The sequence below is a fragment of the Clostridium sp. genome (assembly GCF_018372875.1).
GTDB lineage: Bacteria > Bacillota > Clostridia > Clostridiales > Clostridiaceae > Clostridium.
Window position 1 is genome coordinate 57,672 of sequence record NZ_JAHAIF010000001.1, and the last position, 57,671, is coordinate 115,342.

Here is a 57,671-nt window from a genome sequence, read left to right on the forward strand (position 1 = left end):
TAATTATAAGATATCAAAATTAAAACAAAAAGGTATGTATCAGACTTTACTAAATAAAGAATTTAAGAGATACGTTGCTTCCACTTCATATGTTTTTAATACTTTGGGAATAACAGCTATGCTAGTAATAATGAGTGTAGTATCAGTATTTTCAGGGGATGAAGTATTAGGCATGATATCTAAGGGAGCTGGAAGAGTAGTGGTTTTAGCAGTAGCAGCAATGTTTGGTGTAATGTCTGGAATGGCATCCACAACTCCATCGTCTATATCAATAGAAGGTAAAAATCTTTGGATATTAAAAAGTTTACCTATAGATATAAAGGATATATTTAAAGCAAAGGTATCAATGAGCTTAATATTAAGCATACCTGCTATAGTAATAAGTTCTCTAATTATTTCATTTGGATTGAGCTTATCAATTATAGATACTATTTTTATAATTGTATTTGCAAGTGTTTATAATGCATTTATAGCTATTTCAGGGCTTTTTATAAATATTCTTTATCCAAAGTTTGACTGGAAACAAGAAATACAAGCAGTTAAAAATACTATGAGTGTAACTATAACAATATTCTTATCAATCATTCCTGTAGGAATAGGATTTGGCGTATACAAGTTATTACCATCAGTTAATATTAGCATGTTTATGATCATAGTATTAGTAATAGAGATTATATTAGTAGCATTAGCGGTACGTATTTTAAATACTAAAGGACAGGAATATTTTAAAAAGTTATAAGATAAAGGTTAAGGAATAAATTTGTTGAAATTTATTCCTTTTATTTATAAGGTGGTGTACAATTCAATAAATGGAAATGAATACCGTATTAAGAGGTTGGGAATATGGGGTGTATAAAGTTTTCACTAAGGATGCTTTTTAAAAGTATTAAACAATGTATTTTTTATATTGTTTCAATGGTATTTGCAATTATGGTGATTTTTAATATTTTTAACTTATTGTATAACAGTGATTTTGTTAGCAAGGATCATTATGGAACATTTTCTTTGTTAACAATAATAATTTTATTGGTATCCCTATTTTTGATAGCCTTTGCTAATATGTATTTCATATCAGGAAAAGCAAAGGAATTATCAATAGCAATACTTAGCGGTAGATCCGTTTATAATGTTGGGACCATATTAACTATACAAAACATGATTATATGCGTTATAGGGATAGTACTTGGATTACTAGTTGGAGTAGGTATAATGCCAATTATAAATACAATTGTTTATAAAAATGCTGGGTTAGAGGTAAATCCATATGCCTTTAGTAGTTTGGGGTTTCTTTTAACATCACTAATAATTATTATTCAATTTGTATTTATGATACTAGTAGATATGGGGTATGCCTATAGGAAAGAAATAATAGATTTAATTAAATTTAAGAGAAAATATAGCTGTTCCATTAGTTTTAGATGGAATATCTAAATATGTAATTGAAGAGAAAGTAGACAATATATCTAAGAAATTAGGTGCTGAAGATCAGATGTATAAATATCCTCAAGAATGTTCTGGAGGGCAAAGACAAAGAGCAGCAGCTGCAAGAGCATTGGTTACAGACCCTAAAGTTATCATTGCTGATGAACCTACTGGAAACTTAGATACTAAGGCATCACATGAATTATTACAGTTTTTAAAAGATTTAAATGAAATAGAAGGAAAAACAATTGTAATGGTAACCCATGATGCTATGATTGCAAGCTATACAAAGAAGCTGGTATTTTTAAGAGATGGTAAAATAGAAGAGATAATAGAAAAAGGTGATAAAAGTCAGATGGATTTTTTCTATGATATAGTTGAAGTAACAACTAAAGAAAATAAGAATTTATTTATGGGAATGGATAGAAAGTGATATTAGGCCTCATTTATTCAAAAGTTTTTAATAGAAATTAAGAGAATAATACTTAATTATTATTGAAACAATAAGGATAAGTGAGGTGTTTTTTATGCAATTAAAAGATAGTAAAACAAAAGAAAACTTATTAAGAGCTTTTGCAGGAGAAAGCTCATGCAAGAGTATTTTTCGATGCATTAAAGAAATTTAATGGTGAAAATACAAATTTGAACAATTTATATATAAAAGAGATCAATCAATAAAATGGATGTGTACAAATTGTGGTTATATTTATGAAGGTAAAGAACCTCTTCTAATATGTCCTATTTGTTCATATCCCCAAGGATATTATATGAATTTTACTATGACACAATATAAGTAATTTTGATAGGAGGAGAACGATGGGAGAATCATATTGGATAGATTCGTCTGAAGGAAGAATTTATGGACCATTATCAGGCAGTGAAGATTGTAAATGTGGGATTATAGGTGGAGGAATAGCAGGATTAACAACAGCTTACTTATTAACTAAAAAAGGAAAAACTGTTGTGTTAGTAGATGCAAATAAGATTGGGGAAGGTTGCACAGGTAGAAATACTGGAAAGGTAACAACTCAGCATGATATTATCTATTCTAAGATTAAGAATAAATATGACTTAGAAAAGGCAAGAAATTATTATAATGGAAATAAGGAAGCTATAGATTTTATAGAAAAGATAGTTACCGAGAATAATATTGAATGTGAGTTTGAAAGAGGAACTTCTTATATTTTCGCAGAGACAGATGAAGGGTTAAGACAATTAAAAGAAGAGTATGAAGTATGCAAAGAAATAGATATAGATTGTGATTACATAGAGGAATTACCTATTCCAGTGGAGAGTAAAGGAGCAATTGCTTTTAATAATGTAGCAAGCTTTAATCCTAAAATGTATTGTGATAGATTAGGGGATTTAATAGTAAAACAAGGTGGTAAAATATTCGAAAATAGCCCTGTTACCCAAGTTGAAAGTGGAGAAAAGTGTTCATTTCAAACTAGGGAAGGAAAATGGGTTCAATGTGAACAGCTGGTATTAGCATCACATTTCCCTTTTTATGATGGAGCAGGTTTCTTTTTTTCAAGATTGGATCCTAAAAGAACTTACCTTGTAGCAGGTGAAGTACCAGAAGGATTTGCAGAGGGAATGTATATAAATGTTGAAGAGCCTGGAAGAAGTATACATTATATTAATAAAGAAAATGAACATTTATTACTTATTGCTGGAGATTCTCATAAAGTTGGTGTTGACAAGGGAATAAACCATTATGAGGTATTAAAAGAATATGGAAGAGATAAGTTTGGAATAAAGAATTATAGGTATGAATGGTCGGCAGAAGACTATATTACGCCAGATAACATACCTTATATAGGGCCTTTAAATAGCAAAAATCAGAATATATATGTTGCCACTGGCTTTGGAAAATGGGGGATGACAAATGGTACTCTTGCTGGAATTATTATATCAGACTTAATAGTTTCAGGTGAGTCTAAGTATAAAGACACATTTAATCCTTCAAGAGCTAAAGCTTTTCTATCCTCGGATTTCTTTAAGTTTAATATGGAGGTAGCTTATAACTATATAAAAGGAAAGCTAAAAGTAGGTGATATGGAGATTCATTTAGATGAGGGTGAAGGCAAGGTAATAAATCTAAATGGCAAAAGATATGGAGCATATAAAGAAGGTAAGCATACAGTTTACATAGTAGACATTACATGTACCCACCTAGGATGTGAATTAAATTGGAATGAAAATGATAAATCATGGGATTGTCCTTGTCATGGGTCAAGGTTTAATTATAAAGGGGAAGTGTTAGAAGGACCAGCAACAGAAGCTTTAAAACCATATAAATGTGGAGAGAACAAAATTAATCCTAAGATAAAATAGATTTATTTGCCATAAGAGGATATAATATTAGAATAAATATGTAAAGGGGAGTTAAATATGGTTACTTTAGAAAATGAAAAGCTAGAGGGATTTTTTAATGATGAAAATAATCCTATAAAAGATATTAATGAAGAAACTATTATTAATATGATAAAAGATAGGAATGTTGATTTTGAAAAAGCATATTATTCTTTAACTTGTGAAAGCTGTGGTGGCGAAAAGGTTGAAAATGAAAGAGCTTATAAGTTCTTAGAATATCATTTCTATATATATACTAAAAATGGCAAATATATAACAAATAGTTTAGTTGTTGAGGAAGAAGGAAAATCTTTTAATAGACTTGAAAGAGAAGGTCTAGTAGATAATAGCTACATAGTAAGTATTATTGTATGTGCAGGGTGTGGAGCTTTTAATATTGAAATAGAAGAGTTTGAAATATAGGAGAATGACTATGAGAAAGAGTAGATTAGGGAAAGTATTAATAATATTAATGGTAATATCATTAATGTTGGTTGGTTGTGGTGTTAAAGAATGGGGAGAAGAGGTAGCAGCTCCAAAGGACTTGCCAATAGCAACTATTAAAGTGAAAGACTATGGTACTATAGTAGCTGAATTATATCCTCAATATGCTCCTAATACAGTAAATAATTTTATTTCTCTTGCAAACAATGGATTTTATGATGGTATTACCTTTCATAGGATAGTTAAAGACTTTGTTATACAAGGTGGAGATCCTGATGGTAATGGTACTGGAGGTCCAGGTTATTCAATAAGAGGGGAGTTTAAGGGAAATGGATATAAGTATAATACACTTGAACACGATGAGGGTGTATTATCTATGGCTAGAGCAAAAGATAAGGATAGTGGAGGTAGTCAGTTCTTTATAGTGACTAAAAAGGCTAGTAATTTAGATGGAAGTTATGCAGGTTTTGGTAAGGTTATAGAAGGATTAGACATAGTTCACAAAATAGAAAATGCTGAAGTATCAGGTGAAACTCCTAAAAAAGAAATAGTTATAGAAGAAATAAGAGTTGATACTAAAGGTGCTAATTATCCAGAGCCAGAAAAGTTATAATATTCACCTCATAAATTTCATGATTATTTCAAATAATATTTATGAGGAGTGTGATATTTATGAAGGCTGATAAGAGAACAAATAATGGTCTACAAAAAGGACAAAGAAGACAAAAGCTACATGAAGATCAAAACAATGTAGGAAATGAAAATGAACCATCATTTTTTGAGAATCATAATGGTGAGCAATTGAAATAATTTATAAAGAAGCTGTTGTAAAGTAAATAACTATTTTACAATAGCTTCTTTGTTTTAGATAATTTTACTTATAGCTAAAACCATAAGTATTGCCCCTGAAAGCCAGGATAAATTGATATTTGATTTTTCAACTAATTTTTTACCAATAAAGCTACCCAATATAACAGCAAGAAAACCTATCAAGAAACATAATAAAATAGTTTGTATATATCCACCACCTGCTAAACTACTACCAAATCCAACAGCTAAGCTATCAAATGAAAGGGCAATAGCAAGATAAAGAGATTCTTTAACTGATAATTCTTTTGATTTATCAAGGTCAGCCTTTGTTTCATCAGCATAAACTTGTAATATAAAATTAAAGTCAAATAATCTAAAGGTAAAGGATTTTTCTTTATTTAAGTGCTTTTGAATATAGGTTTTAAATAAGCTTTCGAATAATCTATATATACCTAAAATCATTAGTATAGAGAAACTTAAAGCTATAGGAAGTGTTCCTGGTAAAAAGTCTTTTATTAATCCACCAACAAATAATGAGATTCCTAAAATTATAGAACCAACAATACTAATGACGATAGAGGAAATGATAGGAATTTTTATTTTATTGCTTCCATATGCCATACTAGCAACAAAAGCATCTATACAAATTGAAGAAACTAATAATAATGATTCTATCATAGATATACCTCGACAAATTTCTAGTTATTAGTATATATATGAATAAAATATTACTTTAGTTACAAGAAGAACTCCCTAATTTTTAGGAAGTTCTGTAGTTAATGTATATGGAGTTATATTATTTTGCTTAATCCAATGGCTCCAAGTTGTTTTGAAATTATCATTATTTTCTTTGGTATATCTATAGAAGTTTCTTAGGAATAAAACTCTTTTACTTTCATCTCCTGGTTTAAATAAATTAAAACCACCTAATAAAAACTGTCTGTTTATAATATCATCTAAACTTACATTTTTTGAGTTTTTAATCATATCAAAGAGTGACATAAAGGTTGTTGTTCTTCCAATGCCTTCTTTACAATGAAAGTGAAGCCAATAATTATCAGGTAAATGCGTAACAAACTTTACAAATTGATCTACAGATTCATCAGTAGGTCTATCACCATCAGTTACCGCTATTCTTAAATATCTTACATTATTTGATGAAACTAGCTTACTTTCATTTTCAACAACTGTTGGTATTAATGTATGCTTTCCATTGTCTAAAGTAAGGGATTTGCCAAAAGGTATTTCAGTTAATTGCTTAGCTTCCTTAGTTATAACTTCTTTATAATTAAGTCCAGCATTAGCTTTATCCCCAGGACCATACCAACTTACAGCATTACCATTAATAAATCCATGTGATTCTTGTCTTAAATCTATATCCCAAAATTCATTTTTTGTATTAATATTCTTTTTTAAGTTTAAGAAGGAGAGTGAAGTAAATTGAGAACTACCTGATATATTTAAATTTTCAAGTCCTGTAGTATTTCCACCGCCTTTTATAACATTAGATAAATCAGTAGTTTTCCTAAAGTTATGTGGAAGGGAGTCTGTATTTTCAAAATCAAGGGATAAAGAGACTTGTTCTACTTCTTGGGCAGTAATAGATAATGGCGATAATAAAGAAAATATTAGAATTGAAGATATAATCTTTAAATATTTTTTCATAGTAATTACCCACTTTCTCTTTATAAAATCTATATTTAGTATTCCATAACATGTGAAAAATTATGATATAATTACATAGAATATTAAGGTTAATGAATAAACGGAGGATGGAAATTGATGTACAAGATTATAGCATTAGATATGGATGGAACTTTATTAAACGATGATAAGATTATTACAGAGATGACTAAAAAAGCACTTCAATCAGCAAGGGAAAAAGGGGTAAAGGTTGTACTAGCTTCTGGAAGACCTATAGATGGATTAAGAAGATATTTAGAAGAATTAGGGTTAGTAGATGATAATGAATATGTATTAAGCTACAATGGGTGTTTAGTTCAAGAAACTAAGAGTGAAAAAATAATTTCAGAAAAAGGACTAAAGGGAAGTGATCTTCACTATATTTATAATTTTGCAAGGGAGTTTGGCGTTAATATACATGCCTTTTCTCCAACAAGAGGGTTAATAACTCCTAAAAACAGTAAATATACTGAAGTAGAAGCTGACATTAATAAGATAGATATAAATATATGTGACTTTGATGAAATATCAAAAGATGAAAGCATTATAAAAATAATGCTTATAGATGAACCAGAGGTATTAGATAAGGCAATAGCAAAACTTCCAAAAGAAGTTGGAGAAAAATATAATTTAGCAAAGAGTACTCCATATTTTTTTGAAATAATAAATAAAGAGTCTAATAAAGGATTAGGTTTAAAAGCATTAGCAGATTATTTAAATGTTGATAAAGATGAAATAATAGCTGTAGGAGATGCAGGTAATGATTTGGATATGATTGAGTTTGCAGGACTTGGAGTAGCTATGGAAAATGGGCATAGTAATGTAAAGGAAGCGGCAAACTATATAACAAAGAGCAATAACGAAGATGGTATTGCTGAAGTTGTTAGAAAATTTATTTTAAAATAGAATATTAAGAGGTGAGAAGGTGCCTAATAATTATGGTAATCTACAAAAGATTTATAATGGTAAAAGAAAATATGGTATAACACCACATATTCCTGGAGGATTTATTTTGCCTGAAACTTTAGAGAAAATAGCAAGGGTTGCTAAAAAATACAATGGAGTACTTAAGATAACATCAGGTCAAAGAATATTAATAACAAACCTTGAAGAAAATGATTTGGAAAATATCTGGATGGAACTTGGGATGGAGCCAGCAGTTAAGGAACAAAACTCTGTTAAAAATGTAGAGATATGTCCAGCTGGATTTTGTAAAAGGTCTAAGTTTAATACTATAGGAACTGGAATGAAGCTGTCTAATAAATACCAATGGATGAGTATGCCTTGCAGAAGTAAGATAGGGGTAGCCGGGTGTAGAAATGCCTGTGGAGGTGTCTATAGTAAAGATGTAGGGATAATAGCTGATAAAGATGGATTTATAGTTACAGCCGGAGGTTCAGCAGGTTATAATCCTAGAATAGCGGATATAATAGCAGATAAAGTTGATGAAAAGAGAGCTTTAGAAATAGTAGACAATATATTTAACTATTATATAGAAAATGCAGAAATGGGAGAGAAGTTAGGCTTTTTTATTGATAGAATAGGAGTAGAAGAATTTAAGAAAAGTGTTTTGATATAGAACTGGAGAGAAATATGATTAAGAGAATTATTTTAAAGAGGAAAGATGGTAAGATAATACAAGGAATATTAAAGAAACTTGATGAATCATATATTAATAAGATTATGAAATTTCAAGATGAAATTGTTGAAGGACTAGAGAATAAAGAGTTATATTTTCCAAGTAAAGAGGAAGAATTCTTAGAGTTTATATCTAATAAAGGAAATATAATTGGATGTGTTACTGAAGATGATGATCTTATAGCTATAGGTGTATATTGCAAATTAGGCTATGATGAGAATAACTATGGTTATGATATTGGAATTAATGGAGAGGAACTATTAAAGGTAGGACAAATTGAATCAACATTAGTAAAAGAAAGCTTTAGAGGAAATAAGCTACAGAAGATAATATGTGAGTTACTAGAAGATATTGCAAAAGAAAATGGCACCTTAATTATGAGTGCTACTGCTTCACCGTATAATCCATATAGTGTAAATACATTTTTAGATTTAGGATATGAAATAGCTAAAGATAAAATTAAGTATGGTGGATTAAGAAGGTATGTATTGGTGAAGAGATTTAGTTAGATGGAGATGATAAAGTGAGTAATATGAAAGATCCAAAATTCAAATCTAATTTGTTATTAGCCACTTATGTAGTTGTACTAGCCTTTATATTTATAAATATTAAATCTGTAGGAAACGTATTTGGTTCTACAATGGCAATGTTAAAGCCATTTTTAATAGCTATATGTATAGCTTTTGTGCTTAATATACCAATGAAGTTTTACGAAGAGAAGGTTTTAGATAAGGTTATAAAGCAACCTAAAAAGCGTAGACCTTTTGCAATAATATTAACTATTATTACTATAATAGCAATTATTGTTGGGTTAGTACTATTTATAATACCTCAACTTGTAGAAAGTGGATCAACTTTAGTAAAGAACATACCTGATTATGTTAAAACACTAGAAATGTTTATGGCAGAACATTTCAGTAAAACTGAAGTTTTTGATGAACTTTGGAATCAGGTTTTATCTATGGGAGAAAATATAATAAAAGTCGTTGGACAGGTTACAGGAAGTCTTGTTAGTCAAGTAGTTGATATTACTGTTGGTGTGACATCAACAATAATAAACTTCTTTATGGGAACATTAATAGCTATATATATACTTTTAAGTAAAGAGAAGTTAGGAATACAAGCAAAGAAAATGCTTTATGCATTTTTTGATAGGGGTAAGGCAGATAAGGTTATGGAGGTAGCTAGTATATCTAATAATAAATTTTCTAAGTTTATAACAGGTCAATGTATTGAGGCTGTTATATTGGGGGGATTATGTTTTATTGGGATGACTATCTTTAGCATGCCATATGCATTACTTGTGAGTACAATAATAGGTGTAACAGCATTAGTGCCTATATTTGGAGCATTAATAGGTACAATACCTGCTGCATTTATAATTTTCATGGTTGAACCAATGACAGCAGTATGGTTTATAATTCTTATAGTGGTAATTCAACAGATAGAGGGAAATTTGATTTATCCTATGGTTGTTGGAAATTCTATTGGATTATCTGCAATTTGGGTATTACTTGCTATTACAGTAGGTGGAAGTACATTTGGAATTTTAGGTATATTAATAGGAATTCCTTTATTTGGAGTATTGTATACTTTACTTTCAACTATAACTAATAGTAAGTTAAAGGAAAAGAACATAAAGGTGGAAGACATAGATTAGATACAAGATAAGAATGGTAATAAAGAGACTCTGCAGTTTTGCAGGGTTTCTTTTTTAACCCTAGGAAAGTATAAAATTTTAATTTGTTATAAATCAAAGGTATTATTAAAATTTCATATTAAAGAGATATCCACTCTGCTTTTTTGTTAATTAATCATTATTAGATTAATTATTTCTGGAAACAATAGTATTGGAATATTTTTTGAAGAGGTTGGAAACCAATTGTTGAGGACAATTGCAAAAAGAGACAATGGTTGTGATGAACTGTGCTCTGTTATACCTCAAATAGGCGATAGTATTATAAATGATTTTAACAGTTTAAAAGAAAGAATTGAAAAGTATAGTTGTAAACTAAATTTTAATGAAGAAGATATAGAAGATATTTATATTAATCATTTAAACAGCGATATTTTAAAGTTATATAAATATTTAACTAAGGAATGGATAGTTTATATGAAATATATTGAAAAAGAATATCCATTCCTATATAGCTTTGATTTAAAGAACATTCCTTTTAAGCAATGTTAGTTAAATAATTCTTTAATTTTATCAAGATTTTCTATAGCCATTTTATAGCCGTTATTATATCCCTCTCTTAATTTATTAACATCTTTTTCGAAGCTTTCAATAGATTGTTCTAAGGTAGGTCTTATGATTACGGCTTTTCCTTGAGCTTCTAATTCCTCACAAAAACGAATAGTTTCATTATAATGATTATGTCTAGTTAATAAGGGTTCTTTTAAATTTGGATATTTCTTTCTAAATAGCTTTGAAACTATTATATTTCCCTTACTAAGGTTTTTTCTATATTCTTTTGGTCTTGTAAGTACTATTAAATGTTTTTCATTGCCATCATCAATAGCTTTCCTTATGGGAACAGGGTCACATATACCCCCATCATAGTAATAACTATTATTAATTTTAATTGCAGGAAAGAATAATGGAATAGCACAAGTAGCCCTTAAAATTGAACATTTATCATCTAATTCTTTTCCATCAAAGTATTCAGTCTTACCAGTTATAGCATTGGTAACACCAACTAATACTTTTCCTTCATATTTTTGATAAGTTTCCATATCAAAAGGAGATAGTTTATTTGGAATTTCTCCATAAACAAAATCTAGTCCAAAAAGGCTTTTACATTTTAGAAAATTTCTTAGTCCCAAATATCGCTTATCATTTCTATATGTCATAAGTATATCAAGGTTTCTTTTCTTTTGTTTTGATATATATGATACCCCATTTGTAATACCAGCAGAAACCCCTATGCAATAAGGAAACATAATATTATTATCTAATAAAGCGTCCATTACTCCTGCGCTAAATATAGGTCTAAAGGTACCACCTTCCAAAATTAAACTTGGCATAACTCCTCCTTAAGTGTAAAAAAATTCAATACAGGAATTATATACTTTTTTTTACATCAAATCAATGTGTGAGCAAAATAAAAGCTATCTAGGTAAACTAGATAGCTGTAAAATTATTCAAAAACTATTTCCTTAAAGAATTGAGGTACATGGAATGCAGGTTCTGGAACTGTGATTTCTGCCCATGTTCCAAAGTGAGGAGTAGTTGTTTTGTCTCCACACTTAGTAAAGTTTCCTTTTATAACTTTACCTGATTTAGCTTCAAAACTTGGGAAAAAGGCCTTTATAAAATCAAAAGGTATTTTATATTCTATAGTCCAAGGTTTAAAGTTATCAAAGTCGTTAATGTTTTCATCATTAACATCTGCTTTTATTTCAAAATAATTAGGATTTATATAATCCATACAATGTCTTACTGGTGGTTTGTGGTCTAATTGAAGTAAAAGGTTCCCCCTAGCAGTTATTTCAAAGTTAAAATATCTTTTATCCTTTTCAGGTTCAGGTAAGAAAAAGAATTCTACACAGCTATCATGCCATGAAGGTCCATTAAATTCTTTAACTTCAATTCTAACTTTTTCTTCACAAGAGGTAAATTTTACTCTTATTTCTTCATTTGTGTAACAAAGTTGAACTTTTGTTTTAGGCATATATCCAGTAGTGTCCCATGGATAATTATTAATATTGATAGCTTCAATATTATCCCAAGTGCTCGGCTCAAATTTTTCTGAATTAACCTTTTTTATAACGTACATAAAAACAATCCCCCTAAAAACACCAAAATAAAATTGTATTATAAGGAAATTATACCAATAAAATAAATATAATAATAGTGTTTATGTAAAGCTAGGTTAATTAATTGGTTAATAGTGAACAGTTAAATCAATATTTAGGGAACAATATATTTAAACAATTCACTATTAACACAAATCTTATTGGGCTATATCTATAAAATCAAATTTCTTAACATCAAATATTCCTTTATCAGTAATCTTTATATCTGGAATTACAGGTAAAGATAAAAATGATAGAGTTAAGAATGGGTTGAAGTTTATTGTTGGAGCTATCTTTTTTATAGAATTATGAAGTTCTTCTAAATCATTCATTATTGAATTAATAGGTCGGTTAGTAATTAACCCGCCAATTTCTAGCTTTATAGAAGAAAGTACTTTACCATCTTTAACAACAATAATTCCTCCACCAATTTCGTTTAGTTTTTCAATTGCAAATAGCATGTCTGAATCATTTGTTCCAACTACTATTAAGTTGTGAGAATCATGAGCTATAGTAGTTGCAATAGCTCCACTTTTTAATTCCATTCCATTAATAATTCCAAGTCCTATATTTCCAGTTCCTTTATGACGCTCTATAACAGCAACTTTAAGTAGGTCTTTTTCTATATCAGGAATAAATTTATCACTTAGAGAAGAAATTTCTTCTCTTAAATGTATTGTTTCTAGCTTGTTTGGAATTACTTTAATTACATTAATAATGGATTTGTTATATAGTGTAATATCTAGCTTATCCTTTGAAAGATACTTTATATTTAAACTATTTTTTGTTTCAATTTTAGGTGTAGGTATATTATTTTCAACAAGGATACCATTATCTACAACAAGTTGTCCATCTTTATAAACTGATTGAATTTGGAAGTTTTCTAAATTGTTAAGAATAATAAAATCTGCTTTATAGCCAGGAGCAATAGCACCTAAGTCATTAAGTTTATAACATTCAGCAGAATTTAATGATGCTATCTGAATAGCTGTTTCTGGATTTAAACCTGTCTTTATGGCATATCTAATAGAATTATCAATAGAACCGTTTAATATTAAGTCGTCTATGTGTCGATCATCAGTGCAGAAGCAAAGTCTTCTGCTATTTTTTATTGAAGCAACCTTTATTAATTCCTTTAAATTTTTAGCTACAGTACCTTCGCGAATTAGTACATACATTCCACGTCTAATTCTATCAATTACTTCTTCTTTTAGATGACATTCATGATCAGTTCTTATATTTGCAGTACAATAAGCATTAAGAGTTTCTATATTTAATCCAGCACCGTGTCCATCTATTCTAAGGTTAAGATTTTTTGCATCACATATTTTATTAATCATATCTTCTTCACAATTAACTACAGAAGGGAAGTCCATAACTTCTGCTAATCCTAATACTCGAGCATTAGAATAGAGTTTAGATAGATCCTTACTTGTTAAAATTGCACCTGAATTTTCAAAAGAAGTTGCAGGTACACAAGAAGGAAGCATAAAGAAAAAATTAAAGGGAAGTCCTTCACTTAGTTCTAGCATAAGTTTTATACCATCTAATCCAAGGACGTTGGCTATTTCATGGGGATCAGCAATTAATGAAGTTACACCATGAAGAAGAGCAGCTTTGCAATATTCAGCTGGAGTGGTTAGGGAAGATTCAATATGAGCATGAGCATCTATTAAACCAGGGCATATATACTTTCCTGTACCATCGATAATTTCATTTCCATGGTAGTTTCCAATTCCAACAATATACCCATTTTTAATCCCTACATCTGAAATGAAGGTTTCTTGTCCAAAGACATCAATTATAGATATGTTTTTTATTACTAAATCACAAGGGATACTTTTATTTGCCCCCTTTATTTGTTCAATAAAATTAAATTTATTCATATAATCCACCTCTATTAATTTTATTCAACCCATGAGGCATATATACTTAATTAGCCTAGTAATACTATTTACGGTAGTATTGTAGATACGCTCAAACCATATTATTGAGCTTATAGGTTGATATTGTGTCTCATTATAATTATAGAGATGGATTGTGTCAAAGGTAAAATTATACTTATATTAGTTTAATGCAAACAGGGGATGGTACCTCTATGCTTCCAACATGATTAATTAATCTACCAGTATCTTCGGAAATTTCAAAAATAACCAAAGAAGAGGAGTCTTGATTTGTAATAAGTATGTATTTACCATCTTCACTTATAGCAAAATCTCTAGGGCAGGATCCAAAGGTAGGCTTATGCTCTACCAATGATAAGGCTCCTGTTGCATTATCTATTTTAAAGCAAGCTATTGAGTTATTTCCTCTATCTGAAGTATAAATAAATTTGCCATTTGGATGAATATGTATAGCAGCTCCAGATTTTACACCAGTATATTTGTTTGGCAGTGTTGAAAGTATATTTATTAGCATTAAATGCCCCTTATTATATTGAAATGAGGCTATTTCAGAAGATAATTCAGTTAATACATAGACGAATTTACCATTTGGGTGAAAGGCTAAATGTCTAGGGCCACAACCTTTACTAAATTTTACTCTTAAGTCTTCTCTTTCAATAAAATTATTTTCTTTAACCTCATAAAGATTAATATAATCTTGCCCTAGGTCTATTGTTAAAAGAAAGTTTTCTTCTAGGTCAAGGTCAGCATAATGAATATGAGGGGTATTATTGGTGTGAGTTAATGTCTTTATTGGTTTGCCTATTCTGTGGCCATCTTCAATTGGATAAACATTAACTTTATTATGGTGATAGTTTGCAGTAAAAATTAAGCCTTGTTTATTAGAAAAGTTAATATAGCAAGGTGGATTTTCTGTTTCAAGAACAGAATTTATTCTTTCAAGAGATAGGTTTTCTTTTATTCTGAAAGAAGTTACTCCTCCTAAATCATTATCTTTAGAGGCTGAATATAAAATATTATTTTCTTTATCTATAGCTAGATAGGATGGTTTTTCTATTTCATAAGCTAAAGCGTTTGTCTTAAAGACTTTGTTTTCACAATCAAATTCAAAGTTATAGATTCCTCTACTGTTCTTATTTGTATAAGTTCCAATAAAACCTTTTAAAAGAGTTTTATCCATACAATCACCTCCAAATATTTCCATACAATTATATCATAAAAGGAAAAAATTTGTATAACCACTTCTTGGAATATATAATAGTTTTATGGTGGTAGTAATTATATCAAAGAAATAAAAAGGGGGATGACGTTATGCCATTAAAAATTAATAGGGAGTTACCAGCTTACAAAGTATTAAGTGGGGAAAATATATTTGTAATGAATGATGAAAGGGCAGAAACGCAAGATATAAGACCTTTAAGAATAGCAATTTTAAATTTAATGCCTAAGAAAATTCAGGCTGAGAATCAATTGTTAAGATATTTATCCAATACTCCATTACAAGTGGAAATTAAGTTGCTACAAACTAAAAGTTATACATCTCATAATACGCCATTAGATCATTTAAATAAGTTCTATAGCTATTTTGAAGAGGTTGCAAATGAGAAGTTTGATGGATTAATAATTACAGGTGCACCTGTTGAACAAATGGAATTTGAAGAGGTTGCATATTGGGATGAATTAAAGGAAATAATGGAGTGGAGTAAAAGTAATGTTTATTCGACCTTACACATATGTTGGGGAGCTCAAGCTGGGTTGTATTACCATTATAGAGTGCCAAAGTATCAATTAGGAAATAAGATGTTTGGGGTTTTTGCTCATAGAGTGCTAAAGGAAAATGTTGAATTAACGAGGGGACTTGATGATACCTTTTTTGCACCACATTCAAGACATACAGAAATAAAGAGTAAGGATATAGAAAAGGTTAAGGAATTAGAAATACTTTCAGAATCTGATGATGCAGGAGTATTTATTGTTTCTACAAGTGACTACAGAAAGGTATTTATTACAGGACATTTAGAGTATGATAGAGAAACCCTAAAAGATGAATACTTTAGAGATAAAGAAAAGGGCTTAGAAATTTGTATTCCTGAAAATTATTTTCCAAATGATGATACAACTTTAGAGCCAGTTATGTCTTGGAGGGGGAGTGCACACATAGTATTTGCCAATTGGTTAAATTATTGTGTATATCAAAACACACCATTTAATATTAATGATATTAGAAATGATTAAAAAGGAATAATTATGAAGTATTTTGAAGAGGTAAAGTGCATACGATTAGCTGATAATAAATTAAAAATAACATGGGAAGAACCTAAAAATTCGGTTGTAAAAATATATTTAGAAAATGATGATGAGGAATTATTAATAGAAAGAATTGAGAATAGTAATGAAGTTATATTTATAGATCCAGATAATAAAAGGAGATCATTATTTCGTTTAAAATCTGATGGATATAACTCTGAATTAGTTGGAGAAGCAATACTTCCCTTTATAGGAGTGCATCATTTTAGAGATATAGGTGGATATAGAACTAGGGATGGTAGAAGAGTTAAATGGAACACATTTTATAGGTCAGATAAATTATCAGATTTAACAGAAGAAGATATTGAATATTTTAAGGCTTTAGGTATAAAAACAATTTTAGATTTAAGGTCTAAGGGAGAGGTGCTATCTTCACCTGATCCTAATATTGAAGGTGTTAAATATATAAATATTTCTGGTATGTCAGAGTTAGATAATAATAAGGGAAACTTTGATATGGTATCTATTTTTAATCAAAATTATTTAGAGAATTTTGATGGAAAGAAATTTCTTATGGATGGATATAGAAGTGCAGTTTTTAATAATCTTGCCTATAAGGAATTAATAGATTGTATGGAAAATGAAGAAAGGATGCCTATTTTATTTCATTGCACTGCTGGAAAAGATAGGACTGGATTTGCGTCTGCACTTATCTTATTAATTCTTGGAGTTCCAGAAGAAACAGTAATTAAGGATTATTTACTAAGTAATGAATATAGAAAGAGTAAAAATGAAGAAATAATTAAATCTATAAAAAAGATATCTAATAATCCTAAACATTTTGAGCTATTAAATATGATGCTAGAAGTAAGAAGAGAATATATAGAAGCATCCTTTAAAGAAATAAGGGATAAATATGAAAACATAGATAAGTATTTAGAGATAGAATATGGGTTAAGTAAAACTAAGAGAAGAGAATTAAAGAAAAGATATCTTTATTAGAATGTTATTACAATAAAGAATAAAATTTGACAAATTTAAATAAAAATATTGTAATTACTCCGAATTTTAATATATAATTTTGAATTATACTAAAGAAAATGGAGTGGATTACGTGGAACAGAAGAGAGAAAAATTTTCATCTAGTCTTACTGTGTTTTTTGCTACCTTAAGTTCAGCTGTAGGTTTAGGTAATATATGGATGTTTCCATATGTTGTAGGTCAAAATGGAGGAGCAGCTTTTATAATTGTTTACTTAGGGTGTGTATTATTGATTGGTTTACCAACATTAATAAGCGAATTCGTAGTAGGTAGAGGAACAAGAAAAAATGTATGTGGAGCTATATCAAAAGTCACAAATAAGAGAAGATTTAAATCAATAGGATATATAGCAGTGCTATCAACATTTTGTATGCTATTTTTTTATACAGTAGTTGCAGGATGGGTGTATTCATATGTTTTTAAAGCCTTATTTGGTGTACTTAAAGGAGTTACAGCAGAAGAGGCTGCACAAATTTTCAACAGTACAAGCTTAGGTCCTATTTCACCAATTATATGGCAACTTATAGTTTTAGTAGTTGCGGGTTCTATATTAGGTATGGGTGTTAAAAGTGGTATAGAAAAGTTAACCAAAGTACTTATGCCAATATTAATGGGATTATTAATACTATGTGTAGTAAGAAGTTTAACTCTTCCAGGTGCATATAGTGGTATAGAATTTTTATTAAAGCCTGATTTTTCTAAGGTAACAGTAGGTGTAATTTTATCAGCCTTAGGGCTAGCTTTCTTTAAGTTGTCTGTAGGTACAGGTACTATGGTAACATACGGTAGTTATTTTACTGAAGATAATGATTTAATAGGAACAGCAGGAAAGGTTGCTATAGCTGATACTGGAGTATCATTGCTTGCAGGACTTGCTATTTTTCCAGCAGTTTTTTCTTTTGGACTAGCTCCAACTGAAGGACCAGGATTATTATTTAATACAGTGCCATTAATATTTGCAAAAATGCCAGGAGGAAGTATTTTATCAATAATCTTCTTTGGATTAACTGCTATGGCAGCAACTATGGCAACTATATCCTTATTAGAGGTTCTTATAGCTTTATTTACTGAAGAATTAAAGATTTCAAGAAAAAAATCTATAATAATAAATGTTTTAATAATTGCTTTAATAGGTTCACTAGCTGCATTATCAGCTAATCCAGATGGAGTTTTAGCCAATATAAAGATTTTTGGGTTTACAATATTTGATTCGTTAGACAAGTTTGTTTCTAATATATTATTACCTATAAATGGATTGCTAGTGATACTTCTTTTAGGATATGGACTATCAAAAGAATTTATAATAGAACAGTTAACTAATAAGGGAACATTAAAGAATCAAAAAATGGTTGCTTTGTTAATGTTTGTAATAAAGTGTGTTACACCTATTCTAATATTAATAGTATTTGTTAAAAGTTTCATTTAATAAATGTGTAAAATATTGTATAATAAAGAAAAGTCCATGATAGGGCTTTTCTTTATTTATGCTTTATTGTGGAAGTAGGAGAGATAAAATGGGTTATAAGATATTAATTTGTGATGATGAAAAAGAAATATTAGAATTAATAGAGCTATACCTAGGAAAAGAAGGGTATAGTGTTGTAAAAGCAAACGATGGACAAGAAGCCCTTGAAAAAGTAAAAAACGATACTGATTTTGATTTGGCAATTGTAGATATAATGATGCCTCGTGTAGATGGGTATAAGGTGATTAAAGAGATAAGAAAACTATACAATATACCAATAATAATGCTATCAGCCAAGAATCAAGATTCTGACAAAATATTGGGCTTGGATTTAGGTGCAGATGATTATATTACCAAACCATTTAATCCTTTAGAATTAGTAGCTAGGGTTAATGCTCAGATAAGAAGGGTATATAAATTAAGTGCAAAAGAGAATGATTCTCCTAAGATAGTTATAGGAGATATAGTATTAGATACATATAATGTAAAACTTATAGTTAGAGGAAAAGAAGTAGAAGTAACATCTATAGAGTATGGAATATTAAAGTACTTAATGGAGAACGCAGGAAGAATATTAACAAAAAATCAAATTTTTGAAGCAGTATGGAACGAAGCGTTCTTAAGTGGTGATAATACTATAATGGTGCATATTAGTAGACTTAGGGATAAGATAGAGGAAGATTCTAGAAGTCCTATATATTTAAAGACTGTTAGGGGTCTTGGATATAAGTTTGAAAAAAGGTAAAGTACTATGAAAAAAAGAAATGATAAACTCTTAATTTCTTTATTTAAAAATTATATTACATTTGTAATAATACTAGCTAGTATATTTTTATTAGCATACACCTACTTGGGATATAAAATGTCAAAGTCTATGGAGGATCAGGGGGCACCAGTATTAGATTTGCTTCATGGAAAATATGATGATTATTCTAAGCTAAATGAAGATGTACTAATAAAACTTGAAGGTTTTATTGAAGTTTTAGGTAGTGAAAGAAATGTTATTTATAGAATGGGAAAAATACCTAATGATGAAACATTAAAGGATTCATATTCTGAATATGAGCTGTTACAGACAATTAGTATGAGTGATAATGATAAAAGATATTTTGTGCTAGTTGATACAGTAGAAGAGGATAATGACTTTAAAACTATATTGATTAGAGTACCAGAGGATAAAGTTTCTTTAGCTGTTAATATTTTTTCTGTACCCTATAGTTTAGGAAAGCCATTATTTAAACTTTATATAAAGGTTATAAGTATAGCATTAGTATTTTTTATAATTAGTATTGTAGCCTACAGTATTTGGACGGCTAAGAAGTTTAAGAAGCCATTAAGTAAAATAGATAATGCATTAGGAAAAGTTATAGATGGTGATTATGAAGAAAAGTTAGTTTTGGATGGAGAGAAAGAGTTTATAGTAATAAGTGATACAATTAATTATTTAATTGATAAGCTTAAAGCAAGTAGAGAAGAAAACAAGAAACTTGAAGAAAGTAAAACAAGAATGTTAATAGACTTATCTCATGATATAAAAACACCTATTACTACAATAAGGGGATTTTCAGCAGCATTATATGAAAATCTTATAGAAGAAGAGGAACAAAGAAAGAGATACTATAAAACTATATACAACAAATCAGAAAAGGTTGGGGAATTGGTAGATGACCTTTTTGAGTTTGTAAAACTAGAGAGTGTTCAGTATAAGTTGAAATTAGAAGTTGTAGATATTTGTGAGTTTTTAAGGCAGTTAATTGCTGAATATTTTGATGAAATAAGTGAAAGAGAATTTGAACTGGTAGTGAATATTCCAGAAATAGTAATAGAATTAAAGATAGATAAGAGATTGTTTAAGAGAGCTATTAGTAATTTAATAGATAATTCATTAAAATATAACCCATCAGGAACTAGGTTGAAAATAGAGCTTAGGGATTTAGGGAAATATATTGTTATAGAAGTTTCAGATAATGGAGTAGGAATAGCGGATGAGATAAAAGATACACTTTTTGATCCTTTTGTAAGAGGAGATTCTAGCAGAAAAAGTGATGGTGGTTCGGGATTAGGATTATCTATTGCTAAGAAAATAGTAGAAAACCATAATGGTGAAATTTCTATAGTAAAAAGAAAAAATGATGATATAACTATATTTTATATTAGAATGAATAAATACTAAAAAGGTCCTGAGTATAGTACAGGACCTTTTTAATTTTTATCCTCCTAAGGTTACATCCTGTTCATTGTACCAATTTAAAGCTTCATCCAGATGTTCGGGTTTAAAGTCTGGCCAAAAGTCATCTACTACATAAAAATCAGAGTACACAGATTGAACAGGAAGGAATCCACTCAATCTTCTCCTACCACCCCAGCGTATAATTAAATCAATTCTAGAAATATCATTTGAGTGAATATTATTATATATATTCTTCTTTTTTTCATCAGCAGATTTTAATTCGTTTAGGTCCCATTCCCAACCATAATTAATTAAGAGATTTACTTTCATACCACCTTTTCCGAAGGTTCTACGTTTAGTAAAAGGGATAAGGTCTTTAGGGAATGAAGTAGATTTTGTATTTCCAATTACTAATATTTCACAGTCTTCTTTAGTTAAAAGTTGTACTGAATTTATGCATGCTTCTGTAAATGCTAATTTTTGATCAGTAGGTCTCTTTGTATTATCAACAGTGAATCCATAGAAAGTTATTTCTTCTATACCATATTTTTTGCACTGTTTAAATAGAAGAAGACCGGGATTTATACCTAGAGCATAGCCTTTATCTTTAGTCATCCCATTTTTTACTGCCCATCTTCGATTACCATCTGGAATAATACCTATATGTTTTGGAATTCTCATTATATATCACCTCAACAAATTTATAATAATATTATTTCCATTAGTTTGAAAAATATCCTATATAACTAATTACTTATAACCTATATAAGGTATTGGTATTGGAACTATTATGAAAAATTTACTAAAATATTGTTATATATTTATCAAAGGGGATGGATGGTATGGCAGTAAATCAAAAAAGACAAAAAGAATTAAAAGCATTGGGATTTTTATTACAAAATGATAAAGAACATTTTGCTGTAAGGTTTTTAAGTAGAGCGGGGAATTTTACTACTGAAGAATTAGGAAATGTAAATTATATAGCTGATAAATATGGAAAAGGATATAGTGGTGTTACAACTAGACTTCAAATTGAAGTTCCATGGATTAAAAATGAAGATGTTGAAAATGTAATGGAAGAAGCTAAAAAATTAGGATTAAGACATGGTGGTACTGGTATGAAGGTTAGACCACTTGTTTCCTGTAAGGGAACTGTATGCTTACATGGAAATATTGATACTCAAGGAATTTGTAGGGAACTTGAAGAAAAATATTTTGGAACAGACACACATGCAAAATGTAAATTTGGTATTGTTGGATGTGCCAATAACTGTGCAAAAGCGAGTTTAAATGACATTGGAATAATGGGGAGAACAGTGCCAGAATATGTAGAAGAGAATTGTGTCGGATGTTCACTTTGTGTAAAAGCATGTAGACAAAAGGCTTTAGAATTAGTGGATAAGAAAATTGTCTTCAATGAGGAATTATGTGTAAAATGTGGAGGATGTGTAAGAGCTTGTAGAACAGGTGGATTTATCCCTAGGGAAAAAGGAGCAGAAATCTTTGTTGGTGGAAGATTTGGAAGAGGAATGAGTCTTGGAACATCTTTAGGAAGAATTTTTAAGGAAGATGAGATTGTTGGCGTAGTTGATAGTATTATGGATTATTATAAAGAAAATGGTGTAGCTGGAGAAAGAATCTGTAAGACTATGGAGAGAATAGGACAAGAAAAGTTTATTAATGATATTTTACATAGGATATAAAATATACATTAATATATAAAATAGGATAATAGAGATGAAAAAAATAAGAGGTCATCTTTATTATCTTTTATTTTTATATTATTTTAAATAGCTGTATGTTAATATACAATAAAGAAAATAGGATAAAATAATAATATTATTTGAAAAACTTTGGAGTGAAGTCATGATTAGTTTAATAGGAATAAGGCGAGAAATACCAATTCAAATTAGAGAAGCCTTTACTATAAAAAAGAAGAGAAAAAATGAAATATTAAATGAATTAGTGAAATATTTTGATGAAGCAATAATATTAACAACATGTAATAGAACAGAAATATATGTAGATAGTAAGCTAAATAAAGAAGAAGTAGTAGATGTAATCTTTAAAACAATAGGGTGGAATGATGAGTTAAAGCCCTTTATATTTTATGTAGAAGAGGAAAAAGCATATAGACATCTGTTTAGACTTGCTTGTGGCTATCATTCAAGGATAGTAGGCGAAGATCAAATTTTAGGGCAAATCAAAAATGCCTATATAGAATCTTTAGAAGAAGGTACATGTAGTGGAGAGTTAGGAAGATTATTTCAACAGGGAATAACCTGTGGTAAAAAGTTTAGAACAGAAGCTAAGCTGTTTGAGATACCAGTTTCATCTATTTCAGTTGCAATTTCTATTATGTTAAAAGAAAAATGTAAAAAAGTTATGGTTATTGGCTATGGAGAAATGGGAAAACTTGCTGTTAAATATCTTTTATCACATAAGATAGAAAATATATATTTAGTAGTTAGAGAGCCGGAAAAAATTAAGGATTTACATGAGGAAAATGTAAAAATTATAGATTTCAAAGAAAAAAATCAATTTATACAAGAAGTAGATTCTATAATATCCTGTACTAACGCTCCACATGCTGTTGTTCTAAAGGATGATATTGTAGAAAGAAGAAAAACATTATCTATATTTGATATGGCGGTACCAAGAGATGTTGAAGTAGAGGTTGGATTATTAAATAAAGTAAAAGTATATAATATTGATGAAATAAGCGAAGTTGATGACGAAAATAAAGCATTAAGAGTTCAAAGAATGTCAGAATATAAGTATATTTATGAAGAGTATATAAAGGAATATATGGAATGGAAGGCTCTTAGAGAGATTTCGCCAATTATAAAAGAGTTAAAGATAAAGGGTGAAGAGGTATACTCAAAAAGATTAAATACTTATCATAATAAAAGTAAGGAGCTAAAAGATGAGGGGCTTGTAAAAATGTTATTAAAAAGTACCTCAGATGCGTATATTAATAGAGCCATTGAAGTTATAAAAAATGAGACTCTTAAAGGAAGTGAAGAAGAATGTTTAAGAATAGTGAGGAAGATATTCTTAATAGAGGAGTAAACTTTTCTTTAATATCAGTATTTTCAAAAAAACTAAGAGTAGGCATTATTGGAGCAGGACGTGGTGGATTTATAAAAGCAAAGCACTTTTTTAATGAAGGATGCTCAGTTGATGTTTTAGCAAAAGAAATAGGAGAGGAATTTAAAGAGCTTAAGGGAGAAAATATAAAAATATATATAAAAGAATATGATAAAAGTTTTATAAAAAATAAGCATTTGGTTATTATCGCTATAGATGATAAGAATAAAAAAGAACAGATAAAGAAAGATTGCCAAGAAGAAAGTAAGATATACATAGATTCAACAGAATTTATGGAAGGAATGGGATCAATACCAATGCAAAAGGATTTGAAAAATATTGTTGTTGGTATTAATACAAGAGGAGGAAATCCTAAAGGAAGTAGATTTATAGCACAAAAAGTAGAAGAAGAACTATTAAAATACGATGATTTTATTGGATATACTACTATATTAAGAAATAGGTGTAAAGATAGTAGTATTAAAAAAGTTTTAACAGATTTTATTTCTACAGAAGATTTCTTTTTCTTTTATAAAATAAAAAAATCTAATATAATATTAAAAATGTTTTTTAAGGAAAAGGATTTTAATAATGAGTAAAAAATTAATTGATTTAGAATTATTCTCTGGATTAAAGCAAGAAACAATAGATTCTCTTACTTCCTTATGTATAGAAAAGTACTATAAAAAAGGTGAACATATATTTTTTGATAAAGATAAGGTAACCACAGTATTTATTGTCTTAAAAGGAAAGGTTACTCTATATAAGATAGGTGAAAAAGCTCATAAAAGAATTGTTTTTATATTAGGAGAAGGAAAAATAATAAATGATGTTGTTTTAGATGATTTACCAGCATCAATAAGCTGTGAGGCTTTTGAAGATAGTGAAATTTTATGTTTTGATAGAGATGAATTTGTAAAAATTATGTCAAATGACTTTGAACTAACTACTGTAGTAATTAATTCATTATCTAAAAAAGTAAGAAGATTATATAGACAGATAAAAAATGCTACTCCTATTAAGATTGAAAAGAGAGTTGCAGCTAAGCTATGGAAACTTGCTAAAGACCATGGAGTGGATGTTAAAGATGGAATTGAAATAGGTCTTAACATAAGTATTACATATTTGGCAGATATGTTTGGAGCTCCTAGGGAAACTATTTCTAGAGCATTAAAAGTATTGCAAAAAGAAGAACTTATAGTATTAAATGGTAAAAAAATCATTGTAAAAGATAAAAATAAACTAGCTAAATATTTTAAAAATAATTAAAACTCTGTGAGAATTATCACAGAGTTTTTTTTATATTGTTATTATAATAACGATATAAGAACAAAGACAAGTTTTCTGTAAGGAGATGTGAATATGGGATATAGATTAACTCTAGAAAATATGAATAAGCTTATAGTTCAATTACAAAAGAATAATGAAGTATATGCTCCTAAAGTTTTTGAAGGAGAAGGAACTTTTTCAGATACAGATAGAATTAGATACGGAAAGATAAATAAAATAGAAGAAATAGAATTTAATAAAAAATCAGATTTTTCATATAAGGAAGTACTTTTACCAATAACACAAGTTTTATTCTTCTTTACAGAAGATAAGGTAAAAGAAGCAGAGGTAGAAGAAAAGAATTTAGTTGTATTCTTAAGAAGCTGCGATTTACATGGGGTTAAAAGAATAGATGATATCTACCTAAGAAATGGATTTGTTGATCCTTATTATAAAAAGATGAGGGAAAAAGCAAAGTTTATAGTGTTTGGATGCGAAAAAAGCTTTGAAAATTGTTTTTGTGTAGATATGGGAACTAATAAAACTGATGAATATGATTGTTACATAAAAGTAGATGGAAATGAAGTTTTATTAGATGTTAAAGATAAAGAAATTGAAGAGTTAGTAAAAATATTTGCTGAAGAAGATATTAATGTTATACCTGAATTTGTAGAAAAGAATGAAGTGAAGGTTAATATCCCTGAAAACTTAGACTTATCAGTAATGGATTCTAAGATGTGGGATGAATATTCTCAAAGATGTATAGCCTGTGGAAGATGTAACTTTGTATGTCCAACATGTACGTGCTTTACAATGCAAGATGTCATTTATAGAGATAATGGCAAGGCAGGAGAAAGAAGAAGAGTATGGGCATCATGTCAAGTTGATGGATATACAGATATGGCAGGTGGACACAGCTTTAGAAGAGCTAAGGGAGAAAGAATGAGGTATAAGGTTCTTCATAAAGTTTATGATTATAAGAAGAAATGGGGATATCACATGTGTGTTGGATGTGGTAGATGTGATGATATCTGTCCAGAGTATATATCATTCTCAAATTGTATTAACAAGTTAGAAAAAGCTATGGATGAGGTGAAGTAATATGCATAATGAATATTTGCCATTTGTTTCAGAAGTTTTAGATGTTATTAAGCATACAGATATAGAGTATACATTTAGAATGTCATTTAAAGGGGAAGTAAAGCCTGGACAATTCTTTGAAGTTTCTATTCCTAAGTTTGGAGAAGCTCCAATATCAGTTAGTGGAATAGGAGAAGATTATGTTGACTTAACTATTAGAAAGGTAGGAAAGGTAACAAACGAAGTTTTCACTAAATATAAGGGAGATAAGTTATTTTTAAGAGGACCTTATGGAAATGGATTTGATGTAGAAAACTATAAAGGAAGAGAAGTTGTTATAGTTGCTGGTGGTACTGGACTTTCTCCAGTAAAGGGAATAGTAGATTACTTCTCAAAGAATCCTCAAGATGCAACAAGTACAAGAGTTATAGCAGGATTTAAGTCTCCTAAGGATATGTTATTTAAGGAAGACATGAAAGAGTGGGAAAAGAATATAAACTTTACTTTAACAGTAGATTCTGCTGAAGAAGGATATGAAGGAAATGTTGGACTAGTTACAAAGTATGTTCCAGAACTTAAGTTTGAAGATATGGATACTGCACAAGTTATTGTAGTTGGACCTCCAATGATGATGAAATTTACTGTGGCTGAGTTCTTAAAGCTTGGAATGAAGGAAGAAAACATTTGGATATCACATGAAAGAAAGATGTGTTGTGGACTTGGAAAATGCGGACACTGTAGAATAGATGATACATATGTATGTCTAGATGGACCAGTATTTAATTATTCCAAAGGCAAACTTTTAAGAGATTAGGGGTGTAGTTAATATGGATATAAATACTAAAAAGTTAAAAAAGAACGCTTTTAGAATAACAAAAACTAGAGGAATTACTGCTTCAAGAGTAAGAGTTCCAGGTGGACACTTAAAGGCAGAATATCTTGGATTAATTCAAGAAATAGCTGATACTTATGGAAATGGTACTGTGCATTTAACAACTAGACAAGGGTTTGAAATACCAGGAATTAAGTTCTCAGATATAGACAAGGTTAATGAATTATTACAACCTATTATAGAGGGATTAGATATAAATCAAGAAATCCCAGGTGAGGGATATACAGCAGCAGGAACAAGAAATGTATCTGCATGTATAGGAAATAATGTTTGTCCATATGCAAACTATAATACTACTAATTTTGCAAAGAGAATTGAAAAAGAAATTTTCCCTAATGATCTTCATTTTAAGATAGCATTAACAGGATGTCCCAATGATTGTATTAAAGCTAGAATGCATGACTTTGGTATTATAGGTATGACAATGCCACAATATGATTCAGAAAAGTGCGTATCTTGTGGTGCCTGTGTAAGAGCTTGTAAGAAGAAGTCTACAGAAGCTTTACATGCAGAAAACTATAGGGTTATTAGAGATCACAGAAGATGTATCGGATGTGGTGAATGTGTAATTAATTGTCCTACAGGTGCTTGGACTAGAAGTAAGAAGAAATATTATAGACTTACTATCATGGGAAGGACAGGTAAGAAAAATCCAAGACTTGGAGAAGATTTTATTATATGGGCTGATGAAGATAGTATAGTTAAGATTATAAATAATTGTTACAAATATGTTGAACAATATATAGATAGAAATGCTCCAGGTGGAAAAGAGCATGTAGGTTATATTGTTGATAGAACTGGATTTATGGAATTTAAGAAATGGGTTCTTGAAGGAGTAGAATTACCAGAGGATGCTATAGTAAAAGACAACGTTTATTGGAGCGGAGTTAAATATAGAGAGTAGTTTTAAGGAGAGGGATTGCTATGCAGTCCCTCTCTTTGATAAAAGTTTATTTATTGTTGTCTGTGTAATTCGAAGAAAACTCCACCTTTATATAGAATTATGGTATTTTTACTTTTTTCATATAGTGTTAATCCGTGTATACCATTTACTTCATCATCTTGAATCATATTATCATAGCTTTCTAGAGAAATAGAGTTTACTGTGTTTGATTCAATACCTAAATCATTGAAGGTAACACCTTTAAATCCTGATTGAAATTCGATATTAGAAATACTTTCATTATTATATTTAACATTTAAATATTTTTTATTGTTGTAATTAATGTATGAAGGTGAGAATTCTATTAATTGTCCAATTATCTTGGAAATATCATCATTAGATAATAAAGTTACTGAATTACTGGCAACATTCTTATCAATACTCCATTTTCCGTAGAAAGTATTTATGTTTTCTACAGGAAATAGCTTCATTCCATCCCCATCTAGTTTATAGTAGTTACTTACAACAGTAATGGATTCTCCTCTTATTACTATATAGTTATAATATTTTAATTCAGGAGATTTAGTATCGTATTCTTTCAATTTAAATGCTTTACCGTCAAATTCAACATCGCGCATTTTATCTAGTAAGCCTTCATAATATTGAGTATATCTAACTTTAGCAGGTTTATTAATTTTTACATTATCTAAGAAGTTTTTTAGAGGAGTATTATCTACATATTTTTCTTCTTTAGCGTCATAAACTAAATCATTATTTTTTATAGATTGTTCTTTGGTATAAGGTGCAGCAATATTAGATTCTATTAGGCTTTCTTCAGGTTGTTCTTGTAATCCACTAGTAACTTCTTCTTTTGGAGAAGGATTAGATTGAATAACTTCATCTTTTGATGTATTACAGGATATTAACGTAATTGGTAAAGCTAACAAAAGACAAAAAGATATAAATTTATTCTTCATAAAGTTTTCTCACCCTTTTTATTTATTTTTTATAATTTAATATTAGCAGTTTACATAAAGAGAGTGTTTACAAATAAATTACAAAAATGTATTAAATATTACATATAATTAAACACCTTTTGAAAAGATAAAAAATACCTATTGGACTTGGTAAATGGTAGAATATAATATAGAAATATGAGGCAATATAAATTAATGAGGTGAAATAAATGAGTTTAATTATAGCAACAAGAAAAAGTAAGCTTGCTCAGGTTCAAACTGAGAGAGTTATGGAGTTATTAAAAGAACAACAAAATATAGATTCTGAAAAGTTATTAGTTGTTACAGAAGGTGATAAAAGACTAGATGTAACTTTAGATAAGATAGGTGGAAAAGGACTTTTTACAAAGGAAATAGAAATAGCATTATTAGAAGGAAAAGCAGATGGTGCAGTACATAGCATGAAAGATGTTCCTTTTCAATTAGCTGAAGAATTTGAACTTGTTGCAATGCCTGAAAGGGAAGATGTTAGAGATGCATTTATTTCACGAAAAGGTATTAATTTTAGTGAATTAAGGCAAGGTGCAAAGATAGGAACAAGTAGTAATAGAAGAGCTGCACTTTTAAAAGAGATAAGAAGTGACTTAGAGATTGTACCTATTAGAGGTAATGTTCAAACTAGGCTTAAAAAGATGGAAGAACAAGAGTTAGATGGGATAATTTTAGCTTCTGCGGGATTAAAAAGATTAGGGATGGAGGAAATAATAACAGACTATTTTGACCCTAATATATTCATTCCAGCAATAGGTCAAGGGGCTCTTGGAATAGAGTGTTTAAAAAATAGTAAAAATAAGGAGTATTTTAAGGCTTTAGATAATAAGATGGTACGTTTAGAAGTAGAAGCAGAAAGAAGCTTCATGAAAGCTCTAAATGGAGATTGTCATAGCCTTATTGGAGCTTATTCAATTACAGAGGGAAGTAAGCTATATATGATTGGAACTTATATGGTGAATGGAAAGATAATAAAGAAAGATATAGAAGGTTCCATAGAAGAAAACATAGAGCTAGGAAAAAGATTAGCAGAAAAAGTATTAAGTTGTGGAAGGTAGTAAAATGAGTAAGGCATATATAATAGGAACAGGTCCTGGAGATGAGGAATTATTAACTTTAAAGGCTATAAAGGCATTAGGAGAATGTACTGCAGTTCTTTATGACAGATTAGTATCCAATAATGTTTTAAATTATTTAAGTGAGGAATGTGTAGTTTATTATTGTGGTAAAGAACCTGGTGCTCATTATAAAACTCAAGACGAAATAAATGAAATGATAGTAAAGCTTGCTAATGAAGGTCATGTAGTAGGAAGAGTTAAAGGGGGAGACCCTTATGTATTTGGTAGAGGTGGTGAAGAGGTTCTAGCTTTAGAAAAGGAGGGAATAGAGTTTGAGGTTATTCCTGGAGTTACTTCACCTATAGCTGTATTAAACTATGCAGGTATTCCTATAACTCATAGGGGTATTGCACAAAGTTTTCATATAGTAACGGGAATGACAGCTGTTGAAGAAAAAATAAACTTTGAAGCCTTAGCAAATGAAACTGGAACCCTTGTATTTATGATGGGCCTTAGTAATTTAGAAAAAATAGTAGAAAATTTAACTAGGTATGGAAAGGATGTTAATACCCCTACAGCTGTAGTAATGAGGGGAACATCATCCAAGCAAAAAAAGGTTGTTGGAACTTTAGATAATATCGTAGATAAAGTTAAAGAAGCAGGACTACAATCACCTTGCATTATTGTAGTAGGAGATGTGGTTAATTTAAGCAATAAGCTATCTTGGTATGAAAAAAAGCCCTTATTTGGGTGGAATATTTGTGTAACACGTTCTAGAGAGCAAGCATCAAGCTTAAAGGATAAGTTAAGCAAATTAGGTGCAGAGGTTACAAGTATAAGTTCTATTAAAATTGAGAAAACCTCAGAAAACCTAGATGAATATGTAGAAAAGTTAGATAAATATGATCACATAATTCTTACTTCAGTAAATGGAGTTAATATCTTCTTCCACTATTTAATAGAAAAAAATTACGATATAAGAAGATTAAAAGCTAAGTTTTCTGTAGTTGGAAAAGCTACTAAGAAAGCTTTAGCACAAAGAGGAATACAAGCTTATAAAATGGCTAGAGAATTTGTGGGTGAGGGACTTTTTGAAGCTATTAAGGAAGATTTAAAACCTGGAGAAAAGGTGTTGATTCCATGTTCCTCAAAGAGTAGAACTTTCTTAAAGGATGAAATTGAAGCTTTAGCATTAGAAGTGGATAGAGTTCATACCTATAATACAGTTCCAGGAAAGGTTCAAAATAAAAGAAGTTTTGATGAAGTAGATATAGTATTATTTACTAGCCCAAGTACAGTAAATAATATGGTAGATATGGTTGGAATTGAAGAAGTTAGGAAAAAGAAATGCATTGCAATAGGTCCTATTACTTTCAAGGCTTTAAAAGAGCATGGAATAGAAGGTCTTATGTGTAAGCAACATTCAGAGGATGGATTTTTAAGAGAAATTGTTGAGATTGTGAATAAGGAAGTGTAGTAAATGATTAATAGAGGAAGAAGACTTAGAAGAGATGAAAATATTAGAGCATTAGTTAGGGAAACAACTCTTTCACCAGATGATTTTATTTTACCTATTTTTGTTGTTGAAGGTGAAAATATAAAAAGGGAAATAAGTTCTTTACCAGGATGTTATCATTATTCATTAGATAGACTTCATGAAATCATTGAAGAAGTAAGGAATGCTAAAGTAAGAGGAGTTATTCTTTTTGGTATACCTAAAACTAAAGATTGTTGTGGTTCAGAAGGTTTTGCTAAGGATGGAATAGTACAAAAAGCTGTTAGAAAAATTAAGGAAATTGATTCTAATATATTTGTAATTACAGATGTTTGTATGTGCGAGTATACAGATCATGGACATTGTGGTATCTTAGATGGGGAATATGTAGATAATGATAAAACCTTAGAATATTTATGTAAAATTGCAGTGTCTCATGCAGAAGCAGGAGCAGATATGGTGGCACCATCTGATATGATGGATGGTAGAGTAGGTTATATAAGAGAAGCCTTAGATGATAATGGGTACAAAAATGTATCAATAATGAGTTATTCAGCTAAGTATTGTTCTGCATTCTATGGACCATTTAGGGAAGCAGCAGATTCTGCACCTAAGTTTGGGGATAGAAAGACTTATCAAATGGACCCAGCTAATAGAAGAGAAGCTTTAAAAGAAGTAGAGATGGACCTTGAAGAGGGAGCAGATATAGTTATGGTAAAGCCAGCTCTTTCTTATTTAGATATAATAAGAGAAGTTAAGGATAGTACTATAGTTCCAGTTGCAGCTTATAGCGTAAGTGGTGAGTATGCAATGGTAAAGGCAGCAGCTAAAGCAGGTCTAATAGATGAGGAAAGAATAGTTATGGAAATGCTTACTTCCATAAAGAGGGCTGGAGCTGATATAATAATAACCTATTATGCAATTTATGCAGCAAATAAGCTAAAAGGTTAATTGACGAAAATGAACCTTTTATTCTTCATTTTGTTAGGAAAGGAAAGAAATTTATATGAGTAATGAAAGCATTTTTAATGAAAGTAAGAAATATATGCCTGGTGGAGTAAATAGCCCCGTTAGAGCCTATAGAAATATGGGGATGAATCCTCCTGTAATTAAGAACGGAAAGGGTGTAATTATAACTGATGAGGATGGAAAAGAATATATAGATTTTGTTTTAGCTTGGGGGCCTTTAATATTAGGACACTGCAATGATGGAGTTGTAAAAGCTATTAAAGAAACATCAGAAAATGCATTAGCTTTTGGAGCACCTACTAAGTTAGAGCTAGAAATGGCTCAGTTCCTTTGTGAAACTATGCCTAATGTAGAAATGGTAAGGATGGTTAATTCAGGTACAGAGGCTACTATGAGTGCTATAAAGCTTGCAAGAGGATATACAAAAAGAGATAAAATAATTAAATTTGCTGGATGTTATCATGGACATTTTGATGGATTCTTAGTAGAAGCAGGTTCAGGGGTTTTAACTGAAGGAATCCCAGGATCCCTTGGAGTACCAGAAGAAAGCGTTAAGAATACACTAATTGGTGTTTATAATGATGAAAATCAAGTTAGAGAATTATTCAAAAATTATGGTAAAGAAATAGCTGCAGTAATTATAGAACCTGTAGCAGGTAATATGGGCGTTGTTAAGGCACAAGAAAAGTTTATTAAAAAGTTAAGAATGTATTGTGATAGGTTTGGAGCATTACTTATATTTGATGAAGTTATGTCAGGATTTAGAGTATCATTTACAGGAGCTCAAAGTCTTTTTGATGTAAAACCAGACTTAGTAACATATGCAAAAATAATGGGAGGGGGGCTTCCATGTGGTGCATATGGTGGTAGAAAAGAGATTATGGAACATCTTTCACCATTAGGTGGAGTATATCAAGCTGGAACAATGTCAGGAAATCCAATAGTAATGGCAGCAGGGCTTGCAACATTAAGACAACTATACGATCATCCAGAATACTATAATCATATTGAAAATGTAGGTAAGAAGCTTGAGGATGGTATTAATAAGATTAAAGAAAAATATAATTTCCCAGTTACTATAAATAGAGCAGGTGGAATGTTTACAATATTCTTCAAAGATGGAGAAGTAACATCTTATGACCAAGTTAAGGAATGTGATGAGGAAAGGTTCAAGAGATATTTCATTCATATGGTAAACAGTGGCTTTAATATAGCACCGTCACAATATGAAGCATCATTCTTATCAACAACACATAATATTACACATGTTTTTAAATTCTTAAAGGCATTTGAGGAATTTGTTAAAAAGGAAGTAGAGTAAAATGAAAAAGGTCATATTATTAACCTCTTTTGGAACATCTGAAAGAAAAGGAATAGAAAATAGTATTGACCCAATAGAAAGAGATATAAATAAAGCTTTTCCAGATTATAGAGTAATTAAAGTTTTTACTTCTAGACATATAAGAGAAAAGTTACTTTTAAAGTATGATATACAAGTTCATAGTTTAGAGGGAGCTTTAAAAAGAATATATAAAGATGGGGCGGAGGAAGTAATAATACTTCCTCTTCATCTTATTAGAGGGAAAGAACAAGATAATATTGAAGAAATTGCTGAGAGTTATAAAGATAAATTTAACTCTATGATTATAGCAGAACCATTGTTATCCTTAGATAAGCATAGTGGTCTTAGTAAAATGGACGATATTATTGAAAAAGTTATATCTATAAAGCCGAAGAATGAACCTATACTTTTTATTGGGCATGGTATTAAAAACACCTGTGACTTACCATTTATGTTACTTAGAAAAGAACTTAAAAAGAGAAATATAAAAGGAATATACTTTGCAACTTTAGCTGGAAATCCAACTTTTCATGAAATAGTAGAAGAACTTAAAAAAGATAGTGTAAAATCCTTAACAGTAACCTCTTTTTTAATAGTGTCAGGGTACCATGCTAAGGTGGATATATTTGGAGAAAGTAAAGAGTCTTGGTGTTCAAAATTAGAATTAAATGGATTTAAAGTAAATAAGCAGGATATCTCTTTAGGAGAAAGATATGAATTTAGAGAAATATACCTAAAAAGCCTAATTAAGATACTTGATAAATAGCTTGTCTTATTATAAAATTTTTAAGGATATTCTAAGGGAATTATTTTTACTAAGGAGAGTACGTATGTATATCAATGAACTAAAGACAATATCGCATTCTGCGAGAAAGAAAATGGATATGTTAGAAGATAGCTTTGCAAAATATGGTTTATCTTCAATGCTTGGTGGATTATATGTTTGTTTTGGTACAATGTTAGCCTATGTTATAGGTGGACTTTTAGGTACCGCAGATTCACCATGGACAAAAATAATAATGGGATTATCATTTGGTATTGCACTATGTTTAATAGTTTTTGCTGGAGCAGATTTATTTACAAGTAATACAATGACAATGGTAATTGGTGCAAACCAAAAAGAAACTAAGTGGATTGATGTAGCTAAGATATGTGGATTTAGCTGGCTTGGAAATTTCTTAGGTTCAATTATTGCAGCAGTTTTATTTGTAGAAGGTGGATTAATAAATGAATCTACTGCTTACTATATGGTTAAGACTGTTGAGAGTAAGATATCTCTTACTGCACCTGAGATGATTATCAGAGGAATATTCTGTAACATTCTTGTTTGTTTAGCTTCTTGGATGGTTTATAAGATGAAGAGTGAATCAGGAAAGATAATGATGATTCTTTGGTGTGTATTTGCCTTTATGACAGCAGGATATGAACACAGTATTGCTAACATGGGATTGTTTGCAATAGTTAAGTTAATATCAGCAGGAAGTGGACTAGCTTTAAGCGCTATGGCTAAGAACCTTATTTTTGTTACCATTGGTAACTTTATAGGTGGAGCTGGAGTAATAGCTGGATCATATATTTTCTTAACAGGAAAGAAGAAAAAATAGTTTTTAGAGAGAAGAGGAACTGAATGTAGTTCTTCTTTTTTTACTTCCTTACCTTTAGTACGGGTGGGGTGGATATTTGTTTTGATGTGACTTGGAGCTTGCGACGGAACAATCAAAATAAATATCCACCCTGCTTTATATTAAAAATAAAAATAATATTATTAATATAAATAATAAATCTTAGAAAAATTCTTTTAAAATAAAAATTCTTATAAATATAACAATATATAAATATTTAAATAAATAGGAAATGTAAGGGTTAGCCTTTGATTGATGATTTGAAAAAACAACTTTTAAGTATTCCTAAAAATAGAGAAATTAAGTTGGTTATATCTTTAGGATATCCATCAAGTGATGTTATAAGAAAGTTAGAAAAAATGTAAAGGATATAATTAATTATAATGAATACTGATATATAACTTGTTGACATATAAATAAATATGATATGATTATATTTATACAAAAGTATGGGAGGGGTTATAGTGTACGAAACAACATCGTTAATGGGATTAATGGCAGTGGTAAATATGTTATTTGGAGTTGTAAATTATGTCTTATCAGCATTAGCAATTTATAAGATAGCAAAGGTAGAAAAAGTAAAATGTCCATGGCTTGCTTGGATACCTTTTGCAAATTCATATATGGTAATTAAAGTGGCTGGTGGTAATATGATAATGATTATACTAGCTATTGTAAGTTTTATTACAGGTTCGGTATCTACGGCTATAGTAGACAATATGGCATTCACTATAATTGGAGCAATTGTTTCTGTTGCTTGGTCTATTTATGCAATTACATTATATAATAGACTTTGTGACAGATATAATGTGAACATAGTTCTTTTTATAGCTTCATTTTTAGCTCCAGTAGCATTATATATTAGAGTTCTTTCAACATTCTATATTCCATTATTATTAATAGGATTCTATGCACATTATAAGTTATATAAGAATGCAGCAAAGGGACCTTCTACAAAAGCAAAGGTTCAAAGTAGAGTAGTATTATCTAATAAAAAGAAAAAGAAAAAATAGTTATTTATATTGACTGCTACAAAAGATTAAATTCTTTGTAACAGTCTTTTAATTTTTATGAAGTAATAATAAATATTACTTATCTATTGAACATGTACTTAAAATAATGATATAATGCCAAAAGAATATTTAAAGTTTAAATAATGATGAAAGGAAGTATAAAATGAAAAGGTTATTTAAATTATTAAGTTTATCAATTTGTATGGTTATAATGGGTACCTTTTTTATAGGATGTAATAAAGATTCTTCAAAAGAAATTAACTTTCTTAACTATGGGGAGAATATAGATGAAGAAACTATAAAAGAATTCCAAGATAAGTTTGGAATTAAGGTCAACATAACTACTTTTGATGATATGGAGACAATGTATCAAAAGATTAAAGATGGAGGAGTAAAATACGATGTTATTTTAGTATCTGACGCTTTAATGCCAAGAATGATTAAAGAAGATCTTGTTCAAGAGTTAAATAAGGATAACATTCCTAATATTTCTCAAATGGATGAGGCATATTTAAATCTTGATATTGATGAAGGCAACAAGTACTCAGTTCCTTATATGTTTGGAACAGTAGGACTAATTTATAACAAGGATGTAGTAACAGAACCTGTTGATAGTTGGGATATACTTTGGAATGAAAAGTACAAAGGAAAGATCTTTATGTTTGATACTTACAGAGATACAATGGGAGCTGCTTTAAAGAAGTTAAATTACTCCTTAAATACAACTAATCCAAAAGAAATTGAAGAGGCAAAACAATTATTACTAGATCAAAGAAAATTAGTTAGCCCATTGTATGGGGTTGATAATGGAACAACAATGATTCCAGCAGGTGAATCTGATATAAATATGATTTGGTCTGGAGAAGGATTAAATTTACAAGATGAGTATCCAAACTTAGTATATGTTGTACCTAAGGAAGGAGCAAATTTCTGGATTGATAGCCTATGTATACCTTACAATGCATCAAATGTTGAAGGGGCTGAAAAGTTCATAAACTTTGTAAGTGATAAGGAAAGTGCTTTAAGAATTGCTGATGAAATTGGATATACAACACCAAATAAAGAAGCAAGACTAGAACAACCAGAAGAGGTTAGAAATAACCCTAATGCATATATGCCTAAAGAAATAATGGATAGATGCGAAATATATACAGATTTCCCAAGTGATGTGAAGAAAATATATGATGATGCTTGGACAGAAATAAAATCTGCTAATTAATGATTTGTAAGGAAAAGCTAATTGCAGCTTTTCATAACCTTTAGTATGAGTGGGGTGGATATTTGTTTTGATGTGACTTGGAGCGTAGCGACGGAACAAACAAAATAAATATCCACTCCACCTTTTTTTTATTAACATTGTAGTTAAATGTAAACTTTTATTATATAATATACAAAAAGGAGTGATATTATGGACGATAGAATCATTGATTTTAACGAGCTTAAGAATAAGGCAAAAGAAAAAGACGAAGATAAGCTTGTAGATAAACTTGAAAATTATATGTACTCTTTATATTATGATATGGCACAAGGTAAAATCACAATGGCTGACTTTACTAAAAATATATATAAATACATGGAAGAAAATAATATAACTCAAGAGCAATTTTTTAATATACAAAAGAAGCTTATGGAGAGATATGGTTTTGATTCATCAATGATAGATGAGCAATTAAAGTCAGCAGGAATAAATGTATCAGAGATTAGCAGTGACTATGAAAAGGTAAGAAAAAATATGAGTTTTAACGAAAAGTATAATTCTCAAATAGAAACTAAAGCTATATCAAGATACAAAATAAATAATGATAAAAATAATGTAACTATAGTCTTAGATGAAGAAAGTGTTCTTATTTATAGTGAAGGAAAAATAGACTTAGCTGATTTAGAACTTAGCGACTTCCTGTGTTCATATAAGAAATTAAGAGATAATGAAATATTACAAATTAAACTTTGTGAAAATACAAAGGACTACCAATATTAATTAAATTATTGAAGAGAGAAATTGCAATAGCAACTTCTCTTTTTTTGATTTAGCATATTTTTTAAAGTGGTAATATATATGTAAATAGTAGATAATTATGGGAGGTATATGATGAAAGTTTTTAAGAATGAAGAAGGAGAAGTTCGCTCTGGGTGGAAAATACTTATATTATTTTTGGTTGAGTATATTTTATTATTTATAATGGCAAATATAATAGGTAGTTTGGTAGTAATTTCCGGATCTATGAGAGAAAATATATATATTATACTTATGTTTTCCCAGGAAATTGTTTTGATTCTTACACCAATATTGTCATGGAAAGTATTATTTAAGAATGATTTATCTCTGATTGGGTTGAAGGCTTTAAATAAAAAAGAAATAAAGAATTTAATACTAGGATTAGTTATGGGGATAATAGCTATTACATTAGCTTTTATTCTGATACTACTTAGTAAAAGTGGAGTTTTAGTAAACAGCTTATTAGAACCGAGATTTTCACTAAGTTTAGTTCTTTATTTAATCTTATTTATATTAGTTGGTTTTGCTGAAGAATTGCTTTCAAGAGGATATATAATTGGAGCAATGGAAGCAAGCAATAATAATAAGTGGTTTGCCATAATGGTTTCAGCAGTTATATTTTCATTAATGCATTATGGTAATAATGGATTTTCACTTATTCCTTTTCTTAATATATTTTTAGTGGGAATTTTATTTGGAGTTATGTATGTTAAGACAAAGAGTATTTGGCTTAGTACAGGGTTTCATATAACTTGGAACTTCTTTCAAGGGTGCATATATGGAATGCCTGTAAGTGGAATAACTACACCTAAACTTTATGAAATGACTTTTGTAGGTAATCCTATTCTAAATGGAGGTACTTTTGGACCAGAAGGTGGACTAATTGTTACGATGGTTATAATTTTAATGTTAGTTTCACTAGTATTTCTTATAAAAAATAAAAAAATACACTAAAATATATGGATTTTCCAGTTTATTTTATAGAAAAATCATTTATAATATAAAAAGCAAGTAAGATAAGATTATTGGAGGAACATATGAGTATTTTAACAGTTAAGAATATGAATCATGGCTTTGGTGACAGAGCAATTTTTGAAGATGTTTCATTTAGATTATTAAAAGGTGAACACGTTGGATTTGTTGGAGCTAATGGTGAAGGTAAATCTACTTTTATGAATATAATAACAAATAAATTAATGCCAGATGAGGGACAAGTAATTTGGTCAAATAATGTTAGAGTTGGATACATGGATCAACATGCAGCTTTAGTAAAAGGACAATCTATAAGAGATGCATTAAGAGATGCGTTTAAATATCTTTTCGATTTAGAAGAAGAAATGAATACTCTATATGGAAAGATGGGAGATTGTACACCAGAAGAGCTTGAAAAGATGCTTGAAAGAACAGCTGTAATTCAAGATTTATTAGATAATAATGGGTTCTATGTTATTGATGCAAAGGTTGAAGAAGTAGCAAAGGGGCTTGGACTTTTAGACTTAGGGTTAGATAGAGATGTAGATGATTTATCAGGTGGACAAAGAACTAAGATACTTTTAGGAAAGTTATTATTACAAAATCCAGACATTCTTTTACTAGATGAGCCTACTAACTACCTAGATGAAGAACATATTATATGGTTAAAGAGATACCTACAAAATTATGAAAATGCATTCATATTAATATCGCATGATATTCCTTTCTTAAATGAAGTAGTTAATTTAATTTATCATGTTGAAGAAAGAAAGCTAACTAGATACGTTGGTGACTACTATGAATTTAAGAGAATATATGAAGAAAATAAGAAGAGATTAGAACAAGCATATGAAAAGCAACAAAAGGAAATTGCAAGGCTTGAAGATTTCGTTGCTAGAAATAAAGCTAACGTTGCTACATCTAACATGGCTAAATCAAGACAAAAGAAGCTTGATAAAATGGAAAGAATTGAGCTTTCAAAGGATAAGCCAAAGCCTGAATTTAACTTTAAGCCATCAAGAACTTCAGGAAAGGTTATATTTGAAACTAAGGATTTAGTAATAGGTTATGATAAACCATTAACTAAGCCACTAAATCTTTATATGGAAAGAGGACAAAAGATAGCTTTAGTTGGAGCTAATGGTCTTGGAAAATCTACTTTACTTAAGAGCCTTTTAGGCCTTATAAATCCATTAAGTGGGGAAGTAGAAAGAGGAGATTATCAAGAAATAGGATACTTTGAACAAGAAGATAGAAGTGGAAACACTAATACTTGTATTGAAGAAGTATGGTCAGAGTTCCCTTCATTTACTCAATATGAAATAAGAGCTGCTTTAGCTAAGTGTGGATTAACTACAAAGCAATTAGAATCTAAGATTATGGTTCTTTCAGGGGGAGAAGCCGCTAAGGTTAGATTATGTAAAATCATAAATAAAGAAACTAATATATTAATCCTTGACGAGCCGACTAACCACTTAGATCAAGATGCTAAGGATGAATTAGCTAGAGCTTTAAAGGAATATAAGGGATCAATTTTACTTGTATCTCACGAACCAGAATTCTATAGAGAAGTTGCTACTGAAATTTGGAATTGTGAGGATTGGACTACAAAAGTTGTGTAGTTCTTCAAAGTTTAAAGAGTTAGCATAGAGCCTAGCTCTTTTTTATTATAATTAAATTATATATTTAGAGGTGGAAGTGTATGATAGAATGTGAGTTATATTGAAGTTATTTTATTGATTTTATAAAAGCTGCTACTATGATTTATAAATATTGTGGTGACTAAAAATGCAATAATATAAGATAGCAGCATGGATATTATTTACAAAAATAATGCGGATAAATTTACTACAATAAAAAAATATTGTTATTTTTGAGAAAAGATATTGATTTTATGTCGAATTATATGCTATTCTGTTAAAGAAATAACAATTCTAAAGAAAAGGGGTAAACAAATGAACAGAAGAAAACTTAAGATGATGCTTTCAGTGATAACTACTATATTAGTTGTAGGAAGTTTAGTATCATGTACAAAGAAAGAAGATGAACAAGCTAAGGTAGATGCAAATGCACAAGCTTCTGTAGCTGAAAAAGCTATAGACTTAGAATGGGATGCTCAACCAACTTTGGGAATAATAAAAGGGGATTATTACAAAGCTGAAGAGCGTTTTAGACAAGGACACCTTGGTGTTTTAGAAGTTGTTCAAAATGATAATAAGATTGTAGAAGTAGAGTTTAATGAGATGACTAGACCAAATTACTATAAGAGATATTATCAAGATGTACCAAAGCGTAACTCTGAATATAATTTTGATATGGGATTAGCTAAAGGGGCTGCTTGGATTCAAAGTGTTGTTAAGGTAGAAAAGCAAATGATTGAAGAGCAAAGATTAACTGGAGAATTCGATGTAGTGTCAGGGGCATCAAATAGTATCGAACAAGCTATGGTACCTTTAGCAGAGAAGATTAATGCTCAAATTGGAAATCCTGATGGAACTAAATATTATGCAATAGCAGAAGAATTAGGTGGAGGATTAACTGGAAAATTAAAGGTTCTTGTTAAAGATGGAAAGATAGTTGAATGTAGATATGATGAGGTGTTTGCAAATTCACAAGATGAAATTGAAGATGCAGAATTAAAGAAATATTATAGATTATCTAAATATGAAAGTTTACAGTACCATGAGCCATCACGTATAGGATTTAACGTTCAAATGGATGAATTAAATGCTAAGGTTGTAGAAACTCAAAATATGCTAGACTTAACAGGTTTACCAGCTATTGAAGATACTGGGGACTATAAATCAAGTGGATATACTAAGAGAAATACAGCTTGGGATAATTACTTAAAGTTAGCTGAAAAGTTATTAAATGAAATGAAGGCAGATAAGGTACTATAATTAGTATACTAAAATAACCCAACAGTAAAAATTAGCTGTTGGGTTATTTTGCATTGATAGGATTATATATTTAAATCCTTTTATTTATTAAAAAGTTCAATTTACATCATCTATATATGCATAAATTTTATATAGAACAAAAACTAAATAAAAATAGAATAATAGGGTAATGTTATAAATATTTAATTGACAAGGTTTAATTATTAATATAATATTAAAACAAGTATTGATTATATAGGAGTTTATTAACATGATAGGTAGCATAAATGTAACTAACAGTTTAAAATTAAATATCTATTTTGGATTTAGCTATTTTAGTTAGGTCTGTATTTATGATAAAAATAATCATCATAGGTACAGACCATTGGTTTTGTATCTATGATGGCTAAGTTTAATATATTATGTAAGTAAACTTGTTATTTAAGCCACATAGATTAAGTCTATGTGGCTTTTTAACATCTAGACCAGTTATAAAAAAAATTTATTAGCAAAATCTTATGTATACAGAGATTGAGTGTGAAAAAGGAAAGGGATAACATTATGAAAAAAATAGTAGATATAATTGTTGTAGGGTTTGCAATATTTTCAATGTTTTTCGGAGCAGGAAACTTAATATTTCCACCATACATAGGTATGACTTCAGGAAGTGGCTGGTTAATAAGTTATCTAGGCTTTATTATTTCAGATGTAGGTATGATACTTTTATCAATTATTGCTATTGCAAGGGCTGGTTCTTATCAAGCTGTTTTAGGAAGGGCTGGTAAGAAATTTGGACTTGCTTTGGAAGTTATTATAATGCTTTGTTTAGGACCTATACTTATTATACCAAGAACTGGTGCAACAACTTTCGAAATAAGTATTGCTCCATTAACTAATTCAATTGGTCCTGTTATGTTTTCTATTATATTTTTTGCTTTAACATTTATTTTAACAGTTAAGCCCAATAAGGTTGTTGATATTATAGGTAAGTTTTTAACTCCTATACTTTTACTTACATTAGCAGCATTAATAGTAAAAGGGATATTATCTCCATTGGGGGATTTAAGTAGTGCTAGTGATTTACAAAGTTTATTCTCAACTGGACTTGCTCAAGGATATCAAACCATGGATGCACTTGGATCAGGTGGAATAGCTGCACTTATTATAGCTACATTTTTAGCCAAGGGATACAAAGATAAAAAAGAAGTTACAAGTCTTACTATAAAATCCTCATTAGTAGCAGCAGTAGGTCTTATATTAATATATTCTGGATTAGCATATTTAGGAGCTACAGTTTCTAATATTTATGATGCTAGTATATCTCAAACCGCATTACTAATTGCTATAACAAAAGGTTTATTAGGTTCTTCTGGAGGAATTTTATTAAGTATTGTAGTTGCTTTTGCTTGCCTTACTACATCTATAGGTTTAACTTCTGTTACAGCTAGATATTTTGAAGAACTTAGTAATAAAAAATTTAAATATCAGCATCTGGTTACAGTGATTTGTGTTTTTAGTGCTGTTATTTCTAACTTTGGTGTTGATAAAATAATTTCTATAGCAGCTCCAATATTAACGATACTTTATCCAGTAGCTCTTGTTTTAGTGTTAATGGTGTCTTTTGGAAATGTGTTTACTAAGAACTCTACATATAAAGGTGCAGCTTATGCTACTTTGCTTGTAAGTACTCTTACTGTTATTGATAATTTAGGTGTTAATATAAATTTAATTCATGCACTTCCTTTTGATAGATTAGGATTTAATTGGATAATACCAGCAATAATAGGAGGAATAATAGGTACTTTTATTTTTAAAGATAAACCTGTTGATTTAATGGCGGATGCATCATAAGAATATAAGTGAAGTTTTACTATATAAAATAACCCAACAGTTAAAATTAGCTGTTGGGTTATTTTGTGGATTTCATTATAAAAAAAATCCTTACATAATATAAGGATTTTTTTTGGTTGCGGGAGCAGGACTTGAACCTACGACCTTTGGGTTATGAGCCCAACGAGCTACCAACTGCTCCATCCCGCGATATTAAGTTTTAAGTTTGCAACGAGCTAACTTATATTCTTAGTATATAGATTAGGTATTATAATGTCAAAATTAAAAGGAGCCATATTATGTGGTGAGAGAAGAAGAGGTTATTTAGATGCATATATACCTCTAAATGCTAACTCTTTTTGTTTTTATATTCTTTAAAAAGAATAACTATAAGTGATATTAGCAGAAGTAAAGTCACAAGGGGAAGAAATAAAAAAAGTATTGAAAATCGTTCTAAAAGTGAGTCATCTCTAAATATTGGAGCAAGACTTGCGTCAGAATATTTAACATTAAATAGTGGAATTTTACCTTCAGCAGAATCATTATATGTTCCAATAACTTTTCCATATATATAAAAGTCTCCCAATAAAGCAGGATCATTTACAGCATAATTAGGAAGATTACCAGTAAGTTGTACATATTTTGGATTGGCATCTGGATAAGTATTTTTAATAGTATTCCAAAGTTTAGTTTTATCTTCTTTTAAGTAATAAAGAGGACCTGTTGTTACTTGTAAGTGAACTTTTATTTTAATGTCATCTTTAGATAACTCTTTTTTAGGAGTAATTCTAGTAGGAATAAAGTAATATAGCGTTAGTGGAATAAATAATAACAATGCTATAATAATACACAATTTTATTTGCTTCATAAAATCAATCCTCCTAGAAATATAATAAAATATTATATTACTAGTTGAAATAAATAGCAAATTATAAGAGATGAGTTAAAAAAGATAATAGAATTATATGTTTTGATTTATAATTTAATAGAATAGAAAAAAGTGATTGAAATATATACAATAAATGTAATATAAGGTATAATTAAACTGTGGGAAACCATAGATATGATATTTATTTTTATAAAGAGAGGAGGGAGATTAAAAAATAATAAATTAACTGGAGATCATATCTATTAATTATAGAAAGTGTTAAAAAGTTCATAGTAGGGTAAGGAGTAATATTAGAAAATAAAACTAGGAAGATTTAGGAGAGGAAAATATGAAAAGTAGAAATTTAAAAAATACGAAAAAATTTACCTCAATACTCTTAGCCAGTACTCTAGTATTATCTGTAGTAGATTTTGGTTCAATTAAATTTGTAAAGGCTGCAGACACGCAATTTGCAGGAGAAGAATGGTATGACCAAATTAGTACTGTAGAAGTAAATCGTGAGTCAGCAAGATCTACATTTACTCCATATGAAACTATTGAAAAAGCATTGGAAAATGAAAAATCTGCACTAGATGATCTTGATGAAACAGGATCAAAGTGGTATCAAAGCTTGAATGGAACATGGGACTTTAAATGGGCTGAAAAACCTGCAGATCGTGAAAACGATTTAAGAGGTGATGAAGCTAAAAATTATAAAGAAGACTGGAATACAGAAGGCTGGGATAAGATTGAAGTTCCAAGTAATATACAAACTCAGAGAGATGAAAATGGTGATTTTAAATATGACACACCAATTTATACAAATCAGACATATCCTTGGGCAAACTATGAATCAGTAAACTATAATACAAATGGAAAGAATAAACCTGTTGCACCAACTGTTAAAAATAGCGTTGGCCAATATAAGAGAACTTTCGTTTTACCAGAGGACTGGGACGGTAGACAAACCTTTGTTTCTTTCCAAGGTGTGGAATCAGCATTCTATTTATATATAAATGGAGAAAGAGTAGGATATGCTGAAGATAGTTATACTGCTGATGAATTTAATATTACTGAATATCTTAAACCAGGAGAAAACACAATTGCAGTTGAGGTATATAGGTGGTCAACAGGAAGCTATCTAGAGAACCAAGACTTCATTCGTTTAAGTGGTATTTTTAGAGATGTATTTTTATATTCAAAATCAGATGTCGAGATTCGTGATATTTTTGTGAAAACTGATTTAGATGAAGAATATAAAGATGCTGTACTTACATTAGAAACAGATGTAAGAAGTTTAAGTCCAGAAAAGTCTGGTAAGTATACAGTAAAAGCTGATTTATATGAAATAGATAGTGATAAAAAACTTTGGAGTGAACCACTTTCTTATGATATAGAAGTAAGCGCAGGAAAAGCTACAGTTGAAGAGCGCGCAGATGATAAGGGACAAAGGGGTACAGGCTCTAAAGAGGTTACTAACCCTAAAAAGTGGTTTGCAGATACACCAAATCTTTATAGATTATTAATTCAATTAGAAGATGAAAATGGTAATGTAGTTGAAACAACTTGTCAAAGAGTAGGATTTAGAGAAATTGATAAAGTTGATATAAATGAAGCAGGTCAAGAGCAAGCTCAAATTAATGGTAAAAAGATCATGTTTAGAGGAACTAATAGACATGAGACTGATCATATAAATGGTAGAGCTCTTACAAGAGAAGATATAAAAGAAGACTTAGTAACAATGAAACAATTCAATGTTAATGCAATTAGGACATCACATTATCCTAATAATCCATACACTTATGCATTAGCAGATGAATTAGGCTTATATATATGTGATGAGTCTAATATTGAATCACATAAAGGTGCAATTGAAGCTGATATACCGTCAGGTGAAGCTGAATGGAATAATTCTGTTATGGATAGAACAATAAATATGGTAGAAAGAGATAAGAATCATCCATCAGTTGTAATTTGGTCCTTAGGAAATGAAGCAACTTATAAAATTTATCCAATGGATGAAAATTATTCTTTATATAATTCTACTCAATGGATTTTAGAACGTGATCCATCAAGATTAAGAAAATATGAAAGAGATAACCGTTATACAAAGGGAAATAGAGAACAATCAATGGTAGATATTTATTCATCGCAATACTGGGGAGTATCATCAGTAGTTGGACACGTAACTAATACTAATAATAAGGCTCCTTATATTCAATCTGAATATGCACATGCTATGGGAAATGCACTAGGAAACTTTAAGGAGTACTGGGATGTATTTAGAAATTATGAAAATGCTCAAGGTGGATTCATATGGGATTGGATGGATCAGTCAATTGCTACAAAGATTAAAAATACTACAAAGTATTACGTGAAAAATGCAGATGGAACTGAATCAGAAATAAAAGGAACATTGGAAAATGGAAGAGAAGGAAAAGCTTTAAGAGGCAAAACTTTTGTTCCAAGTGTAAATGCAAATAGTGATGAATTAACATTATCAGCATGGGTGAAGTTAGATGGAATGACAGGAAGCGATCAAGCTATCATTTCTAAAGGTGATAATGGTTATAATTTAAAAATATCTAAAACAAACAATAAAATAGAATTTTTCGTGGATGGATGGAGCAGTGGTACTTTAACTGTTGATTTCCCTAGTGAAAAAATAGGAAAATGGACTAATATTGTAGGCACATATGCAGATGGTAAATATTCTTTATATATAGATGGCGAAATGGTTGGAGAAAAGAGTATCTCAAAGAATACTCCGGTAGATAGTGCAAGCTATAATATAGGAATTGGTGATGATCCACAATACAATGGGCGTGTTTTTAACGGTTTGATTGATAACGTGATGGTTTTAAAGAAAGCGCTTACTAAACAAGAAATTCAAGAAAACTACAAAGTTCCTCAAGAATATGTAGTATATTCTATGGATTTTAATGAAAATGAAATCAGAGAAGAAACAACAAATTACCCAGAAGGAGAATATTTCTTTGGATATGGTGGAGACTGGGGAGAGAAAGTTACTGATAATGATTTTTGTGGAAATGGATTAATGAATGCAGATAGAACTCCATCTGCTGAGTTATATGAAGTTAAAAAAGTGCATCAAGAAGTTTCATTCTATGATGACGGACAAGCTAAAGATGGAACAGTTAGAATAGTAAATGAATTCTTAAATACAAACTTAAATGAATATGATATAAGTTGGAAGCTTTTAATTGATAATGGAATTAAAGCTCAAGGAAAGCTTTCAGAAGAGCAAAAAAACATTTTACCTGGTGAAGAAAAGACTATCCAATTAGATTTACCAGAAATGCAAATAGTAGAAGGTTCTGATTATATATTAGAATTCAGTGTAACATTAAAAGAAGATCAACCATGGGCAGGAGAATACTATGGACATAAGGGTGATGAGATAGCCTTTGAACAACTTATCTTAAACTATACACCAGAAGTGGCCCGTCCATCTATTGATGTAAGCGAAAATAATCCAATAAATGTAGAAGAAAAAGAGGATTCAACAGTTATTACTGGTGGAGAAAATAGTGATACATTCTCTGTTACATTTGATAAAAATACTGGATATATAACAAATTATACAGTAAATGGAGAGGTTTTATTAAAAGAAGGGCCAAAGCCAAATTACTGGAGAGCAAGAGTAAGTAATGATCCAAACTTTACAGATGGTATGAAAAATGCAGCTGATAACTTTAAGGTTAATAATTATACTGTAGATGTAAAAGATAAGGTGGTTTCAGTACATGTAGATGGAACTATTGAAGGAATAGACTCACCAAACTCAATTGATTATATAATTTATGCAAATGGTGATATTGTAGTAAGTAATAGCTTTACACCAGCAAATTCTAATGCAGTTGGCGATATTGCTAGAATTGGTATGAAGATGATAGTTCCAGAAGGATATGAAAACATCACTTATTATGGTAGAGGGCCTCAAGAAAACTATATAGATAGAAATACAGGGGCTAAGATTGGAATTTATAAGGATACAGTAACTAATTCCTTCTCAAGTAAATATATTAGACCACAAGAGAATGGAAATAAGACAGATGTTAGATGGACTGCTTTAACAAATGGTGAAAATGGTAAAGGTATAATGGTAGTTGCCGAGGATAAGATGGAAACAAGTGCACTACATTATAGAGCTGAAGACATCTATAATACTTGGAAGAATTTAGGTCACCCATACCAAGTTCCTACTATTGATGATACTGTATTAACAGTAGATTATGCTCAAAGAGGTCTTGGTAATGCAAGCTGTGGTCCTGGTCCATTAGGTGAATATATTCTAAATAAAGGTGAAACTTATACACATTCATTTAGAATTACTCCAATTACAAAAGCTGCATCTAATGATAATGAATTTGTAAAAGAGAGAATGGAAAATAGTAAGTTAAATCCAAATTCAATAATGCCAGTTACTGATATAACTTTAGATGGTGTTTCTTTAGATGGATTTGAGCCTTTAAGAACTGAATATAGTTATGATTTATTTGATAAAGAAGGGCTTACATTCCCTAAGGTAGAAGCTGTTGCTACAGATGAAAATGTAAAATTAGAAATTACTCAGGCTACAAAGGAAAATCCTGTAGCTACAATTAAAGCAACTTCATCTTATGGCATAGAAAAGACATATACTATAAAGTTTAATTTAGTAGATCAAATATATGTAAGTGATATGGAATGGATAGTTGATAAGGGCGGATACAGTTCAAACCAAAGGGATCTTTGTACATGTGGTAGTCCTTTAGGTGTTTGGGTTGATGGAGTTAAGACTCCATTTAAAAAGGGTGTTGGATCACATGCACCTTCCGAAGTAACAATTAATGTTGAAGGTAAAGATGCTACAAACTTTACTGCAATTGCAGGAATTGGAATGGAGCAAGGTGGAAATAGTAATGTTAACTTTGTAGTAAAGGTTGATGGTAAAGAAGTATTCCGTAAGAATGATGTGATGTTTAAAACTTCAGTTCCAGTAAATGTAGATATTCGTGGAGCTAAAACAGTATCACTTATTACAGAAACTAATGGTGCAGATTCAAATGACCATGCTGTATGGGCTGATGCAAAATTAATTAATACTGTAACTAAAGTAGATTTAGAATCTGCTATAGCAGAATATGAAACAATTGCTGAATCAAAGGCTGATTATACAGCTAATAGTTTTGGAGCATATACAGAGTCATATAATAGTGCAAAGGAAATATTATTATCTGAAAATGCAACACAAAAACAAGTTGATGATGCTACAGAGGCTTTAAATTCTGCTAAGAATTCTCTTGTTTATATTAAGGATTTGAAGTTAATGGTAGAAGAATATGAAGCATTAGATAAAGAGCTATTTGTTGAAGAAAGTTATAATAAGTTACAAGATGCGCTAGTAAAAGGAAATGAAGTATTATCAAATCCAGCAGCAACAAAAGAGCAAGTAACAGAAATAATGGCTCAGTTACAAGATGCATTTACAAATCTAATTCCATTAGATGAGAATAGAAAAGCTTTGATTAGTATTATTGATGAATTTAATAAGAAAGATGAAGAATCTTATACAGAAGCATCATGGAATGCTTATAAAGAGTTTATTGATGGTGTCATTGAAACACTAAATAATCCAAAGGCTACTGATGAAGAAATTCAATTAAAAATATCACAAGCACCAGGAAAAGTTGAAGCATTGGTAGATTTAACATTATTAAAAGAAGCTATTAATAATTTAGTTCCTCATGATGAAGTAAATTATACAGTAAATTCATGGAGTGACTATATTAATACAGTAGAATCAGCAAAAGCAATATTAAACAAATCAGATGCAAGTAAAGATGAGGTGAATGCAGCAGTAGAAAGCTTAAAAGCAATAGATGATAATCTAGTTGATGTATCTGAATTGAAAAATTTAATTTCTGAAGCTGAAAAGTTAGAAGAGAAAAATTATGAAGTTGATGCTTGGAAAACATTAAAAGAGCAAATTGAATCAGCAAAAAATGCTTTAATAGATGGTTCAAAAGAGGAAATAACAAGTATTATGAAATCATTAAAGGATGCAATGGATAATACAAAGGTACCTGAAAAACCAGAAAATCCAGACCCAGAACCACCAGTTGATACTCCAACTGAAAAACCAGGGGAGACTCCTGGACAAGGAAATGGTAGTGGAACTAATGGAACTGTTACAACTGGAGATAGAAATAACGTATGGCCTATAGTAGCTGTAAATGGTATAGCTATGATGGTTGGTGGATTCCTATTTATGCTAAAGAAGAAGCATTAGTTTTATTATTATAAAGAATAGAGATAGCTTAATATTAGGCTATCTCTATTTTTTATATAATTACAAGGAAAAATTTAATATTATTAAAAATGAATAATTAAATATAAACATGTTGACTGAATTCGACAAATAGATATATAATGAATCCAAGAAAACTAGTCCTTTAAATTAAATCCAGAGAGATTAATAAGGTCGAAATTATACGGCACAGTTAAAATGAAAAGATACATGGGTGTATATCTTTTTATTAAGTGAAACGACCTTTCTACAAAAGAAAGGTCGTTTCTTTTAAATATGAGTACTGGTTTTCCTAAATATAAAATTTAGGAGGATAAAAAATGGAACAAAAGACAAAAAATCATGATAGTGATTATGCATTGGAGCATGTGCATAAAAAAGATAAGAAAGGTTTCTTTTCAATGTTTGTGGTTATGCTTGGATTTACATTTTTCTCAGCGAGTATGTTAACAGGAGGGAATTTAGGGACAGGCTTACCACTAAAGGATTTCTTTATAGCAGTATTCATAGGAAATTTAATACTAGCTTGTTATACAGGAGCATTAGCTTATATAGGAGCTGACACTGGACTTTCAATGCACTTACTTGCTAGGTATTCATTTGGTGAAAAGGGTTCATATTTAGCATCATTTGTAACAAGTATTACTCAAATAGGTTGGTTTGGTGTTGGAATAGCAATGTTTGCAATACCAGTAGCAAATAGATTTAATGTAAATCTATACTTATTAGTAGCAATTACAGGAATACTAATGACAGCAACAGCTTATTTTGGTATGAAGTCACTTACAATATTAAGTGCAATAGCAGTACCAGCCATAGCAATATTAGGTAGTACATCAGCTATAATGGCAACAAATTCAGTTGGTGGAGTTCAAGGATTAATGAATATAGAGCCAACAACTAAGATGGCATTAGTAACAGCTGTAACATTATGTGTAGGATCTTTTATAAGTGGAGGAACAGCTACGCCAGACTTTGCAAGATTCTCAAAGAATAAGAAGGTTGCAGTTTCAACAACTGTAATAGCATTCTTTATAGGTAACTCATTAATGTTCTTGTTTGGAGCAGTTGGAGCAATGGTTACAGGAAATTCAGATATAGCAGATGTTATGTTTTCACAAGGGTTAGTAATACCAGCAATATTGGTACTAGGTTTAAATATATGGACAACAAATGATAATGCAATATATACAGCTGCATTAGGACTTTCAAATATAACAAAATTACCTAAGAAACATATGGTAATCATAGGAGGGCTAATAGGAACTGTAGGTGCAATATGGTTAAATAATAACTTTACAGCATTCTTAACATTCTTAAACTCAATGTTACCTCCAGTAGGTGGAATATTAATAGCAGATTACTTCTTTGTAAAGAAAAGAAAGTATGATACTATAGAAAAAACAGAATTCAAAAATATAAACTGGGTGGCTATAGTATCCTTCTTAGCAGGATTTATAGTTGCAAATGTTGTTACAATAGGAGTTATAGCATTAAACGCAATTATAACAACAATGTTAGTTTATGTAGTAGGAACAAAAATAACTAATAAATAAGGTGATGATAATATGTTAATCAAAAATATTAGACTTTTAGATAGAGAAGGATCATTTGATATAAGAATTTTAGACGAAAAGTTTAAAGAAATAGATTCAAGTTTAGAAGCATTAGAAGGGGAAGAGGTTATAGAAGGAAATGGAGCTTTAGCATCTGCTCCATTTATAGAACCACATGTTCACTTAGATACCACTTTAACAGCAGGAGAACCTGAGTGGAATAAAAGTGGAACTCTTTTTGAAGGAATTGAAAGATGGTCTCAAAGAAAAGAATTTTTAACTAAAGAAGATGTAAAAACTAGAGCTAAAAAGGCAATAGAGTGGCAAGTGGCAAACGGAATTCAATTCATAAGAACACATGTTGATGTTACAGATGAGAGTTTAGTTGCTTTAAAGGCAATGGTTGAAGTAAGAGAAGAAGTTAAGGATTATGTTACATTGCAAATAGTAGCCTTTCCTCAAGAAGGAATTCTTTCATATCCAAATGGATTAGAACTAGTTGAGGAAGCTATAAAGCTAGGTGCAGATGTAATAGGTGCTATACCTCACTTTGAATTTACAAGGGAGTATGGAGTTGAATCTATAAATAAGATTTTTGAATTAGCAAAAAAATATAATGTATTAGTTGATGTTCACTGTGACGAAATTGATGATGAACAATCAAGATTCTTAGAGGTTGTAGCTACAAGAGCTTTAGAAACAGGTCTTAAGAACAAGGTAACAGCTAGTCATACAACTGCAATGGGATCATACAATAATGCTTATACTTATAAGTTATTTAGACTTTTAAAAATGTCAGGAATAAATTTTGTTTCAAATCCTTTAGTTAATACTCACCTACAAGGAAGATTTGATACATATCCAAAGAGAAGAGGTATTACTAGAGTTAAGGAGCTTGATGAAGCAGGAATTAATGTATGCTTTGGACATGATGATATCTTTGACCCATGGTATCCAATGGGAACAGGAAATATGTTAGAAGTAGTTCATTTGGGGTTACATGTATGTCAAATGATGGGATATGATGATATAAATGAATCCCTAAAGTTTATCTCAACTAATAGTGCAAGAACATTAAATATAGAAGATAAATATGGAATAGAAATAGGTAAGCCAGGTAATTTAATTTTACTAAACGCTGAAAGTGGTTATGATGCAGTAAGAAGAAGAGCAGAAGTTTTATACTCTATAAGAGAAGGTAGAGTAATAGCTAAAACATTGCCAAGTAAATCATTTATAAATTTAGAAGAGGAAAAAGAAATTACTTTTAAAAGATAATACTAAAAGAGCTAGTTTATGCTAGCTCTTTTAATTTTTAAAACAAAGCATCAATGGTATTAATTGTTATAATTGAAAGTATATTGTACAATAAAAATAATAAGAGAATTTATGGATGGGGGAGATATAGTGTATTCATATAAACAGTTAACAGATCCCAATAGTATAAATATGATTAAAAAAGCTCATGGAAAATTTTTGATTCCGCTTATAGTATCAATGGGATCTATGGTGAATATAATATTAGCTCTGTTATTTTATTTTGCTACTAAAGATATGTTTTTAAAAACATCTTATCCTATATACATACTTCTAGCTTTAATTGTACTACAGATAATTTTAGGGGTAACGATATATGGAAAGTATATAAATAAAGTAGTTATAGACTTGAAGAAATCCCATGGAGAAATTGAAATTAATTTTAATGAAAAGGGACTTACTATTAAGAAGAATGAAACATTAATAGAAATTTCATGGGAAGGAATTAAAGAAGTTAGAATATATGATGGCTATATAATATTTGTTAGTAAAAATTCTTGTGTATTAAACCGTATTATGACTTTTGATGGTTTTAATGTTGAAAGAGATGTGCTAATTTCTGATATAGAAAAATATAAAGAGGTGAGGTGGTATTACAATGAATTTTAAATTTTCACCTTCTGAAAATGAATTTGAATATAGGGAGTATATTAACTATAGGGTAGGTAGTGCGGTGGTTAATAAAATCTATATGTCCTGTTGTGTAAAGTTATTAGGGTATATACTGGTATTTATAAACGTATTTAAGCTTTTTAATAAATATAAATTTGCATCTAATATTACTACAGCTATTTTATTATTATTTTTAGGAATAACAGTTATAGTAATTCTTATATGTTTATTAAGAAAAAAGATAGGTATGAAAAAATATAAAAAGCAATTTGTTGATATTGATACTATATACTCTTTTAAAATGGATGAATGTACAATATGTAGAGAAAATAAACATTCATATATTGAAGCACCACTTAAATCAATAACTGAGATAATAAAGATCCATTCTGGATTAATTATTAAGTTAAGAGATATTAAGGAAGATATATTTATTCCAAGTAAATCTTTGCCTATTGAAGAAAAGGAATTTATCCATTATATAGAGGATAAGAACATGGAATTAGAAGTGAAAGAATATAAGGGCGTTAGTAACAAGAAATTATTTAAACTATTTTTAGAGGTTTATGGATTATTGATTGTTGCAACTATTTTGGGGCTTATATTATAAAACAATACAAAAAATAAAAGTAGCTTAACGTAGAGTTAGGCTACTTTTATTTTTATTTCTTAACACAAAAATAAGATTTTTCAATAAATATATTATAAGAAAATTATTTGGAGGAGAATTATGATAAGTAAGGAAAAGTACATTGACTTATCACTAGAATTGCATCTTTTTTGGGCTAGAATTATGAAAGAACATTCAATATTTTTAGAGGTGGGATTTACTGATAAAAATAAAAAGTTAGCAAAGATAGCTGATAACTATAAGTTTAAGTTTGAAAAGATATTACAGGATGTAGTAAAAGTAAGTAATGGGCGAATTGGACAAGAGCTATTAGATTCTGGAGAAATTATTACTAAATATACTTTGGATGCAGAAAAGAAAACAAAATATTATACAGGAATAGATATAAATACTAAAATTACCTTGATGGAAAATAAGCTTGAATGTAAAGTAAAGAAAAATGATAATGACAGAATTATAAGTTATATAAAGAATATAAATAATAGAGCTATAAAATTACTAGATGGATTAATTGAGTTTAAGATAAAGATATTAAGTGATGTTTTATGTTGCGAACTATTTACACTAAACTATCCAATGTTCAATGAACATTTAATAGAGGAAGCAAAGACCTATAGAGCATACATAAAAGAATTAGAAAATAATAAAGATATAGAAAAGAGCGATATTAGAAAAACAGAATTATTTTTGGATGAGATTATGATGGAACATGCGTTGTTTATTAGAGGTTTACTAGATCCTAGTGAAAATGAATTAATTGTTAAATCAAATAAATTTGCTAATGAATTTGAAAAGTTAATAAAGAGAGCTGAAAGTATTACAGATGATACAAAGTTAAGTGTTACTGATGATACTTTATCACAAACTATTAAGCTAAGAGATTTTAAGAAGGATGGAACAAAGGGAATATTAGAATGTAAAATTAGATCAATAATATTGCCTCTTCTTTCTGACCATGTTATAAGAGAAGCTAATCATTATATAAGAATTTTAAAAAAATATAATAAATAGCCTTTAGGAGTTAGCCAATTGACTAACTCCTTTCTATTTTTATATAAGATCCCTTAAGGGACTTTTTGATTGCGTCTTCATTTATCTGTCTAATGTATGAAGATAAATTTCTACTACTTTTGTATTTGGAGAAATAGAATTTAGTAAATTAATTATTTCAGAGTATCTTGAGGACATTAAAATAGTTAATAAATAATTGTCATCCTTTAAAAAGTCTTCTAAGGTTATTATTTTTTTATATCTTCAATAGTAATTATCTCATTGTTATACATATCTCTAAGAGTATAGTTTATTCTATCTGCACAAAGTTTAGGAGCTGACTTTTCTATCCTTAATTAGGATTTTATAATATGAAATAATATTTTATCACAATTTTATTTTATAATGAAACTAAATATATAATTCTACCATCATTATAAGTGAAGGGTGGGAAGGCGCGTGGAGATTAAAGTTATGAGTGAAGTAAGTTCAGAAGATATATTAGTATCAGTTTATAACGAAACCTATGAAGATATTTTTAAATATATATTATCAAAATGCAGGAATATAGATGATGTAGGAGACTTAGTACAGAATACATATCTAAACTTTTACAGAGCATTATCAAATAAAAATATAAAAGATTATAAAAAGTATCTTATTAGGATTGCAAGAAACGAGGTGTATAGACATTACGGTATTTTAAAACTGAGTCGAAATTTTATTCCTATTTTTTCATTAGAAGGCGAGGAAGAGTTTCTTAATTTAAAGACAGATTTAAAGATGGAGCACAACTATGATGAAAAGCTGCTTTGTGATTCTATATGGAATTATTTAAAGGACAAGGATTCATTAACTCTTAAAATATTTATTTTATATTTTAACAAGGATTTAAAGATAAAAGATATATCTAATATATTAAAGGTTAATGAGTCTACTGTAAAAAATAGACTTTATAGAACTATGAAAGAAATAAATAAGGAATTTAATTTGTAGGTGATAATTATGA

General features: G+C 29.6%; 55 protein-coding genes, 1 tRNA gene and 1 riboswitch (2 of these 57 cut by a window edge). Of the genes, 46 read left to right on the plus strand and 10 right to left on the minus strand.

All coding sequences use genetic code 11. The features are described from left to right. The 8 genes from KIB46_RS00285 to KIB46_RS00315 form a co-directional block, all read left to right on the plus strand. Window positions 1-739 carry the end of a hypothetical protein gene (locus tag KIB46_RS00285; protein ID WP_291669882.1) on the plus strand. 857 nt of this gene lie to the left of the window's left edge, so 739 of the gene's 1,596 nt are visible here — the last part of the coding sequence; its start codon lies beyond the left edge, outside the window; the stop codon is at window positions 737-739. Window positions 740-843: 104 nt separating this feature from the next. After that, the gene (locus KIB46_RS00290; protein ID WP_291669884.1) at window positions 844-1,431 is read left to right on the plus strand and encodes an FtsX-like permease family protein; all 588 of its coding nucleotides are present in this window, start codon (window positions 844-846) and stop codon (window positions 1,429-1,431) included. 7 nt (window positions 1,432-1,438) lie between these two features. Next, window positions 1,439-1,855, plus strand: a complete 417-nt coding sequence (locus KIB46_RS00295; protein WP_291670003.1) for an ATP-binding cassette domain-containing protein — start codon at window positions 1,439-1,441, stop codon at window positions 1,853-1,855. A 250-nt stretch (window positions 1,856-2,105) separates the two neighbouring features. Next, window positions 2,106-2,219, plus strand: a complete 114-nt coding sequence (locus KIB46_RS16340) for a rubredoxin-like domain-containing protein (protein ID WP_363289910.1) — start codon at window positions 2,106-2,108, stop codon at window positions 2,217-2,219. A 19-nt stretch (window positions 2,220-2,238) separates the two neighbouring features. Further along, window positions 2,239-3,759 carry an FAD-dependent oxidoreductase gene (locus KIB46_RS00300; protein ID WP_291669886.1) on the plus strand — a complete coding sequence of 507 codons (1,521 nt, stop codon included), beginning with the start codon at window positions 2,239-2,241 and terminating at the stop codon, window positions 3,757-3,759. A 57-nt stretch (window positions 3,760-3,816) separates the two neighbouring features. Next, on the plus strand, window positions 3,817-4,200 hold the full coding sequence (locus tag KIB46_RS00305; RefSeq protein WP_156559629.1) for a DUF3785 family protein: 384 nt from the start codon (window positions 3,817-3,819) through the stop codon (window positions 4,198-4,200). 4 nt (window positions 4,201-4,204) lie between these two features. Then, entirely contained in the window at window positions 4,205-4,834 is a 630-nt protein-coding gene (locus tag KIB46_RS00310) for a peptidylprolyl isomerase (protein ID WP_291669889.1), read from the plus strand. A 59-nt stretch (window positions 4,835-4,893) separates the two neighbouring features. Beyond that, window positions 4,894-5,031: a clostri-philic family protein gene (locus KIB46_RS00315; protein ID WP_291669891.1), complete on the plus strand. Its 138-nt coding sequence runs from the start codon at window positions 4,894-4,896 to the stop codon at window positions 5,029-5,031. A gap of 54 nt (window positions 5,032-5,085) precedes the next feature. Here the strand turns inward: KIB46_RS00315 and ytaF are convergent, their stop codons facing one another. Both ytaF and KIB46_RS00325 read right to left on the minus strand, forming a co-directional pair. Continuing rightward, a complete protein-coding gene (ytaF, locus tag KIB46_RS00320) occupies window positions 5,086-5,709 on the minus strand; it encodes a sporulation membrane protein YtaF (protein WP_156559633.1) in 624 nt (207 codons plus the stop codon). 75 nt (window positions 5,710-5,784) lie between these two features. Continuing rightward, window positions 5,785-6,696, minus strand: a complete 912-nt coding sequence (locus KIB46_RS00325; RefSeq protein ID WP_156559635.1) for a hypothetical protein — start codon at window positions 6,694-6,696, stop codon at window positions 5,785-5,787. A 117-nt stretch (window positions 6,697-6,813) separates the two neighbouring features. Here KIB46_RS00325 and yidA point away from each other — a divergent pair, with 117 nt between their 5' ends. From yidA to KIB46_RS00350, 5 genes are all read left to right on the plus strand, one after another. Further along, window positions 6,814-7,620 (plus strand): sugar-phosphatase, encoded by an 807-nt coding sequence (gene yidA, locus KIB46_RS00330; RefSeq protein ID WP_156559693.1) that lies wholly within the window; start codon window positions 6,814-6,816, stop codon window positions 7,618-7,620. Between the two features lie 19 nt (window positions 7,621-7,639). Next, complete coding sequence (locus KIB46_RS00335; RefSeq protein WP_291669895.1) at window positions 7,640-8,293, plus strand: NAD(P)/FAD-dependent oxidoreductase; 654 nt, start codon at window positions 7,640-7,642, stop codon at window positions 8,291-8,293. A gap of 17 nt (window positions 8,294-8,310) precedes the next feature. Beyond that, window positions 8,311-8,862, plus strand: coding sequence for a GNAT family N-acetyltransferase (locus tag KIB46_RS00340; RefSeq protein WP_291670004.1), 552 nt, complete (start codon window positions 8,311-8,313; stop codon window positions 8,860-8,862). Window positions 8,863-8,885: 23 nt separating this feature from the next. After that, window positions 8,886-10,013 carry an AI-2E family transporter gene (locus tag KIB46_RS00345; protein WP_291670006.1) on the plus strand — a complete coding sequence of 376 codons (1,128 nt, stop codon included), beginning with the start codon at window positions 8,886-8,888 and terminating at the stop codon, window positions 10,011-10,013. A 222-nt stretch (window positions 10,014-10,235) separates the two neighbouring features. After that, window positions 10,236-10,541 carry a hypothetical protein gene (locus KIB46_RS00350; RefSeq protein ID WP_291669896.1) on the plus strand — a complete coding sequence of 102 codons (306 nt, stop codon included), beginning with the start codon at window positions 10,236-10,238 and terminating at the stop codon, window positions 10,539-10,541. On the opposite strand, the gene KIB46_RS00355 is transcribed toward KIB46_RS00350, so the two are convergent. From KIB46_RS00355 to KIB46_RS00370, 4 genes are all read right to left on the minus strand, one after another. Then, a complete protein-coding gene (locus KIB46_RS00355) occupies window positions 10,538-11,380 on the minus strand; it encodes a patatin family protein (RefSeq protein ID WP_291669898.1) in 843 nt (280 codons plus the stop codon). The two genes, KIB46_RS00350 and KIB46_RS00355, sit on opposite strands and share 4 nt — an antisense overlap. A 113-nt stretch (window positions 11,381-11,493) precedes the next feature. After that, window positions 11,494-12,132, minus strand: a complete 639-nt coding sequence (locus tag KIB46_RS00360; protein WP_291669900.1) for a carbohydrate-binding family 9-like protein — start codon at window positions 12,130-12,132, stop codon at window positions 11,494-11,496. A gap of 177 nt (window positions 12,133-12,309) precedes the next feature. Continuing rightward, entirely contained in the window at window positions 12,310-14,037 is a 1,728-nt protein-coding gene (ade, locus tag KIB46_RS00365; protein WP_291669901.1) for an adenine deaminase, read from the minus strand. A 36-nt stretch (window positions 14,038-14,073) separates the two neighbouring features. Then, a riboswitch (purine riboswitch) is annotated at window positions 14,074-14,175 on the minus strand. Window positions 14,176-14,212: 37 nt separating this feature from the next. After that, complete coding sequence (locus KIB46_RS00370; protein ID WP_291669903.1) at window positions 14,213-15,235, minus strand: lactonase family protein; 1,023 nt, start codon at window positions 15,233-15,235, stop codon at window positions 14,213-14,215. A gap of 131 nt (window positions 15,236-15,366) precedes the next feature. Between KIB46_RS00370 and metA the strand changes: the two genes are divergently transcribed. From metA to KIB46_RS00395, 5 genes are all read left to right on the plus strand, one after another. Further along, window positions 15,367-16,290 carry a homoserine O-succinyltransferase gene (gene metA, locus KIB46_RS00375; RefSeq protein WP_291669906.1) on the plus strand — a complete coding sequence of 308 codons (924 nt, stop codon included), beginning with the start codon at window positions 15,367-15,369 and terminating at the stop codon, window positions 16,288-16,290. A 12-nt stretch (window positions 16,291-16,302) separates the two neighbouring features. Further along, window positions 16,303-17,304: a tyrosine-protein phosphatase gene (locus KIB46_RS00380; protein WP_156559651.1), complete on the plus strand. Its 1,002-nt coding sequence runs from the start codon at window positions 16,303-16,305 to the stop codon at window positions 17,302-17,304. 112 nt (window positions 17,305-17,416) lie between these two features. Continuing rightward, complete coding sequence (locus KIB46_RS00385) at window positions 17,417-18,769, plus strand: sodium-dependent transporter (RefSeq protein WP_291669908.1); 1,353 nt, start codon at window positions 17,417-17,419, stop codon at window positions 18,767-18,769. 88 nt (window positions 18,770-18,857) lie between these two features. Then, window positions 18,858-19,553, plus strand: coding sequence for a response regulator transcription factor (locus tag KIB46_RS00390; RefSeq protein ID WP_156559655.1), 696 nt, complete (start codon window positions 18,858-18,860; stop codon window positions 19,551-19,553). A 117-nt stretch (window positions 19,554-19,670) separates the two neighbouring features. Beyond that, window positions 19,671-20,981, plus strand: coding sequence for a HAMP domain-containing sensor histidine kinase (locus KIB46_RS00395; RefSeq protein ID WP_291669911.1), 1,311 nt, complete (start codon window positions 19,671-19,673; stop codon window positions 20,979-20,981). A 36-nt stretch (window positions 20,982-21,017) separates the two neighbouring features. On the opposite strand, the gene KIB46_RS00400 is transcribed toward KIB46_RS00395, so the two are convergent. Then, entirely contained in the window at window positions 21,018-21,659 is a 642-nt protein-coding gene (locus KIB46_RS00400) for an undecaprenyl diphosphate synthase family protein (RefSeq protein ID WP_291669912.1), read from the minus strand. Window positions 21,660-21,820: 161 nt separating this feature from the next. Between KIB46_RS00400 and KIB46_RS00405 the strand changes: the two genes are divergently transcribed. From KIB46_RS00405 to asrC, 7 genes are all read left to right on the plus strand, one after another. Next, entirely contained in the window at window positions 21,821-22,681 is an 861-nt protein-coding gene (locus tag KIB46_RS00405) for a 4Fe-4S binding protein (protein WP_291669914.1), read from the plus strand. A gap of 163 nt (window positions 22,682-22,844) precedes the next feature. After that, window positions 22,845-24,050, plus strand: coding sequence for a glutamyl-tRNA reductase (gene hemA, locus KIB46_RS00410; RefSeq protein ID WP_291669916.1), 1,206 nt, complete (start codon window positions 22,845-22,847; stop codon window positions 24,048-24,050). Next, window positions 24,008-24,667, plus strand: a complete 660-nt coding sequence (locus KIB46_RS00415; protein ID WP_156559665.1) for an NAD(P)-dependent oxidoreductase — start codon at window positions 24,008-24,010, stop codon at window positions 24,665-24,667. Before hemA ends, KIB46_RS00415 begins: the two co-directional genes overlap by 43 nt. After that, window positions 24,660-25,337, plus strand: a complete 678-nt coding sequence (locus tag KIB46_RS00420) for a Crp/Fnr family transcriptional regulator (protein ID WP_156559667.1) — start codon at window positions 24,660-24,662, stop codon at window positions 25,335-25,337. Before KIB46_RS00415 ends, KIB46_RS00420 begins: the two co-directional genes overlap by 8 nt. A 93-nt stretch (window positions 25,338-25,430) precedes the next feature. Next, complete coding sequence (asrA, locus tag KIB46_RS00425) at window positions 25,431-26,438, plus strand: anaerobic sulfite reductase subunit AsrA (protein WP_156559669.1); 1,008 nt, start codon at window positions 25,431-25,433, stop codon at window positions 26,436-26,438. 1 nt (window position 26,439) lies between these two features. Further along, complete coding sequence (asrB, locus tag KIB46_RS00430) at window positions 26,440-27,231, plus strand: anaerobic sulfite reductase subunit AsrB (protein WP_291669921.1); 792 nt, start codon at window positions 26,440-26,442, stop codon at window positions 27,229-27,231. A 13-nt stretch (window positions 27,232-27,244) separates the two neighbouring features. Further along, window positions 27,245-28,213: a sulfite reductase subunit C gene (gene asrC / locus KIB46_RS00435; protein WP_291669923.1), complete on the plus strand. Its 969-nt coding sequence runs from the start codon at window positions 27,245-27,247 to the stop codon at window positions 28,211-28,213. Window positions 28,214-28,263: 50 nt separating this feature from the next. Here the strand turns inward: asrC and KIB46_RS00440 are convergent, their stop codons facing one another. Then, a complete protein-coding gene (locus KIB46_RS00440; RefSeq protein WP_156559673.1) occupies window positions 28,264-29,169 on the minus strand; it encodes a hypothetical protein in 906 nt (301 codons plus the stop codon). Window positions 29,170-29,378: 209 nt separating this feature from the next. Here KIB46_RS00440 and hemC point away from each other — a divergent pair, with 209 nt between their 5' ends. The 13 genes from hemC (at window position 29,379) to brnQ (ending at window position 44,396) form a co-directional block, all read left to right on the plus strand. Beyond that, window positions 29,379-30,257 carry a hydroxymethylbilane synthase gene (gene hemC, locus KIB46_RS00445; RefSeq protein ID WP_291669927.1) on the plus strand — a complete coding sequence of 293 codons (879 nt, stop codon included), beginning with the start codon at window positions 29,379-29,381 and terminating at the stop codon, window positions 30,255-30,257. A 4-nt stretch (window positions 30,258-30,261) separates the two neighbouring features. After that, window positions 30,262-31,734: a uroporphyrinogen-III C-methyltransferase gene (gene cobA / locus KIB46_RS00450; RefSeq protein WP_291669929.1), complete on the plus strand. Its 1,473-nt coding sequence runs from the start codon at window positions 30,262-30,264 to the stop codon at window positions 31,732-31,734. A gap of 3 nt (window positions 31,735-31,737) precedes the next feature. Further along, on the plus strand, window positions 31,738-32,703 hold the full coding sequence (gene hemB / locus KIB46_RS00455) for a porphobilinogen synthase (RefSeq protein WP_156559679.1): 966 nt from the start codon (window positions 31,738-31,740) through the stop codon (window positions 32,701-32,703). A gap of 55 nt (window positions 32,704-32,758) precedes the next feature. Next, complete coding sequence (hemL, locus tag KIB46_RS00460; protein ID WP_156559681.1) at window positions 32,759-34,042, plus strand: glutamate-1-semialdehyde 2,1-aminomutase; 1,284 nt, start codon at window positions 32,759-32,761, stop codon at window positions 34,040-34,042. Window position 34,043: 1 nt separating this feature from the next. After that, window positions 34,044-34,829: a sirohydrochlorin cobaltochelatase gene (locus KIB46_RS00465; RefSeq protein WP_291669933.1), complete on the plus strand. Its 786-nt coding sequence runs from the start codon at window positions 34,044-34,046 to the stop codon at window positions 34,827-34,829. A gap of 64 nt (window positions 34,830-34,893) precedes the next feature. Continuing rightward, a complete protein-coding gene (locus KIB46_RS00470) occupies window positions 34,894-35,667 on the plus strand; it encodes a formate/nitrite transporter family protein (RefSeq protein WP_291669935.1) in 774 nt (257 codons plus the stop codon). 482 nt (window positions 35,668-36,149) lie between these two features. After that, a complete protein-coding gene (locus tag KIB46_RS00475) occupies window positions 36,150-36,698 on the plus strand; it encodes a hypothetical protein (RefSeq protein WP_156558677.1) in 549 nt (182 codons plus the stop codon). Window positions 36,699-36,861: 163 nt separating this feature from the next. Then, a complete protein-coding gene (locus KIB46_RS00480) occupies window positions 36,862-37,917 on the plus strand; it encodes a spermidine/putrescine ABC transporter substrate-binding protein (protein ID WP_156558676.1) in 1,056 nt (351 codons plus the stop codon). A gap of 189 nt (window positions 37,918-38,106) precedes the next feature. Continuing rightward, complete coding sequence (locus tag KIB46_RS00485) at window positions 38,107-38,676, plus strand: DUF3867 domain-containing protein (protein ID WP_156558675.1); 570 nt, start codon at window positions 38,107-38,109, stop codon at window positions 38,674-38,676. A gap of 111 nt (window positions 38,677-38,787) precedes the next feature. Then, on the plus strand, window positions 38,788-39,648 hold the full coding sequence (locus KIB46_RS00490; RefSeq protein ID WP_291669944.1) for a type II CAAX endopeptidase family protein: 861 nt from the start codon (window positions 38,788-38,790) through the stop codon (window positions 39,646-39,648). A gap of 83 nt (window positions 39,649-39,731) precedes the next feature. After that, window positions 39,732-41,288, plus strand: coding sequence for an ABC-F family ATP-binding cassette domain-containing protein (locus tag KIB46_RS00495; RefSeq protein WP_291669946.1), 1,557 nt, complete (start codon window positions 39,732-39,734; stop codon window positions 41,286-41,288). 333 nt (window positions 41,289-41,621) lie between these two features. Then, entirely contained in the window at window positions 41,622-42,566 is a 945-nt protein-coding gene (locus KIB46_RS00500; protein ID WP_291669948.1) for an FMN-binding protein, read from the plus strand. A 540-nt stretch (window positions 42,567-43,106) separates the two neighbouring features. Continuing rightward, the gene (brnQ, locus tag KIB46_RS00505) at window positions 43,107-44,396 is read left to right on the plus strand and encodes a branched-chain amino acid transport system II carrier protein (protein WP_291669949.1); all 1,290 of its coding nucleotides are present in this window, start codon (window positions 43,107-43,109) and stop codon (window positions 44,394-44,396) included. Between the two features lie 113 nt (window positions 44,397-44,509). On the opposite strand, the gene KIB46_RS00510 is transcribed toward brnQ, so the two are convergent. Continuing rightward, window positions 44,510-44,585, minus strand: a tRNA-Met gene (locus KIB46_RS00510). Between the two features lie 139 nt (window positions 44,586-44,724). Next, the gene (locus KIB46_RS00515) at window positions 44,725-45,243 is read right to left on the minus strand and encodes a hypothetical protein (protein ID WP_291669951.1); all 519 of its coding nucleotides are present in this window, start codon (window positions 45,241-45,243) and stop codon (window positions 44,725-44,727) included. A gap of 349 nt (window positions 45,244-45,592) precedes the next feature. Here KIB46_RS00515 and KIB46_RS00520 point away from each other — a divergent pair, with 349 nt between their 5' ends. The 8 genes from KIB46_RS00520 to KIB46_RS00555 form a co-directional block, all read left to right on the plus strand. Beyond that, window positions 45,593-51,538 (plus strand): glycoside hydrolase family 2 TIM barrel-domain containing protein, encoded by a 5,946-nt coding sequence (locus KIB46_RS00520; protein WP_291669953.1) that lies wholly within the window; start codon window positions 45,593-45,595, stop codon window positions 51,536-51,538. A 338-nt stretch (window positions 51,539-51,876) separates the two neighbouring features. After that, the gene (gene codB / locus KIB46_RS00525) at window positions 51,877-53,112 is read left to right on the plus strand and encodes a cytosine permease (protein WP_291669955.1); all 1,236 of its coding nucleotides are present in this window, start codon (window positions 51,877-51,879) and stop codon (window positions 53,110-53,112) included. 12 nt (window positions 53,113-53,124) lie between these two features. Beyond that, on the plus strand, window positions 53,125-54,390 hold the full coding sequence (gene codA, locus KIB46_RS00530; RefSeq protein WP_291669957.1) for a cytosine deaminase: 1,266 nt from the start codon (window positions 53,125-53,127) through the stop codon (window positions 54,388-54,390). Between the two features lie 129 nt (window positions 54,391-54,519). Further along, window positions 54,520-55,038 (plus strand): hypothetical protein, encoded by a 519-nt coding sequence (locus KIB46_RS00535; protein ID WP_291669959.1) that lies wholly within the window; start codon window positions 54,520-54,522, stop codon window positions 55,036-55,038. After that, window positions 55,028-55,651, plus strand: a complete 624-nt coding sequence (locus tag KIB46_RS00540; protein WP_291669961.1) for a hypothetical protein — start codon at window positions 55,028-55,030, stop codon at window positions 55,649-55,651. Before KIB46_RS00535 ends, KIB46_RS00540 begins: the two co-directional genes overlap by 11 nt. 120 nt (window positions 55,652-55,771) lie before the next feature. Then, complete coding sequence (locus KIB46_RS00545) at window positions 55,772-56,683, plus strand: DUF2935 domain-containing protein (protein ID WP_291669963.1); 912 nt, start codon at window positions 55,772-55,774, stop codon at window positions 56,681-56,683. A gap of 438 nt (window positions 56,684-57,121) precedes the next feature. Then, window positions 57,122-57,658 carry an RNA polymerase sigma factor gene (locus KIB46_RS00550; RefSeq protein ID WP_291669965.1) on the plus strand — a complete coding sequence of 179 codons (537 nt, stop codon included), beginning with the start codon at window positions 57,122-57,124 and terminating at the stop codon, window positions 57,656-57,658. A gap of 9 nt (window positions 57,659-57,667) precedes the next feature. Then, window positions 57,668-57,671, plus strand: the 5' portion of a protein-coding gene (locus KIB46_RS00555; protein ID WP_156561870.1) for a PadR family transcriptional regulator. Its footprint extends 416 nt past the window's final position; 4 of the gene's 420 nt are visible here — the first part of the coding sequence; its start codon is at window positions 57,668-57,670; its stop codon lies off the right edge, out of view.

Coding starts and splice junctions, on each gene's coding strand:
- KIB46_RS00290 (WP_291669884.1), top strand. CDS start 844: ATGGGGTGTATAAAGTTTTCACTAAGGATGCTTTTTAAAAGTATTAAA.
- KIB46_RS16340 (WP_363289910.1), top strand. CDS start 2,106: ATGTGTACAAATTGTGGTTATATTTATGAAGGTAAAGAACCTCTTCTA.
- KIB46_RS00300 (WP_291669886.1), top strand. CDS start 2,239: ATGGGAGAATCATATTGGATAGATTCGTCTGAAGGAAGAATTTATGGA.
- KIB46_RS00305 (WP_156559629.1), top strand. CDS start 3,817: ATGGTTACTTTAGAAAATGAAAAGCTAGAGGGATTTTTTAATGATGAA.
- KIB46_RS00310 (WP_291669889.1), top strand. CDS start 4,205: ATGACTATGAGAAAGAGTAGATTAGGGAAAGTATTAATAATATTAATG.
- KIB46_RS00315 (WP_291669891.1), top strand. CDS start 4,894: ATGAAGGCTGATAAGAGAACAAATAATGGTCTACAAAAAGGACAAAGA.
- ytaF (WP_156559633.1), bottom strand. CDS start 5,709: ATGATAGAATCATTATTATTAGTTTCTTCAATTTGTATAGATGCTTTT.
- KIB46_RS00325 (WP_156559635.1), bottom strand. CDS start 6,696: ATGAAAAAATATTTAAAGATTATATCTTCAATTCTAATATTTTCTTTA.
- yidA (WP_156559693.1), top strand. CDS start 6,814: ATGTACAAGATTATAGCATTAGATATGGATGGAACTTTATTAAACGAT.
- KIB46_RS00345 (WP_291670006.1), top strand. CDS start 8,886: ATGAAAGATCCAAAATTCAAATCTAATTTGTTATTAGCCACTTATGTA.
- KIB46_RS00355 (WP_291669898.1), bottom strand. CDS start 11,380: ATGCCAAGTTTAATTTTGGAAGGTGGTACCTTTAGACCTATATTTAGC.
- KIB46_RS00360 (WP_291669900.1), bottom strand. CDS start 12,132: ATGTACGTTATAAAAAAGGTTAATTCAGAAAAATTTGAGCCGAGCACT.
- ade (WP_291669901.1), bottom strand. CDS start 14,037: ATGAATAAATTTAATTTTATTGAACAAATAAAGGGGGCAAATAAAAGT.
- KIB46_RS00370 (WP_291669903.1), bottom strand. CDS start 15,235: ATGGATAAAACTCTTTTAAAAGGTTTTATTGGAACTTATACAAATAAG.
- metA (WP_291669906.1), top strand. CDS start 15,367: ATGCCATTAAAAATTAATAGGGAGTTACCAGCTTACAAAGTATTAAGT.
- KIB46_RS00380 (WP_156559651.1), top strand. CDS start 16,303: ATGAAGTATTTTGAAGAGGTAAAGTGCATACGATTAGCTGATAATAAA.
- KIB46_RS00390 (WP_156559655.1), top strand. CDS start 18,858: ATGGGTTATAAGATATTAATTTGTGATGATGAAAAAGAAATATTAGAA.
- KIB46_RS00395 (WP_291669911.1), top strand. CDS start 19,671: ATGTCAAAGTCTATGGAGGATCAGGGGGCACCAGTATTAGATTTGCTT.
- KIB46_RS00400 (WP_291669912.1), bottom strand. CDS start 21,659: ATGAGAATTCCAAAACATATAGGTATTATTCCAGATGGTAATCGAAGA.
- KIB46_RS00405 (WP_291669914.1), top strand. CDS start 21,821: ATGGCAGTAAATCAAAAAAGACAAAAAGAATTAAAAGCATTGGGATTT.
- hemA (WP_291669916.1), top strand. CDS start 22,845: ATGATTAGTTTAATAGGAATAAGGCGAGAAATACCAATTCAAATTAGA.
- KIB46_RS00415 (WP_156559665.1), top strand. CDS start 24,008: ATGTTTAAGAATAGTGAGGAAGATATTCTTAATAGAGGAGTAAACTTT.
- KIB46_RS00420 (WP_156559667.1), top strand. CDS start 24,660: ATGAGTAAAAAATTAATTGATTTAGAATTATTCTCTGGATTAAAGCAA.
- asrA (WP_156559669.1), top strand. CDS start 25,431: ATGGGATATAGATTAACTCTAGAAAATATGAATAAGCTTATAGTTCAA.
- asrB (WP_291669921.1), top strand. CDS start 26,440: ATGCATAATGAATATTTGCCATTTGTTTCAGAAGTTTTAGATGTTATT.
- asrC (WP_291669923.1), top strand. CDS start 27,245: ATGGATATAAATACTAAAAAGTTAAAAAAGAACGCTTTTAGAATAACA.
- KIB46_RS00440 (WP_156559673.1), bottom strand. CDS start 29,169: ATGAAGAATAAATTTATATCTTTTTGTCTTTTGTTAGCTTTACCAATT.
- hemC (WP_291669927.1), top strand. CDS start 29,379: ATGAGTTTAATTATAGCAACAAGAAAAAGTAAGCTTGCTCAGGTTCAA.
- cobA (WP_291669929.1), top strand. CDS start 30,262: ATGAGTAAGGCATATATAATAGGAACAGGTCCTGGAGATGAGGAATTA.
- hemB (WP_156559679.1), top strand. CDS start 31,738: ATGATTAATAGAGGAAGAAGACTTAGAAGAGATGAAAATATTAGAGCA.
- hemL (WP_156559681.1), top strand. CDS start 32,759: ATGAGTAATGAAAGCATTTTTAATGAAAGTAAGAAATATATGCCTGGT.
- KIB46_RS00465 (WP_291669933.1), top strand. CDS start 34,044: ATGAAAAAGGTCATATTATTAACCTCTTTTGGAACATCTGAAAGAAAA.
- KIB46_RS00470 (WP_291669935.1), top strand. CDS start 34,894: ATGTATATCAATGAACTAAAGACAATATCGCATTCTGCGAGAAAGAAA.
- KIB46_RS00480 (WP_156558676.1), top strand. CDS start 36,862: ATGAAAAGGTTATTTAAATTATTAAGTTTATCAATTTGTATGGTTATA.
- KIB46_RS00485 (WP_156558675.1), top strand. CDS start 38,107: ATGGACGATAGAATCATTGATTTTAACGAGCTTAAGAATAAGGCAAAA.
- KIB46_RS00490 (WP_291669944.1), top strand. CDS start 38,788: ATGAAAGTTTTTAAGAATGAAGAAGGAGAAGTTCGCTCTGGGTGGAAA.
- KIB46_RS00495 (WP_291669946.1), top strand. CDS start 39,732: ATGAGTATTTTAACAGTTAAGAATATGAATCATGGCTTTGGTGACAGA.
- KIB46_RS00500 (WP_291669948.1), top strand. CDS start 41,622: ATGAACAGAAGAAAACTTAAGATGATGCTTTCAGTGATAACTACTATA.
- brnQ (WP_291669949.1), top strand. CDS start 43,107: ATGAAAAAAATAGTAGATATAATTGTTGTAGGGTTTGCAATATTTTCA.
- KIB46_RS00515 (WP_291669951.1), bottom strand. CDS start 45,243: ATGAAGCAAATAAAATTGTGTATTATTATAGCATTGTTATTATTTATT.
- KIB46_RS00520 (WP_291669953.1), top strand. CDS start 45,593: ATGAAAAGTAGAAATTTAAAAAATACGAAAAAATTTACCTCAATACTC.
- codB (WP_291669955.1), top strand. CDS start 51,877: ATGGAACAAAAGACAAAAAATCATGATAGTGATTATGCATTGGAGCAT.
- codA (WP_291669957.1), top strand. CDS start 53,125: ATGTTAATCAAAAATATTAGACTTTTAGATAGAGAAGGATCATTTGAT.
- KIB46_RS00540 (WP_291669961.1), top strand. CDS start 55,028: ATGAATTTTAAATTTTCACCTTCTGAAAATGAATTTGAATATAGGGAG.
- KIB46_RS00545 (WP_291669963.1), top strand. CDS start 55,772: ATGATAAGTAAGGAAAAGTACATTGACTTATCACTAGAATTGCATCTT.